This window comes from Streptomyces sp. NPDC046303, assembly GCF_055588085.1.
Map to the genome: position 1 here is coordinate 220,493 of NZ_JBVJFA010000006.1, position 57,671 is coordinate 278,163.

At 68.5% G+C, this 57,671-nt stretch carries 47 protein-coding genes and 9 pseudogenes (2 of these 56 running past the window's edge); 30 read left to right on the top strand and 26 right to left on the bottom strand.

The features are described from left to right. Positions 1-626 carry the 5' portion of a helix-turn-helix transcriptional regulator gene (locus tag ACZ6I1_RS09175; protein WP_469284844.1) on the bottom strand. Its footprint begins 226 nt before the window's first position, so only the first 626 of its 852 coding nucleotides appear in the window; the start codon lies at positions 624-626; the stop codon falls past the left edge of the window. 152 nt (positions 627-778) lie between these two features. On the opposite strand from ACZ6I1_RS09175, the gene ACZ6I1_RS09180 reads away from it, so the two are divergent. Further along, complete coding sequence (locus tag ACZ6I1_RS09180) at positions 779-1,561, top strand: alpha/beta fold hydrolase (protein WP_469284846.1); 783 nt, start codon at positions 779-781, stop codon at positions 1,559-1,561. A gap of 199 nt (positions 1,562-1,760) precedes the next feature. Here ACZ6I1_RS09180 and ACZ6I1_RS09185 read toward each other — a convergent pair whose 3' ends face one another. Next, a complete protein-coding gene (locus ACZ6I1_RS09185; RefSeq protein ID WP_469284848.1) occupies positions 1,761-2,423 on the bottom strand; it encodes a TetR/AcrR family transcriptional regulator in 663 nt (220 codons plus the stop codon). A 217-nt stretch (positions 2,424-2,640) separates the two neighbouring features. On the opposite strand from ACZ6I1_RS09185, the gene ACZ6I1_RS09190 reads away from it, so the two are divergent. The 5 genes and pseudogenes from ACZ6I1_RS09190 (at position 2,641) to ACZ6I1_RS09210 (ending at position 8,652) form a co-directional block, all read left to right on the top strand. Next, positions 2,641-3,495, top strand: a complete 855-nt coding sequence (locus ACZ6I1_RS09190; RefSeq protein ID WP_469284850.1) for an SDR family NAD(P)-dependent oxidoreductase — start codon at positions 2,641-2,643, stop codon at positions 3,493-3,495. Between the two features lie 115 nt (positions 3,496-3,610). Continuing rightward, positions 3,611-4,815 (top strand): annotated as a pseudogene (locus ACZ6I1_RS09195) (NAD(P)/FAD-dependent oxidoreductase). Positions 4,816-5,202: 387 nt separating this feature from the next. Further along, positions 5,203-5,814, top strand: coding sequence for an SGNH/GDSL hydrolase family protein (locus tag ACZ6I1_RS09200; RefSeq protein WP_469284853.1), 612 nt, complete (start codon positions 5,203-5,205; stop codon positions 5,812-5,814). A gap of 1,013 nt (positions 5,815-6,827) precedes the next feature. Next, positions 6,828-7,703 (top strand): hypothetical protein, encoded by an 876-nt coding sequence (locus ACZ6I1_RS09205; protein WP_469284855.1) that lies wholly within the window; start codon positions 6,828-6,830, stop codon positions 7,701-7,703. Positions 7,704-7,809: 106 nt separating this feature from the next. Then, a complete protein-coding gene (locus ACZ6I1_RS09210) occupies positions 7,810-8,652 on the top strand; it encodes a hypothetical protein (protein ID WP_469284857.1) in 843 nt (280 codons plus the stop codon). 816 nt (positions 8,653-9,468) lie between these two features. On the opposite strand, the gene ACZ6I1_RS09215 is transcribed toward ACZ6I1_RS09210, so the two are convergent. Further along, positions 9,469-9,894: a hypothetical protein gene (locus ACZ6I1_RS09215; protein WP_469284859.1), complete on the bottom strand. Its 426-nt coding sequence runs from the start codon at positions 9,892-9,894 to the stop codon at positions 9,469-9,471. 1,207 nt (positions 9,895-11,101) lie between these two features. Between ACZ6I1_RS09215 and ACZ6I1_RS09220 the strand changes: the two genes are divergently transcribed. Further along, complete coding sequence (locus ACZ6I1_RS09220; protein WP_469284861.1) at positions 11,102-11,608, top strand: hypothetical protein; 507 nt, start codon at positions 11,102-11,104, stop codon at positions 11,606-11,608. Positions 11,609-11,739: 131 nt separating this feature from the next. On the opposite strand, the gene ACZ6I1_RS09225 is transcribed toward ACZ6I1_RS09220, so the two are convergent. Continuing rightward, a complete protein-coding gene (locus ACZ6I1_RS09225) occupies positions 11,740-12,288 on the bottom strand; it encodes an alpha/beta hydrolase (protein WP_469284863.1) in 549 nt (182 codons plus the stop codon). A 132-nt stretch (positions 12,289-12,420) separates the two neighbouring features. Here ACZ6I1_RS09225 and ACZ6I1_RS09230 point away from each other — a divergent pair, with 132 nt between their 5' ends. Together ACZ6I1_RS09230 and ACZ6I1_RS09235 are read left to right on the top strand one after the other, a co-directional pair. After that, positions 12,421-12,810, top strand: a complete 390-nt coding sequence (locus tag ACZ6I1_RS09230) for a hypothetical protein (RefSeq protein ID WP_469284865.1) — start codon at positions 12,421-12,423, stop codon at positions 12,808-12,810. A 510-nt stretch (positions 12,811-13,320) separates the two neighbouring features. Next, positions 13,321-13,845, top strand: a pseudogene (locus tag ACZ6I1_RS09235) (ATP-binding protein); the annotation flags it as partial. A 333-nt stretch (positions 13,846-14,178) separates the two neighbouring features. On the opposite strand, the gene ACZ6I1_RS09240 reads toward ACZ6I1_RS09235, so the two are convergent. The 3 genes from ACZ6I1_RS09240 to ACZ6I1_RS09250 all read right to left on the bottom strand — a co-directional run bounded on the left by ACZ6I1_RS09240 (position 14,179) and on the right by ACZ6I1_RS09250 (position 16,291). Beyond that, on the bottom strand, positions 14,179-14,943 hold the full coding sequence (locus tag ACZ6I1_RS09240; RefSeq protein ID WP_469284867.1) for a hypothetical protein: 765 nt from the start codon (positions 14,941-14,943) through the stop codon (positions 14,179-14,181). Positions 14,944-15,072: 129 nt separating this feature from the next. Beyond that, positions 15,073-15,210, bottom strand: a complete 138-nt coding sequence (locus ACZ6I1_RS09245) for a hypothetical protein (protein ID WP_469284869.1) — start codon at positions 15,208-15,210, stop codon at positions 15,073-15,075. Between the two features lie 739 nt (positions 15,211-15,949). Then, positions 15,950-16,291: a DUF5713 family protein gene (locus ACZ6I1_RS09250; protein WP_469284871.1), complete on the bottom strand. Its 342-nt coding sequence runs from the start codon at positions 16,289-16,291 to the stop codon at positions 15,950-15,952. 556 nt (positions 16,292-16,847) lie between these two features. Between ACZ6I1_RS09250 and ACZ6I1_RS09255 the strand changes: the two genes are divergently transcribed. Then, positions 16,848-17,324: a hypothetical protein gene (locus ACZ6I1_RS09255; RefSeq protein WP_469284873.1), complete on the top strand. Its 477-nt coding sequence runs from the start codon at positions 16,848-16,850 to the stop codon at positions 17,322-17,324. Between the two features lie 70 nt (positions 17,325-17,394). On the opposite strand, the gene ACZ6I1_RS09260 is transcribed toward ACZ6I1_RS09255, so the two are convergent. Beyond that, positions 17,395-17,664, bottom strand: coding sequence for a DUF6207 family protein (locus ACZ6I1_RS09260; RefSeq protein ID WP_469284875.1), 270 nt, complete (start codon positions 17,662-17,664; stop codon positions 17,395-17,397). Positions 17,665-17,867: 203 nt separating this feature from the next. Here ACZ6I1_RS09260 and ACZ6I1_RS09265 point away from each other — a divergent pair, with 203 nt between their 5' ends. The 3 genes from ACZ6I1_RS09265 (at position 17,868) to ACZ6I1_RS09275 (ending at position 20,247) form a co-directional block, all read left to right on the top strand. After that, positions 17,868-18,110, top strand: coding sequence for a hypothetical protein (locus tag ACZ6I1_RS09265; protein ID WP_469284878.1), 243 nt, complete (start codon positions 17,868-17,870; stop codon positions 18,108-18,110). 559 nt (positions 18,111-18,669) lie between these two features. After that, on the top strand, positions 18,670-19,215 hold the full coding sequence (locus tag ACZ6I1_RS09270) for a YbhB/YbcL family Raf kinase inhibitor-like protein (protein WP_469284880.1): 546 nt from the start codon (positions 18,670-18,672) through the stop codon (positions 19,213-19,215). A 132-nt stretch (positions 19,216-19,347) separates the two neighbouring features. Next, positions 19,348-20,247, top strand: coding sequence for an AraC family transcriptional regulator (locus ACZ6I1_RS09275; RefSeq protein ID WP_469284883.1), 900 nt, complete (start codon positions 19,348-19,350; stop codon positions 20,245-20,247). Positions 20,248-20,808: 561 nt separating this feature from the next. Here the strand turns inward: ACZ6I1_RS09275 and ACZ6I1_RS09280 are convergent. Beyond that, a complete protein-coding gene (locus tag ACZ6I1_RS09280; protein ID WP_469284885.1) occupies positions 20,809-21,036 on the bottom strand; it encodes a LysE family transporter in 228 nt (75 codons plus the stop codon). Positions 21,037-21,176: 140 nt separating this feature from the next. On the opposite strand from ACZ6I1_RS09280, the pseudogene ACZ6I1_RS09285 reads away from it, so the two are divergent. The 3 genes and pseudogenes from ACZ6I1_RS09285 (at position 21,177) to ACZ6I1_RS09295 (ending at position 23,898) form a co-directional block, all read left to right on the top strand. Further along, positions 21,177-21,946 (top strand): annotated as a pseudogene (locus tag ACZ6I1_RS09285) (IS5 family transposase). Positions 21,947-22,533: 587 nt separating this feature from the next. Then, positions 22,534-23,289 (top strand): ASCH domain-containing protein, encoded by a 756-nt coding sequence (locus ACZ6I1_RS09290; protein WP_469284887.1) that lies wholly within the window; start codon positions 22,534-22,536, stop codon positions 23,287-23,289. A gap of 270 nt (positions 23,290-23,559) precedes the next feature. Further along, complete coding sequence (locus ACZ6I1_RS09295) at positions 23,560-23,898, top strand: transposase (RefSeq protein WP_469284889.1); 339 nt, start codon at positions 23,560-23,562, stop codon at positions 23,896-23,898. Here the strand turns inward: ACZ6I1_RS09295 and ACZ6I1_RS09300 are convergent. From ACZ6I1_RS09300 to ACZ6I1_RS09315, 4 genes are all read right to left on the bottom strand, one after another. Continuing rightward, entirely contained in the window at positions 23,875-24,360 is a 486-nt protein-coding gene (locus tag ACZ6I1_RS09300; protein WP_469284891.1) for a hypothetical protein, read from the bottom strand. The two genes, ACZ6I1_RS09295 and ACZ6I1_RS09300, sit on opposite strands and share 24 nt — an antisense overlap. Positions 24,361-24,651: 291 nt before the next feature. Beyond that, complete coding sequence (locus ACZ6I1_RS09305; protein ID WP_469284968.1) at positions 24,652-25,833, bottom strand: IS701 family transposase; 1,182 nt, start codon at positions 25,831-25,833, stop codon at positions 24,652-24,654. Between the two features lie 221 nt (positions 25,834-26,054). Beyond that, positions 26,055-27,638, bottom strand: coding sequence for a hypothetical protein (locus ACZ6I1_RS09310; protein ID WP_469284893.1), 1,584 nt, complete (start codon positions 27,636-27,638; stop codon positions 26,055-26,057). 266 nt (positions 27,639-27,904) lie between these two features. Then, complete coding sequence (locus ACZ6I1_RS09315; RefSeq protein ID WP_469284896.1) at positions 27,905-29,752, bottom strand: ricin-type beta-trefoil lectin domain protein; 1,848 nt, start codon at positions 29,750-29,752, stop codon at positions 27,905-27,907. Between the two features lie 216 nt (positions 29,753-29,968). Between ACZ6I1_RS09315 and ACZ6I1_RS09320 the strand changes: the two genes are divergently transcribed. Further along, entirely contained in the window at positions 29,969-30,364 is a 396-nt protein-coding gene (locus ACZ6I1_RS09320; protein WP_469284898.1) for a hypothetical protein, read from the top strand. 549 nt (positions 30,365-30,913) lie between these two features. Here ACZ6I1_RS09320 and ACZ6I1_RS09325 read toward each other — a convergent pair. Further along, a pseudogene (locus tag ACZ6I1_RS09325) lies at positions 30,914-31,158 on the bottom strand (NF041680 family putative transposase); the annotation flags it as partial. Positions 31,159-31,305: 147 nt separating this feature from the next. Here ACZ6I1_RS09325 and ACZ6I1_RS09330 point away from each other — a divergent pair. Next, a complete protein-coding gene (locus ACZ6I1_RS09330) occupies positions 31,306-32,187 on the top strand; it encodes a phenylalanine 4-monooxygenase (RefSeq protein WP_469284900.1) in 882 nt (293 codons plus the stop codon). Here ACZ6I1_RS09330 and ACZ6I1_RS09335 read toward each other — a convergent pair. Then, a complete protein-coding gene (locus ACZ6I1_RS09335) occupies positions 32,097-32,372 on the bottom strand; it encodes a recombinase family protein (RefSeq protein WP_469284904.1) in 276 nt (91 codons plus the stop codon). The genes ACZ6I1_RS09330 and ACZ6I1_RS09335 overlap by 91 nt on opposite strands. A gap of 129 nt (positions 32,373-32,501) precedes the next feature. On the opposite strand from ACZ6I1_RS09335, the gene ACZ6I1_RS09340 reads away from it, so the two are divergent. After that, positions 32,502-33,095: a TetR/AcrR family transcriptional regulator gene (locus tag ACZ6I1_RS09340; RefSeq protein WP_469284907.1), complete on the top strand. Its 594-nt coding sequence runs from the start codon at positions 32,502-32,504 to the stop codon at positions 33,093-33,095. Then, positions 33,092-33,928 carry an alpha/beta fold hydrolase gene (locus ACZ6I1_RS09345; protein WP_469284910.1) on the top strand — a complete coding sequence of 279 codons (837 nt, stop codon included), beginning with the start codon at positions 33,092-33,094 and terminating at the stop codon, positions 33,926-33,928. The genes ACZ6I1_RS09340 and ACZ6I1_RS09345 overlap by 4 nt, the downstream gene beginning before the upstream one ends. Before the next feature lie 362 nt (positions 33,929-34,290). Here the strand turns inward: ACZ6I1_RS09345 and ACZ6I1_RS09350 are convergent, their stop codons facing one another. The 4 genes and pseudogenes from ACZ6I1_RS09350 to ACZ6I1_RS09365 form a co-directional block, all read right to left on the bottom strand. Then, positions 34,291-34,497: a hypothetical protein gene (locus ACZ6I1_RS09350; RefSeq protein ID WP_469284912.1), complete on the bottom strand. Its 207-nt coding sequence runs from the start codon at positions 34,495-34,497 to the stop codon at positions 34,291-34,293. A gap of 202 nt (positions 34,498-34,699) precedes the next feature. After that, the gene (locus ACZ6I1_RS09355) at positions 34,700-35,317 is read right to left on the bottom strand and encodes a sterol desaturase family protein (RefSeq protein WP_469284914.1); all 618 of its coding nucleotides are present in this window, start codon (positions 35,315-35,317) and stop codon (positions 34,700-34,702) included. 161 nt (positions 35,318-35,478) lie between these two features. Next, positions 35,479-36,429: a beta-ketoacyl-[acyl-carrier-protein] synthase family protein gene (locus tag ACZ6I1_RS09360; RefSeq protein WP_469284916.1), complete on the bottom strand. Its 951-nt coding sequence runs from the start codon at positions 36,427-36,429 to the stop codon at positions 35,479-35,481. A 107-nt stretch (positions 36,430-36,536) separates the two neighbouring features. After that, a pseudogene (locus ACZ6I1_RS09365) lies at positions 36,537-36,768 on the bottom strand (XRE family transcriptional regulator); the annotation flags it as partial. Between the two features lie 857 nt (positions 36,769-37,625). Here ACZ6I1_RS09365 and ACZ6I1_RS09370 point away from each other — a divergent pair. Beyond that, positions 37,626-39,851 carry an NACHT domain-containing protein gene (locus tag ACZ6I1_RS09370; protein ID WP_469284918.1) on the top strand — a complete coding sequence of 742 codons (2,226 nt, stop codon included), beginning with the start codon at positions 37,626-37,628 and terminating at the stop codon, positions 39,849-39,851. 127 nt (positions 39,852-39,978) lie between these two features. Here ACZ6I1_RS09370 and ACZ6I1_RS09375 read toward each other — a convergent pair. Further along, a pseudogene (locus ACZ6I1_RS09375) lies at positions 39,979-40,263 on the bottom strand (transposase); the annotation flags it as partial. Positions 40,264-40,295: 32 nt separating this feature from the next. After that, positions 40,296-42,540, bottom strand: a pseudogene (locus tag ACZ6I1_RS09380) (PHP domain-containing protein); the annotation flags it as partial. A 16-nt stretch (positions 42,541-42,556) separates the two neighbouring features. Here ACZ6I1_RS09380 and ku point away from each other — a divergent pair. From ku to ACZ6I1_RS09395, 3 genes and pseudogenes are all read left to right on the top strand, one after another. After that, a pseudogene (ku, locus tag ACZ6I1_RS09385) lies at positions 42,557-43,704 on the top strand (non-homologous end joining protein Ku). A 253-nt stretch (positions 43,705-43,957) separates the two neighbouring features. Continuing rightward, on the top strand, positions 43,958-45,457 hold the full coding sequence (locus tag ACZ6I1_RS09390) for a hypothetical protein (protein WP_469284919.1): 1,500 nt from the start codon (positions 43,958-43,960) through the stop codon (positions 45,455-45,457). Between the two features lie 68 nt (positions 45,458-45,525). Then, positions 45,526-46,281: pseudogene (locus ACZ6I1_RS09395) on the top strand (IS5 family transposase). A 65-nt stretch (positions 46,282-46,346) separates the two neighbouring features. Here the strand turns inward: ACZ6I1_RS09395 and ACZ6I1_RS09400 are convergent. Further along, positions 46,347-46,961 (bottom strand): SMI1/KNR4 family protein, encoded by a 615-nt coding sequence (locus tag ACZ6I1_RS09400; protein WP_469284921.1) that lies wholly within the window; start codon positions 46,959-46,961, stop codon positions 46,347-46,349. A 646-nt stretch (positions 46,962-47,607) separates the two neighbouring features. Here ACZ6I1_RS09400 and ACZ6I1_RS09405 point away from each other — a divergent pair. The 4 genes from ACZ6I1_RS09405 (at position 47,608) to ACZ6I1_RS09420 (ending at position 51,112) form a co-directional block, all read left to right on the top strand. Further along, on the top strand, positions 47,608-48,141 hold the full coding sequence (locus tag ACZ6I1_RS09405; RefSeq protein WP_469284923.1) for a hypothetical protein: 534 nt from the start codon (positions 47,608-47,610) through the stop codon (positions 48,139-48,141). Positions 48,142-48,299: 158 nt separating this feature from the next. After that, entirely contained in the window at positions 48,300-48,500 is a 201-nt protein-coding gene (locus ACZ6I1_RS09410; protein ID WP_469284925.1) for a hypothetical protein, read from the top strand. 568 nt (positions 48,501-49,068) lie between these two features. Next, the gene (gene ltrA / locus ACZ6I1_RS09415) at positions 49,069-50,535 is read left to right on the top strand and encodes a group II intron reverse transcriptase/maturase (RefSeq protein ID WP_469284927.1); all 1,467 of its coding nucleotides are present in this window, start codon (positions 49,069-49,071) and stop codon (positions 50,533-50,535) included. A 172-nt stretch (positions 50,536-50,707) separates the two neighbouring features. Continuing rightward, a complete protein-coding gene (locus tag ACZ6I1_RS09420; RefSeq protein WP_469284929.1) occupies positions 50,708-51,112 on the top strand; it encodes an HNH endonuclease family protein in 405 nt (134 codons plus the stop codon). Between the two features lie 283 nt (positions 51,113-51,395). On the opposite strand, the gene ACZ6I1_RS09425 is transcribed toward ACZ6I1_RS09420, so the two are convergent. Beyond that, entirely contained in the window at positions 51,396-51,566 is a 171-nt protein-coding gene (locus ACZ6I1_RS09425; protein WP_469284931.1) for a DUF6207 family protein, read from the bottom strand. Between the two features lie 208 nt (positions 51,567-51,774). Next, positions 51,775-52,011: a hypothetical protein gene (locus tag ACZ6I1_RS09430; RefSeq protein WP_469284933.1), complete on the bottom strand. Its 237-nt coding sequence runs from the start codon at positions 52,009-52,011 to the stop codon at positions 51,775-51,777. 369 nt (positions 52,012-52,380) lie between these two features. Between ACZ6I1_RS09430 and ACZ6I1_RS09435 the strand changes: the two genes are divergently transcribed. Continuing rightward, positions 52,381-53,325 carry a hypothetical protein gene (locus ACZ6I1_RS09435; RefSeq protein WP_469284935.1) on the top strand — a complete coding sequence of 315 codons (945 nt, stop codon included), beginning with the start codon at positions 52,381-52,383 and terminating at the stop codon, positions 53,323-53,325. Positions 53,326-53,360: 35 nt separating this feature from the next. On the opposite strand, the gene ACZ6I1_RS09440 is transcribed toward ACZ6I1_RS09435, so the two are convergent. Continuing rightward, on the bottom strand, positions 53,361-54,194 hold the full coding sequence (locus tag ACZ6I1_RS09440) for an HNH endonuclease (RefSeq protein ID WP_469284938.1): 834 nt from the start codon (positions 54,192-54,194) through the stop codon (positions 53,361-53,363). Beyond that, on the bottom strand, positions 54,194-55,765 hold the full coding sequence (locus ACZ6I1_RS09445; RefSeq protein ID WP_469284941.1) for an AAA family ATPase: 1,572 nt from the start codon (positions 55,763-55,765) through the stop codon (positions 54,194-54,196). Before ACZ6I1_RS09445 ends, ACZ6I1_RS09440 begins: the two co-directional genes overlap by 1 nt. A 1,027-nt stretch (positions 55,766-56,792) precedes the next feature. Between ACZ6I1_RS09445 and ACZ6I1_RS09450 the strand changes: the two genes are divergently transcribed. Next, on the top strand, positions 56,793-57,671 hold the 5' portion of the coding sequence (locus ACZ6I1_RS09450; protein WP_469284943.1) for a mobilization protein. It continues 558 nt past the right edge of the window; 879 of the gene's 1,437 nt are visible here — the first part of the coding sequence; its start codon is at positions 56,793-56,795; its stop codon lies beyond the right edge, outside the window.

A 57,671-nucleotide genomic window follows, 5' to 3' on the forward strand; every position in this document is an offset into this window, starting at 1 on the left:
TCCTCGCCGGTCCCTTTCAGTCGCTCCACCAGGCGCACCGCGGCCGGGTCGCCGGCGCGTCGGCCCACGGCCGCCCGCAGGTCGGCCACGTGCAGGCGGCTGTAGTACGCGTGCTCCTCCGGGGGATACGCGGCGCGCTGGGCCGGGTTGGCGAACCAGCGCCAGACCACGTTGCGGCCGTGCTCGGAGACCGTACAAACCCCGCCCAGGAGGGCCTCTGCCATCGCGTTCTGGGCCAGGAGGTCACCGAGATCGCCGAGCACCTGGACGGGCGTGCCGGGGAGCTGGTCCAGCAGGTGCAGCAGCCCCGGGCTCACGTGGGCGCCCGAGGTCCGGGCGGCGGGCGGGCGCCGGCCGGCGAGGAGGTGGAGGTGGTCGCGTTCGTCGTCGGACAGGCGTAGAGCGCGGGCCAGGGCGGCGAGCATTTCCGGTGAGGGCTGCGGGCCGCGGGCTTGTTCGAGGCGGATGTAGTAGTCGGCGGACATGCCGGCGAGCTGGGCGACCTCCTCGCGGCGTAGGCCCGGGGTGCGTCGTCGGGGGCCGACCGGCAGGCCGGCGTCCTGGGGCCTCACCCGCTCACGACAGCGGCGCAGGAAATCGGACAGGGCCTCGCGGTCGATCTTCATACGGTCATCCTGCCGGACCGTCCCGCGGCCCCAGACAGGGACTGCCGGTCCCAGGTTGGAGAGGTCTCTCCCGGCTGTCGGCGGGCGGCGGCACTGTGGGCTTGGCCGGAGCACGAACGCCCGGCCGACCACAGAAGATCGGGGAGCATTCGATGGCCATCGTCAACGTCAACGGCGCGCAGGTCCACTACGAGAAGACCGGATCAGGCCCCGCCCTGGTCCTGGTCCACGGCACCGGCTCGGCCGGCTCCTCCGTCAACTGGGGGCAGACCACGCCCCGGTTCACCCCGCACCACACGGTGATCACCCCCGACCTTTCCGGCACCGAGGCCACCGTCGACGACGGCGCCCCGCTGACCGCCGAGGGGCTGGCCGCGCAGGTCATCGCCGTCATCGAGGACGCGGCGGACGGGCCGGTGGACCTGCTTGGCTTCTCCATGGGCTCCACGGTCGCCGCCACCGTCACGGCCCTGCGCCCGGACCTGGTGCGACGGCTGGTCCTGGTCGCCGGCTGGGCCCACACCGACAGCGACGAGTACCTGCGCAGCCTGTTCACCCTCTGGCAGAGTCTCGGCACCTGCGACCCCGCCTCCTTCGGCCGCGCGGTCGCTATGACCGGGTTCAGCCGCGGCTTCCTGAACTCCATCGGCCGCGAGGCGTTCGAGGCCCTCATCCCCAACATGCCGCCCACCCCCGGCACGCTGCGCCACATCGCCTACGACCTCCAGGTGGACATCCGGCCCATGCTGCCCCACATCCAGGCCCCCACCCTGGTCATCGGAGGCACCCAGGACATCACCGTCCCCGTCGAGCACAGCCGTGCCCTGCACGCCGCGATCGCGCACAGCTCGTATGCGGAGATCGATGCCGGCCATGTCATGTTCTTCGAGCAGGAGGACACCTTCGTCAAGCTCGTGACCGACTTCATCGCGTGAACCGCCTCGCCTTGACTGCGCCCAGCAGGGTGGCCCGCTGCCGCGGCGGTAGTTGACGAAGGGTTCGGGGCCGAGGCGGCCCCCACGCGACGCGGAAGACCAGGACAAGGCAGGCCCCGGTCCAGACATGAACGTGACGTGATCTCGTGGTGGCGACGGGCGCTCTCCGCTCGGCTGCCTGCGGGGCACCCATCGCCTGTCAGTTCGAGGCGGTGTCGTGTTCCGAGTTGCCGACTTCGTGTTCCCTGATCGCTGCTTCCACCAGGGCGCGAGCTGCCCAGGTGATGGCTTCCTCTTCGGCCTGCGGGTCGAGGCCGCGGACATCGCGCAGGGCGATCTGGGCTTCCCAGCCGACCACGATCGTCAGGGCCGAGATCAGGCGCTGGAACGACTCCTCGCTCAGGGTGGAGCGCAGTGGTTCGCAGGCACGTTCCAGCCACACGATCCGGCGTTGGGTGCGACGGGCGCCGACCGGCTCCGGAGTGCCGCTCGTCGGAGGGTCCACGGTCAGGCGGATCATTCGGCGGCCCAGGGGGAGTGATTGCGGCGAGTACTTCAGCAGGGTCCTTATGAGGGCGTCCACCCGGCCTGCGGTGTCGTCGGCGAGCGCGGGGTCGGCCAGCGCCTCCTCGACCGGGGGTTCGTTGATCGCGCCGGCGGTCGCGTCGATCAGCAGGTGGTCCAGGCTCGGGAAGTATGCGTAGACCGTGCGGCGTGACACGTCGGCGGCGGCCGCGATCTCGTCGATGGACGGCGTCGCTCCGCCCGCGCTCAGCCGGACCGCCGCGTCGACGATCGCTTTGCGGGTGCGGCGGCGCTGCGCCTCACGGCCTCCACTGCGGGCCGGTTCGTCTCTGGTCATCGTGGCCGTGTCTCTCCTTCCGGTGGATCGGCGGGCCTTGACGCCCAGCCCTGCAATAAGTATATCTTCATGCAGTCGCTGCACAGTAGTGCAGTGACTGCACGGAAGTGAAAAGTGTGGTCGTGGTGCAGGTCGCATCGCCACACCTGTCACAGCGGGTCGGGGCATCGGTGTCCTGTGCCCGACAGCCGTCAACCAAAGAAGTGGGGAAACCCTCATGAGCAAGGTCTGGTTCGTCACCGGTTCGTCCCGTGGACTGGGCCGCAACATCGTCGAGGCCGCCCTCTCCCGCGGCGACAAGGTCGCCGCCACCGCACGGAACACGGCAAGCCTCGACAGCCTGGTCACCTCCTACGGCGACGCCGTGCTCCGCCTCGACCTCGACGTGACCGACAAGCCGGCCGTCCTCGAGAGCGTGAAGCGCGCCCACGACCACTTCGGACGTCTCGATGTCGTCGTCAACAACGCCGGCTACGCCCAGATCGGCGCGATAGAGGAGCTGACCGAGCAGCAGCTGCGCGACCAGTTCGAGACCAACATGTTCGGAGCGGTGTGGGTGATCCAGGCGGCTCTGCCCTACATGCGCGCACAGGGCGCGGGGCACATCATCCAGCTGTCCTCGGTGGCCGGGCTCATCGCGATGCCGTTGGGCGGCGCCTATCAGGCATCAAAGTGGGCCCTCGAGGCCCTGAACGAAACCCTCGCCCAGGAGGTCGCCGACTTCGGCGTCAAGGTGACCGTGATCGAGCCCGCCGGCTTTGCCACCAGGTCCGGACAGAACCCCGATCCGCTCGCCAACGGCCATATGGCAGAACCCAAGCCGGTCTACGACCTTCTCCGCCGACGCCTCGCCGCGGTGATGAGCAAGCAGCCCGCGGGAGACCCGGCTGCAGCCGCCCAAGCCCTCCTCAGGCTCGTGGACTCCGACAACCCGCCCCTGCGCGTGCTCTTCGGCCAGGGCTTCCACCCGTTGCTCCAGCAGGTCTACGCCGACAGGCTCAAGACCTGGGACGACTGGCAGGACCTCTCGGCACAGGCCCACGGCAACCTCACCCCCACAGCCGCTCGGTGATTCCGAGCGGGGGCCTACGCGGGGGACCACACCTGCCGGGGCACCTACCTCGCAAACCGCCACAAGACCGATCACACAGTTTCGTGAAGCCAACCCGAACCGAAGGAAGAGCATGATGACCGAGAATACCCACGTCGTAGTCATCGGTGGCGGATACTCCGGCGTCATGGCCGCGAACCGGCTGACCCAGCGCGCCGACGTGACCGTCACCCTCATCAACCCTCGCCCCGACTTCGTCCACCGGATCCGCCTGCACCAGCTGGTGGGCGGCACCGACACCGCAGTCGTCGACTACAAAGACGTCCTGGCCGAAGGAATTCGGCTGAGAACCGACACTGCCACCCGCATCGACGCGGCCGACCGCACGGTGACCGTGGCATCGGGCGACACAATCGGTTACGACTACCTCATCTACGCCGTGGGCAGCGGCAGCGCCGACCCGGAGGTGCCCGGAGCCGCCGAGTCTGCGTACCCGCTCGCCACCTTCGAGGAGGCCGAGCGACTGCGCCCGGTGCTCGACGCCGCGCCCAAGTCAGCCCCCGTCACGGTGGTCGGCGCCGGGCCGACCGGCATCGAGACCGCCGCCGAACTGGCCGAGCAGGGACGCGCGGTAACCCTGGTCTGCGGCGGCATGCTCGGCCCGTACCTCCACCCCCGCGGTCGGCGCTCCGTCGCCAAGCGGCTGGCCAACTCGGCGTCACGGTCATCGACGGCTCCCGCGCGACGGTGACGGCCGTGACCCGCAACAGCGTGCGGCTCGCCGACGGCCGTGAACTGCCGAGCGAGGTCACCATCTGGACCGCCGGCTTCGGCGTTCCCGACCTGGCCGCCCGCAGCGGACTGCCAACCGACGACCTGGGCCGCCTGCTCACCGACGAGACCCTCACCAGCGCGGGCGACGTACGCATCATCGCGGCGGGAGACTCGGCGGCGCCCTCAGGCCTCCCGCTGCGGATGAGCTGCCAGGCCGCGATGCCGCTGGGCGCGCGGGCCGCGGACACCGTCCTCAGCCGGATCGCGGGCGCGCAGCCCGAGACCCTCAACCAGGCGTTCGGCGCCCAGTGCATCAGCCTGGGCCGGGGCGACGGCATCTTCCAGTTCGCCAACCGGTTTGACGTCGCGGTGTGGTTCAACATCGACGGCCGCCCCGGCGCAAAGCTCAAGGAGTTCGTGTGCAAGGGCGTCGTCAAGCACCTGGCCGACGAGGCACGCAAGCCCGGCGGATACAAGCTGCACCTCATGTCGCGAGGCGGTACCCGCCAGGAACTGCTCCAGGCCGCGAGCGCCGAGTCACACACCACGACTGAACGGGCAGCGTAGCCACGCAACCGGGAGACAGCTGCCCGGGCGATTCACCTCGGCCTGGGGCAGCCGAGAGAGCCTGGAAGTCACGCTCGTCCATCCCGCGGCCGCCACCCTCACCCCACCCAGCACCGATGCCTCGGCCGCCCGGCCCGACAGAGGGCATCTCCCGTGCGCGGGCCGCACCCTGAGTCCGGCAAAGGCGCGGGGCCTCGCCGTGCGACCGGGGATGCCGCACTCTCACGGCGCTCGGAAACCGCCGGCGAGGCTTGCCGGAACGCCCCCTGGGAAGCTCACCCAGAAGAACAGCGTGCATAGGCGCTATTTTCTGATCTTGAGCAGGACCTCGGGCAGCTGGCAGCCGGCAGCCGCCGGGGCCGTGACCACACACTGGAGGAAAACGGCATGATCCACCTCTCTGCAGCACCCATGACCTGGGTGGCCACCGGGGACAGCATCACCCAGGCCGTACTGCACACCCACGGCGCGCGCGGCTGGGTGGAACACCTGGCGGAACGGGTCAGATGGGAGCTGGACCGGCTGACCGACATCGTCGTCAACACCGGCGTCTCCGGCTGGCGGGCCGTGGACGTGCTCGGTTCCTACGAGCACCTGATCGGACGCTTCGCACCCGACGTCCTGTCCATATCGCTCGGCACGAACGACGCACGCGCCGGCCTGGCCGGGCTGGCGGAGTTCCGGGACGCCATGCGCCAGATCCTCGAGCGCACGGGTCCCCACACCCAGATCGTCCTCCACACCCCGGTGCTCGTCAGCATCGCCGGCCGCGAGGCCCGCGGCACGCTCCCGGCGTACGCACAGGCCGTACGGGAGCTCGCGAAGGAGACCGGCGCGCTGCTGGTCGACCACGAGGCGTACTGGAACGCGCACTTCGACGGCGCCGACCCGATCGCCTGGCTCGACGACCCCGCCCACCCCAACGCCGTTGGCCACCTCCGGATGGCCGAGCACACGCTCCGGACCCTGGGCCTGGGGGCCCTGGAACCCCGCACCTGAGCCGTCCACTCCGTCTCCGCCACCCGCGTCACCCCGCGGACCCGCGGCTGGTGTAGCCGCGGACCTGGGGTGGGCGGAGCGGGTTCCGGCGGGTTGGAAGTCCGCGTACGGGTGGAAGCGCCCCCCCCTGCTACAAAGCCCGGCACAGAACACAGCTAGGGGCTTTCGTTTCCGCCGGCCGGACCGACTACCCCGCGTTCGAGCAGCACGTCGACTGGCTGGTGGCCGCCATTCAAGCCACGCGCTGGCCACGGCCCGGCCTCTTCGACGGCTCGCCGGCATCGCGGCACGGGCGGTGGTGCAGGGTCGGTCACGGTCAGGGGCGGGTGAGCTGCTCCTGCCGGGCCTGGTGGCAGGGCTTACACAGGGGGTTCCCACCGTGGCCGTAGCGGCATGTTGGCTGGTGGCACCGTGCGCACGCCCAGGTGGCTGGTACGGCCTTCGGGCGGGGCGTCGTGGGGGACTGCTCGCTCGTGCTGCTTCCTCCCGTTCCGGGGCTGAAGAGTGGTCGCGGGCGGTGCGCCGCAGCTCGGCGCCGCCGGCCCGCCAGGCGGCGGGGGCCGCCCAGTAGGGATGGGCGCACAGGCTCCCGGAGAGGATGATCAGCCGGCGCCGCAGCACGGTCGTACCGGCCCCGGCGGGAGCCGGCGCGAGCGCGGCAGAGGTCTGCTGCCACGCCCTTGGAGTGTGAGCAGGTCCTAGGGGAAGCGGAACGGTGGTCTCATCCCTCAATGGAAGCAGGCGTTCGATTTCATGCGTGAGTGCCCCACCGACGATTAACGTCCGTATGTCTCCCGTCTCACCGAAGGTTGGTCAGTCCCACCGAACCTTGACCACTCGGCTGTTTGTCTCGTCGAATTTTGACCGCCGCAGGTCAAGGGCAGGTGCCTCCGGGCCAGGCCAGACCAGGCGCTACCTGGCCGGCTGACGCTGCCGCCTGCGGTTCCCGTCCTCGAGAAGGTACGGCTCGCTGTGGCCTTACGAACTCCTTTGCGGGGCCGTACCTTTGAGTCATGGAAACTCAGCCTCCAGGCTCGCTTTCGGAAGTTGTATTACCCGTGAAAGCCGGATGGCGGCTGCTGTTTGTGCCCAGCAGGGTCCGCGAGCTGGCTACCCTGATCGGCGGGAGCATCATGGTCCCGCCGGTGGTCGCAGCCCCACTTCTACTGGCCGCTCTGGTGGCCGCCCTGATCTCGGGCGACTCATTCTTGTGGGGCTGTTTCTGGGTGCTACTGGCGCTCACGGTGGTCGCAGTGATCGTGCTCGCCGTGGCCATGATGTATGTCACGGTCTCCCTGACGGTGCGGTGGGTCGAGCTCCGCCCTCTGGGAACTCCGGCCCAGGTCGTGATCGCCCGCTTCCTGCGTTCATCGACGATGGCGATGGCTGATCTGCAGCGAGTCGTCGTCATCGAGCGACTCAGTCTGGGGCAGCGAAAGTCGATCAAGGTGGTGTTGCATACCGGCAGCGAGACGGTGGAGTGCGAACCGGCGGCGTTCGCACCGCTCTCTCGGGTCGACGCACAGGCACTGACCGGCTGGTTGACCGAGCAACTCTGCCGGAGCCAGGTGGCGGTGGAGCGTCAGACGGAGGTCAAGCGGGACTTCCTGCGTCCGGACGAGTGGTGGACCCGGTCCCACACCGCCGCGCTGTGGCGGGTATCCGTCGGCGAGGTCGACGGCATAGCCGCCCAACGCGGCGTCGAAATCTACCGGTACACGCCCGCGGCAGCCGCGATGCACAGCCCCGGTACTACGGTCACCGTCTACGACCCGGGCCGGGCCTACGACGTCGCTGAAGAACTCCGCGCCGAACGCGCCGCCGGCCAGGCCGCCGACAGCACGGCAGCCCCCGGCCCGACCGAGGACGACGCAACGGATTCCCGCTAGCACGTGCGGCTTCCGCCCCCAGAGGCACATCGCCATCCTGTCCCCACGCGCGTGCGGTCTGGCTGGCGTGATCAGACGGCTGTGGTGGTCGGGGAAGGGTGGCGTGATGGGCACGATGGTGGTTGGTTTCCGGCTCGGTTCGGACGTGAAGGGCCGGCAGGCGACGCTGGTGCTGACGCAGGCCGGTGTGCTGCACCAGAGCACTGGGGTTCTCGGGATGGCGCCGTGGCCGGCGAAGCCGCACGCGCCGATCGCCCCGGACCCGCATCCGGTACCGCGCCAGGCTGCCGAGCTGCGCAAGGTGTATGCGGCCTTGATCGGCCGCGGTTTCACCCGTGAACTGATCGCGCCCGCGTGCGTGCGTCTGGATACCGACGAGCATCCCCTGCACGATCAGCCGTACGGTCCGCACGCACCGCGCCCGCATCCGGAACTCATCGACGACTTCACCGGGGCCGCACCGGCCGGACCCCGCTCGCTCGAGGACGCCCTGACCACCTTCTACACCGCTATCGGCCTCACCCCCCGGCCCCGTACCCCCTTCCCGCACGGTACCGGCCGCGTCTCCTCGCCCGTCCGGGAAGCACTGCGCGGCCTGGCCGAAGGGGAAGCCCTGACCCCCGCCCCGCGACGCGGTCCGGGCTGGACGATCACAGCCACGGGAGTCCGCCTGCACACCGACGCCACCAGCCGTACCCTCAACCCCCGCGAAATCGCCGACCTCCAGGCTGCACTGACGGCCTGGATGCACCACCAGAACGCACCGGGCCCGGCGGTAGGTGAGTACCGCCGCTGCGGGCATCAGCAGCCACGTCGCTGCTGGTGCATCGTCCTGTGGCACGACCTGTCGGACACCGATCCCCGTTCAGCACGGCCGGCGCCGCGGAAGGTCCTGTCGGTGGCTTTGTTCACGAGAACCGGTTCTGGCGCAATTTCCGTGAACGCGTAGCCATGAGTGACACCGGCTGGGCCGGCAACGAGGATCGGTCCGAGCATGCGTGCTGCCCGCATGCTGACCGAGCTGCTGACGAAGGCCCGCTCCTTGGCCGTACGGCCAAGGACGGCACGCATCGCCTGGTCATCATCCAAGCTGCGGCTCCCTTGTGGGAGGCTGCATCCTCGATGACGGGCAGCAACACGCGAGCGCCGAGAGATCACCCACACGTGCGGTCGACCGAGGAAACAGGCGCCCTGAGCAAGGCCCATATCCCGCTGTTGCGTCCGTCAGACGTCGTCGGTACACCAGCCCCCTCACCGGCCACGACGCTGAAACCCAAGTGACGGCTCTACCAGGCGAAAGGGATCCCCCGTAAGCGACAAGAAGCAGCAGCAGGCCGACGAATCCGGCCTGATGTTGACCGAGACAACTCGGATACCCCGGGAAAGGCGCGCTTCGCTCTCCATGGAGCCGCAGGACGGCGGCTACGTGATCAAGGCAACCGGCGGGACCGCCGTCCCCTTGGCTCTGCTCGTCGTGTATGCCAACGGAAACACATCGGCATCTACGCGGCCCAGCCGCCCAAGGCCAAGTCCCTTCACGATTTCGACGACGCCAGCATCATCATCACGCTCGGCGACTGGCACCACTGAACCCCTGTGCCGGGGACCGCATCTCCCGCCGGAATAGCGATCCGGCGGGACTCCGCTTGTCTGGCACTCACTCGCACCGACGATGGTGAGGGACCGCCTCGAGTCTCGGCCCTTGCCTCGGGCAAGGTCAGTGCCCTGGCCAGGTCCAGGGCCGTCGGGGCCTGACCCCTCGGGCCTACATCTTCTGACAGGTGACCTTGGCGCCGTGGTACGGGAAGGTGACGGTATTGCCCTTCCACCCCACGCTCCACGGCGACAGCTTCTTGCTGCCGTCTTCGCCGAATTCCATCCCCATCAGCTCCTTCACCTCACCGGGCACACCGCTGACCTGGTACGGGCCGTCGTCACCCTTGACCTCCAGCTTGCCGCCGGAGAGCTTCCACGTCCCGGAGCTGCCCTCGCGGCCACCGTCGCTCACCTGGTAGGTCCCGTCTCCCACGGTCACCGTCGCGGAGATCCCGCGGCGGCCATCGGTGATTGTGCAGTCCCAGGTGCCCTTCGCGGCTGCTTCCAGGGACTGCTCCCCGGCACAGGCCACCACGCCGAGCGCCATAGGCACCCCCACCGCTCCGACAGCCACCCACTTCGCCCAGCGCTTCATAGTCCGAATCCCCCAAGGCAGTTCTTATGTTCTTCAGGCGAGCCGGACCCTACCCCAAGTTGATCAAGAGACGCGAAGCGGGCCGTTGAGGAAGCAGGCGCGGACCCTGCAGCCGAGGAGCGCGTGCCAGAAGTTCTTCAGCTCAGTGGTAGTCCCAAGAAGCGGTGCTCAATGTGAGGTAGGAGGCTCGAAGGGCCTCCGTCATCGCGCGCATCGCTCTGTGCGTTCGGTACGTGAGAGCTACGACGAAAGCCAGGCTGCGGGTTCCGTTGGCGGCCTGGCGGGGGGCTGCCGGTTCGGGCCTGGTCCCGGCGGCTGACGCCGGCCCGGGGCTGTGGTCGTGGGCGGGTGGTCGAGGTGTCGGACACCGAGTAGGTCCGCGCGGCGCTGCGGCCGGGGTGGCGGCGGACCGGCTGACGGAAGCCCTGCGAGAGCCAAGCCGCTTACGCCGCCGATGGCGCCACTGCTGCTGCCGACGACGAAGAGGTCGCCACTGCCGCCGCTGCGAGAGGTCGTACGGGCAACGACCGCATGCTGGATCCGGTGGCCTTCGCAGTAATGCGGCGACGGCGAGGCCGGGGCCGGGAGGGGATGGGTGGGACCGTGCGTGTGGGGCAGGCAAGGGAACTGATCGGCCAGGCGGTGACGGACGCGGTGCGTTCGGGCTTCACGGCTTGGTTCGACGACATGGACTACGCGACGCATCCGGCCCCGCCTCCGGCGTTCCAGGCCCGACGCGAGTCCACGGGCCACGACGCCGCCCGCGTCCCTGAGGTGCAGCCACGCTCGTCATGCCCTGGGACGAACCCGTCGGCTCCTGACTACACCCGCCAGTTCGGCCGGCCAGGCCGCCGACATGCGCACCATTCGCCGTACTCCGGGTTGATGGGGATCCTTGAAAACGGCTGTGGCGGATATTTCGTGGTGGTCAGTCCTAAACACATCCGCCACAACCCGTGATGTCCGTTATCCGGCATGGTGTCCGTGGGGGACGAACTCTTCTGGGAGGCGTCGCGGGACCCCTGCTGTCATCGCGCCTGATAACCCGGCGAGGCAACTTCCGTAGGGAAGACGCTGGGTGTCGGGCTGACGCCGTACGGGCGAAAAGCCGCACGGAACGGTGTGCCAGGCGTCCCATCGGACGGCGGTCGGCGCCACGCTGTCCGTTGATACGCCGGATTCTCACCAGGGACGGAAGGTCAGCTCAGTGGAACTCACCAGGCGGTTTGCCACGATCAGCGCCGCTGCGACGGCGACGCTTCTCCTCAGCGCCGGAGGCGCCCAGGCTGAAGGCGACGGGGGGCTCCTCTCACTGCTGGGCAATTCGCCGCTCCTCCAAGTTTGCTACCCGATGGGGCAGGTCGGAAATGGCCACATCAACACCGGCACCCAGAACATGAGCTGCGGCCAGAACGCCCAGGCCGCGACCCCGTCGAACGGCTCAGGGGGCGTGACGGGTGCTGAGAGGGTCTTCGGCCAAGCGGTAGAGATCCCTCCGGGCGAGACCCGCAACGCCCAGGTGGACTGCCCGGAGGGAAAGATCGTCACGGGTGGCGGCCCCGTCACCTTCGGAGGTGACTTTCGAACGGAAGAGTCGTTTCCCCTCTCGACGCCGTCGGGGCCCCCCTTCCGCTGGTTCGTCAGTGGTACCAACGAAGGCACGGGGACCATCCAGATGAGGGTCGAAGCAGTCTGCGTCAACGGAACCCAGTAGGCCTCCGCCCCGGTGCGACGGCCTCAAAGCAAGAGCGGGAGCGCCGACGTACGCGGGTGTTCCGCTGGATCACACCGCAGGGGTGGTGGCAGACGTTGAGCGGCGTGCGTGAAGCGAGCGGTGCGGCGTCCTCAAGGTTCCGGCCGCATCGCCCGCCTTCTGTCCGGCACTTCGTCGAGCGCTGGCCCCCTTGGGATGACAGCACCCGCCCCCTCGCCGCACACAGCACAACCGACGTTCCGAAGCAAGCATCCACGCGTTCTCAAATTTGGCGACACCACTCTCCAGCGGAAGAGCGTGTTCTCGCGGTTGGGCTGCAGACGCTCTTGCAATCCCCCGACAAACGCTGCGGTCACGGCGTTGGCTGCCTTGCGGATCAAGTCGAGGACGGCCTCGGGCTGGGAGAGCATCGGGACGTGGCTGCTGTTGACCTCGACAGTGGTGGCGCCCGTGCACTGGGAGACGGAGCGCTGCAGCTCTGGGTGCACTGCGTGGTCCTGGGTGGTGAGGAGGTACCAGGTGGGCTTGGACTTCCAGCCGGGCTTGTCGGTCCTGGCGGTGAGCATCTCCGCGCGCGGGGCGCCCTGGGCCGCCCATACGAGCTGCTGCTCCTCCGTAGGCAAGTCACCGCAGAAATGGGAGGTGGGACACCCAGTCCACGTCCAGAACCGCCCGCCCACACCCCGGGGTCACCCGAACAGGTGAGCACAGCGAGGCCACGAGGGTGGAGTCGATGCGGGCGGCGTCGTCGAGGGCCCGGTGGGCTGCCGCAGCCCCTTGTTCGGCCTCGCCTTCGTCGACGGGGTGTGCGGATGGCGAAGAGCGAGATGGAACTGCTGGCAGTGCTGCGCGAATTCGATGACCCCGAGCGGCTGGAACGGCCGCTGCACTACGACCGCGCGGCGACCGGCCTCAAGTTCGGCGGGCTGGTGCGTCGGCTCGAAGCGGACTTCGGTGCCTCGTGCGAGTCCGAGCGGGACACCCAGGACTCCAGTGAGTACGGGCGCGTTCGTGTGCCTGCGGACGCGACGGTCTGGCGGGACGCGGATCGTGGTCTGCGTGAGCAAGTTCGGATCCCTCGCCGAGATCTGCGCCGACAATCCGGGGGCCTTCCTAGGCCGGACGAGGCCCATGAGGAGGGGGCGCTGGACCTCGGGGACCTCGCCACTGTGGAGGGGCGCTGGCCGACCTGGACTACGTGAGCGTCCCCGAAGAACTGCTGGAGAGTGACTACGAGGGCCCCAGCGCGTTGGAGCACTTCGCCGCACGGCCCACTTGGTGGACACGGTTCTTCGGCCTCTGGTGATCCACCTGCCCGCCGGAGATCCTCAGCCGACCCCTGTGCGCGGCGGGCCCAGGGCTGGGCCCTTGGCAAGATCCGAAGGAGCGGTTCAACACCCACGGCTTGACGGCTCAACTGCATGAGGTGGTGTCTTTCCCACGCGATAGCCGAGGGGAAGAGGTGTCGTCCATCAGAGCCGGGGCCGGGGCGCTCAGGCCGGCGGGCCTGGAGTACGGGAGGGGAGAGCGTCGGCCCTTGCCGACCGTGCGCAGCTGCGCCCAGTGGACCTGGGGGGTGTGCCCCGGGCAGGTCGTCGACGTGCCCGGCGGCGAAGCGCGGGACGTCGACGGCGCCGGCCTTGCTCGCGCCGAACTGGACGCGGCCCCTGGAGACCGGAGCGATCCTGCTCAGGCGGCGGATCGACTCGAAATCGATCCGGCGTCCGGCCGCCCAGATCCGGGACCTGGCCGCACTGCGCTGGCTCCATGCCGGAGAGTCCGTGATTCTGTTTGGGCCGGTCGGGGTCGGAAAGACCCACGTCGCCCAGGCACTCGGGCACCTCGCGATCCGCCTGGGTGCCCACGCCCGCTTCGCGAAGACCAGCCGGATCCTGGCCGAGCTGGCCGGCGGGCACGCGGACCGGACATGGGAGAAGCGGATGAGGGAACTGGTCCGCCCGGACGTCCTCATCGTGGACGACTTCGTCATGCGCCAGCTGACCGCGGCTCAGGCCGACGACCTCTACGAGCTGGTCAGCGAACGGCAGGGCCGATCCCTGATCGTCACCAGCAACCGGGCACCCAGCGACTGGTATCCGCTCTTCCCCAACCCCGTCGTCGCCGAGTCACTCCTGGACCGGCTGATCAACACCAGCCACCAAGTCATCATGAACGGCCCCAGCTACCGTCCGAACAAGCGCCCCAAGAACCCGACGGACAAGCCGCCGACCAGCTAGGACGACCCTCTCAGACTGTGTGAGAGGGTCATGCACATCGTCGAGTCCTGGGCTCCTCGATACGAGGCCGATCCCGGCGAGCACGCCCTCAGCCCCGGCGCCAGCAGCTCGAGCAGCGGTTTTCTTCTGGCGACGGACCGCACGACGAGTATCCCGACGAGGACACCGTGCCTCTGGCAGAAGCGATGCGGATCGTCAGCCACATCCTCACAACAGGTGCCCCACCCACAGACGCTCCTTGGGCGATAGACCGCTGACGAGGCCAGCACCCGGGGAATTACGTAAAGTTAGCCCTGGGGAAATGAGTGACCGTCCACATGTCGGTTCTTGACGTCAGACGGGCCATGTTCCGAGTGCGCGGGCGAGCTGTTCGTGCTGTTCCTGAGTGATGCCTTGGGCGAGCCTCTGATCATGCCGCGGGCTGCGGGGGTCATCGCTGTAGAGAATGCCGCCGAAGGGCTGCTCATCGGACAGCGACCAGGAGGTCGGCTCCCACAGCCGATGGTCCACCAGGATCTCCGCCATGCGCACAGCCTTGTCGGCCAGAACGCCGACCCGGACCAGCGCCTCGGCGATTGCGTCGATCGCCGGCGTCGGCGCCATGGCGTATATGCGCTCATACAGAGTCTCCTGGTCGCTCATCGCGGGCAGCAGGAGCAGCAGTCGGGCGTGCCGGTCATGGATTCCGGGGGACTCGTGGTCCGGGGTCTCGGCGATGTGCAGCAGTTCCCGCCAGGACAGGCCGGGGCCCGCCTGGGGTCCGTCGATGGTCGCGAGGTGGCCGTGTCGTTGCCAGTCGGGGTGGGTGATGAGATAGTGCGTGCCCCGGTCTTCGGAACCGTTCACCACCACCGCGGTGTGCCCGCCGCCGAACGGGATCCGGAACACGGGCCGGTTGTCCTCGTCCGTCAGCACGTCGGACACGGCGTAGGCATCGGCCGAGTCCGCGCCGAACCACTCCGGGGTCGGTGGAGGCTCCGGCACGCACCAGTTCTCCGGGTAGCACATCCACATGAGGTACGCGACCCAGAAACCCCGGCGGGAGACCAGTTCCTCCCCGGCCACCAGCGAGTCATCGTCAAATCCGTTGATCTTCACCGGGTAAGACTGCCAGCACCCACTGACACGCCACGCACCCCCTGACCAGCGATACCCGCGCCGCGCCCGACCGCCGTCGTTTCCCGGCGACATCTCCACCCAGCAAGTTCACGCAGCCCAACCCCCAACCTAACGGCCGCCCGAGGCCAGGGGCCCCTCCCACCGCCGCTGCGCGGCGGCCATCTCCGCAGTGGCACGCAGGTCGAGGTGCTCCATGTCGAGGTCGGTATCGGTGTCCAGTGCCCATTGCCGCTGGTGCTCGCACACGCGCTCCCAACGCTCTGCATACCGGACCACCCGCGGCACTTCCCCTGTACGCCGGGCCACACACGACCGACAGCCGAAAGCCACCAGCCCCTGCCACCCTGCCTCCGACGCGCCTCAGTGCCCTGGCAACCCCAGAGGACTGATCGCCAAGCTGGTCGTCGTCCTGACCCCACGACGGCAAGGCGCGGGCGCGGGCGGCCGGCGCCGAGTACCGCCTCGTCCACTCCGCACAGCGCAGCCAGCACCGCTCGACCGCCTCCGTTCAGCAGCACTTCCGCGTCCGCGCGCAGCGCGCCGCCGGGGTGTCTGGGCTGCTGGTTCAGCCACTGCCAGTGACCCGTCAGCCTGCTGGGGTCCTGGCCGTAGCGTGCAGCGATCCGGCAGACGAGCGACCAGGTCGTCTCGCCGGCGACAGGGGCAGTGCGCAGGACTCCCGCTCCCTGGGATGCGGGCTCTCGAATGACGGCGAACACGCCCCCTTCGCTGCCCAACATGCCATCAAGCGATGCCTGTCGGCATCCAAGGACGGTTCAGCCGACAGCGGGTTCGTTGTTGAGAGCCAGTGTCGTGGGGATCCACTGGGTCGAACCGATGGCCAACACTGGGTGATTCACGTACAGGTCGCTACCTGTGATCTGCATCGTGCGACTCCTGTGCCATCCGTGATGTCCCTGGAGGATGAGGCTCCGTACTGCGCCATGGGGCAGGTGACCGGGGCGGGTATCAGGCTGGCCTTTGCTCACCAGTCTCTGCCAGCGATCAGCTCCTCTGTATCCGCGTCTGCGAACCCGTATGCCGACGCCACAAGCCAGAACTCCTCAGCGATCCGCTCACGCGCAACCGTCTCGATCTCACTGCCGGCTGCCTCGAACTCCGCTTCCAGCAGATTGAACTCCTCCGTCGCGGCCTGTGTGAGCGCGTACAAGGCTTGTAGATTCGGCGGCTGCTCAGCCTCAATCCGCTCGCACAGCCGCAGCAGGATCGCCCTGCCCTGGTCGACGACGCGATCGGGGAAGTACGAGTCCTCGTACATGGGCCGGAGAAACGCGTGCCCTGCTACCTGTTGATTTGTGATCGGCATGGCGCCTTCCCGTCTACAGAGAACTGACGCACCGATCATGCACGACCCCACTGACAGCCATGCCGTACGTGCATGCCAGATCACTCGTGACCAGCACTTTCACGACAGGCCGGAATGAGGATGTCCCAGGCCCGCCTCTGGTACGAGATCGGCGTCGACGACCCGCACCGGCGCCGCGCCCGCTACCCCGAAGCGGTCGGCCGCTGACCGGCGCTGGGCAAGCCCAACGAGAGCCTGGGCAAGCCGCCCGAACACCGGCTTGCCCACCCCGGGCAGGGCCAGCTGACCGATGACCGATGACCGGTCACCGCCTCGGCCGAGAGTTGCATGGACCGGTCACGGCGCTGACGTGCGGGTTGACCGATCGGGGGAGATGGATCGGTCACGGCCGGGCCCGCGGACCGGTCACGGCTTGTGCTGGGCAAGCCATCGACACGGAGGGCTTGCCCAGCGTCCGGAGCACGTGGCGGGACGGCTTCCGAGTCGTGGCGTCACCGCCTGGGACGCGAAGGCCCGGAGCCGCCCGACGCCTCCTCGCCGCACGTACACCGGAGCCATGAGACGAACCAAGCAGAGCAACACCGGGCACGTGGGCAGAGATGCGGGGGACATGTGGCACGCCCTCGCCTCCCTCCGCCAGACCCACTGCGAATCTGTTGGGCGCCTCGTCCCCTTCGAGCGAGCTGACGCGCTGCTCTCCCTCACCCGGCCCGACGACATCGGCTTCACCGCGCGAGTGGAGTTGTCCGGCGGGGAGACGATGGGCCACATCCACGATCTGATCACCACGGTCACCCGCGGCCTCACCTACGAGTTGGGCGCCGCCGCGCCGGGCACCGCGCTGGAGATTCTGCTCGGCAAGCGCCACCAGCTCGCCCTCCACACGGACCACGTGGACGGCCTCACCCAACTCCTGCGTGACGCCGTCACCACCATCGACGCGCACAGCATGCCCGGCGGCGGACCGTGCTCCCACTGCCACGGCACCGGGCGGGCTCACCCCCTGTGGGTGCCGGCGGCCGGGCAAGCCTGAGCGCATGGGCAAGCCCAAGGCGACCCTGGGCAAGCCCTCCGCGAGGGCGGCTTGCCCAGGGGGCCCGTGGCTATGGGGCTTCCCGTCCCGGGCGCAGGACGTCGGCGTAGATCCGGGCCCGCACGCCTGGCTCGCCAGGATTCCGGCGCCTCGGGCCGAGGCCCGAGGCCGCCCAGCGCCCCTCCAGCGTGGCGATGACGGCCCGGACGGTGTCCTCGTCCCCACCGGTGATGTCCAGGACCACCAGGCCCGGCTCCGCGATGTGCTGCTTGTCGATCGGCTTCATGTCCGCTGCGACGGCGGGGGACGGGAGGCGGTTCGCCGTCGGCTTCGGCTTCATCCGCACGAGGGAGTGGAACCTGACTCCGGCCGCGGGCCTTGCTCGGCAGGACGCTGTGGGCGCGCGACCCGCCGTCGCGGCCCTGCTGGCCAGGGCCGCACCCCGTACTCCTGAACGTACTCCGCGGTCGCAGGCGCCGGTGCCACTGTCCGCGGGCTGTGGCCCGGGGTGAGCCTCACCCGTTCGCGCGCGGCCGGGTGCCGGTGAGCGAGGACGGGAAGAGGCTGGGCGCATCCGCAAAGCTGATCGTCTATCCGCCCGACGAGCAGGGCTGGCGCCGGGTGCGCTACGACGGCGTCTCGATCGGGGTCGCGTACCGCCCGGCCGACATCCGGGTCTTCCTCGCGGCCGTCAGGCTGGAGAACGCCGAGGACGTGGACCTCACCGACCCCGACTTCGTGGAGTGGCGCGGCGCCGGCCCCGAAGGTTGGGACCCCTCCTGCTGAGCCTCGCGAGAGGTTGATCGGGGGCGGCTGGAGGGTTGTTTGCACGGTTGCACTGGGCGGGGGACCGAGGGTGTGACCGCAGGTGGGACCCCACGAATCCGATGATCTGGCATTCGTGCAGGTCAGGGGGCGTGGGCAAGCCTCCTGCGGAGAACGACACCTCTAATTCGTTAGTAATTAGAGGTTCTGGATCTCTGATGGGCCCGGGCGGCGTTGTCCAGCCCGGGGGCAGGACGTGTGTGGTCCGGTCGGTGCCGTGGTGACCCCTACGACACCTCCGACCGTGCGAGGTCTTTGTAAAGACTGCTGGCGCTGGGCGCCGGCCGGTCCTCGCACGTTCTGCCCCCAGGAGCCCGTCGGGTTCGGGATCCTCGGTGGACGAGCTGCCGCTCGGTGACGTGCCCTCGATGCGACTCCCGCGCCTGGTGCCGGGTAAAGGTCGCGGGTTCTTGCACGATCCTCCCGGCGGCATCCGCCCCCCGCCGGATTCGTGCTCCGATGGGCACGTGCCCCCGGCGCTCGGGGAACACCCCTTGTAGACACGAAGAAGGACAAGAAGTTGAGTGATCAGGTGCAACGGCGTCCGCTGCCGCACGACTTCCACCCGCAGGTGCCCGAGCTGTCGGTGAGCAGCACGGACCTGAGCGACGGCGGGATCCTCCCGGACGCCCATGTGTACGCGAAGGGCAACTCCTCGCCGCAGATAGGCTGGTCTGCAGGACCGGAGGGCACCGGCAGCTACGCGGTCACGTGCTACGACCCGGACGCACCGACCGGCAGCGGGTTCTGGCACTGGACGGTCTTCGACATCCCGGCGGACGTCGCCGAGCTGCCGGCGGGGGCCGGAACCGGGGGCTTCGATGGATTGCCCGCCGGTGCCGTGCAGGTGCGGAACGACTACGGCAGCAGGGACTTCGGCGGGGCCGCGCCTCCGCAAGGGGACGGCTTGCACCGGTACGTGTTCACGGTGTACGCCGTCGACCGGGAGAAGCTGGGCCCGGATGCGGACGCGACGCCGGCCCTGGTGGGATTCCACCTGCGGTTCCACGCCATCGCCCGCGGCCGGCTGATAGCCCACTACGAGGAGCAGGGCACCGGGTCGTAGTCGTACGCTCGGCTGCACGCCCCCGCCCCCTTTCCCCGGCCCGGCGCGGAGATTCGCCCGATCTCCGCGCGTCCTTGCACGATCCTGCCCCGAGGCGGGGAATCCTGCCGGGTCTCGTGGTGAGATGGGGGCATGTCCCTCGACGAGCTCCGCGACCTGCTGGGCCGCCATGCGCGGCCCGATCTGAGTACGGCCATCGACGGCGTCCGGATCTGCCGGGCCGAACCGGGCGCCGAGCCGGAGTACGCGATGTCCGGCGTGATGCTCGCGGTCATCGCCCAGGGGGCCAAGCGGCTCGCGCTCGGAGACAGGGTGTACGAATACGGCGTCGGTCAGTACCTGGTCGCCTCGGCCGACCTGCCGGTGGTCGGACGCATCGCCCGGGGACCCGAACTCGGTTTCGGCATGACGCTGGAGCCCGCCGTCATCGCGGAGCTGATGCTGCAGGCGGGGCCGGGCGACCTGCCGCCTTCCACCCGGTCGGCCCGGCCCGGGATCACGGTCAGCGACGCACCGGCAGAGCTGATCGACGCGATCGTGCGGCTGCTGCGCCTGCTGGACCGGCCGCGCGACCGCCGGGTGCTGGTCCCCTTGGCCAAGCGGGAGATCCTGTGGCGGCTGATGACGGGGGAGCAGGGCGAAGCCGTCCGGCAGCTCGGCCTGGCGGACAGCGGCCTGACGCACATCACCCGGGCAGTGGGCTGGATCCGCGACAACTACGCAGAGGCCTTCCGCGTCGAAGACCTGGCCCGGTCCTCCGGGATGAGCGTCTCCGCGTTCCACCGGAACTTCCAGTCGGTCACGGCGATGAGCCCGATCCAGTATCAGAAGCAGATCCGGCTGCAGGCGGCGCGGCTGCTGCTGGCCCGCCGCCCGCACGACGTGACCGGCGTCGCCTCCAGCGTGGGATACGACAGCCCCTCGCAGTTCAGCCGCGAGTACAAACGGCAGTTCGGCGCGCCGCCACGCGCGGACGCGGCACGCATGCGGGCCCGTACCGATCACGCTGCGGCTGCGGCTGCGACGGCCTGACCGCGGCGGCGCCGGTGCCGCCGCCCGGTCGAGACCGGCCGGTGAAGCCTGTACCGGAGGGTGGCGGTGGGACGACGGCTGCTGGGGGGAGGGGGCGACCCGGCGTGGTGCAGGCACCATGCCGGTCGCGCGGTCTCAACGGGCCGTGGCGAAGTTCCGGGTCCAGTAGTGGCTGGTCCCGGAGACGCCGACGCCGATCTCCTTGAAGGAGGTTGAGGATGTCGCCTTGTGGCCGGGGTTGGAGCCGTCGGAGCCGGCGTGCGACAGCCGGTGGTTGCGGGCCTGGTCCTTGCTGCGGTTCTGGGCGGCCTTGGTGCGCCACGGCGGCCGCGAGCGCCTTCTCGGCGCGGCCGAGCTCGCCGCGCAGGTAGGTGACCAGGGTGCGGAGCCGGGGCAGGTCCGGCGGCAGCACGGACACGGTGCTTAGCGCCCGTACTGCACGCGCCGCCGGTTTTGCAGGCCTCGCACAGGGGCGAGGATCCGACCTCGTACTGGCAGCACGGAGCGTGGCTTCTCCGCACTTCACACGATGGCGCGTAGAGGATGAGGGGGCGATGAGGTTCAGTCGCCAAGGGCGACACGGACGCCGAAGCCGGCGATGACCGTGCCGCTGATGCAGACGAGCATCCGGCGTGCTGAGGGACGTCGAAGGCTGTCGCGGAGTGCCCGGGGGCATGCGATCAGTACGCCTGCCCAGAGCAAGCCCAGCAGGATGTGCATGCCTGCCATCAGGATACCGGTCGTCACGTGCGGGGCGCCGACCGGAATGAATTGCGGCAGGACGGCCACGTAGAAGGCGCCCACCTTGGGGTTGAGCAGGTTCGTAAGTGCGCCCCGGCGCCAGCCGCGTGACTGTCGGATGCTCGTTGGTCTGGTCGTCGGGAAGGGGGAAGTCTCGTCCGTGGATCGTCTCGGACGAACTGTGGTAATTGATCGAGCCGTTGTTGCCGGTTCCGGGACCGAAGCTGAAGCCGGGGAGGCCGCGGGTGCCGGACCGGCAGGCCTTATGCGGAGTGTCTTGTTCGTGCTGCATACCGGTATCCAGTGGGAGTACCTGCCCCAGGAGCTGGGCTTCGGGTCCGGGTATGACCTGCTGGCGCCGCCTCGAGGCCCGGAATGAGGCCGGTGTCTGGGGCCGGCTCCACGCCGTTCTGCACACAAAACTGCGGGCCGCGAGCAGATCGACTGGTCACGGGGGGTGATCGACTCCTCCCACATCCGGGCCGCTCGACGGGGCCCAAAAGCGGGCCCAGCCCGGTCGACCGCGCACGTCCAGGCAGCAAGCACCACCTCGTCGTCGACGGCCAGGGCATCCCGCTCGCCGTCTCGCTGACCGGCGGCAACCGCAACGACGTCACTCAGCTGATACCCCTTCTGAAGAAGATTCCGCCGGTCTCCGGCCTGGTGGGACGGCCACGGAAGCGGCCCGACACCTTGCTGGCAGACCGCGGCTACGACCACGACAAGTACCGCCGACTGGTCTGGGCGATGGGCATCAAGCCCGTGATCGCCCGCCGCTGCGTCCCACACGGATCCGGCCTCGGCATCCACCGCTGGGTCGTCGAGCGGACCATCGCCTGGGTTCACGGCTTCCGAGGCCTGCGAACCCACTGGGAAACGACGCGACGACATCCACGAAGCCTTCCTCGGCCTCGCTACCTGCCTCATCACCCACCGACACGTCCAACGCCTTTGTTAGGACCTCTTAGTCCAGTCTCACGTTGACGCAGCTCAGCGACTTGGTGGCTGAGTCAATGCATCACGACACCTGGTGCTAGCGCTCGACTCATCCCGCGCCACTGCGTCCGCCGTCGATGCCAGGCCCGTTTGCGACAGGCGGGAGAACAGTATGTTGCCGAGGAAGCACGTTCGACGCCAACGGTTCAGGACACCCCACACTCCGGGAAGGTGGCAGCCCTGGCACCTTGCACCGCCCGGGCCCTCGCGCCTGCCCGCCGCATCCGCCGCCAGTGCCGCGAACGGCACACACATCGACGTACAGAACACCGCCGCCGCCTTCACCGTCGGCATCAATGGGCCACCACAGTCACGGCAGAGCCGCGGCCCGGGATCGTCCTCCGTGACCGCGACCACGGCCAGCCTCAGCCAGGGCGCTCCATCCCTGCCCACGGGACCACTATGGGGGCCCAGTCAAGGCGAGCCGAAATCCCGTGGAGCCCACCTGCATGGCGTGGAATGATCTTGGCGACTGCTGGCTAAAGGGAAGGCTGCAACGTGTACGTACCGTCATCTGCACGAGCTCTCGATGATGACGAGCGTGAGCTCGTGGAGCTGGCACGCCGCACCATAGACGCGCATACGGACGCCGGGCCCGACGAAGACGGGATCCACACGATGGGGGCTGCGGTCATGGCCGCCGACTACCGGATGTTCGCGGGGGTGAACCTCTACCACTTCACAGGCGGACCCTGTGCCGAACTCGTGGCTCTGGGAGCCGCACGAGCCCAGGGCGCCCGCCAGATGCGCTGCATCGTTGCCGTGGGAAACCACGGGCGGGGGATCATCGGGCCGTGCGGGCGCGATCGGCAGGTCTTCGTGGACTACTACCCCACCATGCGCGTCATCGTGCCCACGCCCGCGGGGCCCAGGTCCGTTCTCGCCGCCGACCTGATGCCGCTGACTCAGCGATGGACCCCGGAGACGGGCATGAACGGCCTCGACCCATCGCTCTACCAAGACCCCGAGACGGCCGGTCCCCCGATCATCCGGTTCAACCCCCGCTACCTTGAAGACGTCCGCTCTGGCGCCAAGACCAAGACCACCCGCTTCCAGGACCCGGCCCAGCTCGGGCCGGCACGGCTGGTGTTTGAAAGCGATCCCGAGGTCGTCCTGCCGGCAGAGGTGACCGGCATCAGGCACTGCCTCGTCAGCGACCTCACCAACCAGGACGCCCAAGCCGAGGGGCTGACGACCGCAACCGAACTCCGGGAAGGCCTCAAGGGCCACTACCCAGATCTGGCGGGAACCGACGAAGTCGACGTAATCACCTTCCAGATCAACGACAAGACAGGCGCCGCTTAGAACCCGTTGTTCTATCGATCCTGCGGTCGTTGGGGTTCGAACGGGATTCTGGGTCGGGTGATGTTGTGGTGGTCCGTGCATGAAGGCAGGGCCTCTTGGTAGCTCGGGGGTGCGACCCCATCCGGGCAGTTCCAGGAGACCCTGTTGTCACAGCTTTGCGTGTCCGAGCTCGCCGCGTCCAACCCGGCTTCCCCATCGTGTGACTGCATCGCGCATCTGTATGGAAACGCGGCTGATCACGGGAGCCGGACGCGGCGTTAGCCCTCGGACATGCCGGTGCTGAACCGGCTCCGGGAATTCCACCGAAAGATCACGCTGGTCTGGGCCGACGGCGGCTACGCCGGCCGATGCGTCGAATGGGCAAAGGACTCCCTTCACCTCGCACTCGCCATCGTCAGACGCACCGATGACCGCGCCGGCTTCGTGGTCCTGCCCCGCCGGTGGGTCGTCGAGCGCACACTGGCCTGGCTGATGCACCGCCGCCGCCTGGTCCGCGACTACGAACGCCTGACCGCCACCCACGAGGCGAGGGTGATGTGGTCCATGACCATCGTCATGGGCCGCCGTCTCGCACGGCAGCCGCTCTCACGCAGCAGCAGGCGTCCTTGATCCGCCGGCCGGGGTGAACACCCCGGGTGTCTCCTCCACCGCCCACCCCCGCGCCACCAGCCGCTTGGCCATCGCCCGCACACCCTCGATCTTCCCAGGAACCGACTCCCGCCCCAGCGCGACGGTCAGATCCCTGGCCCGCACACCACCAGCAGCCGCCCCGGCGTCCAGCACGGCCATGACCCGCTGATGCTCCTCCGGCAGCACACGAACCGAGAGACCCTCACGACGACGCGGCACCACCATCACCCCGGCCGGAACCGCATCCGCGTCCTTCACCACGGCCCCCTGAGCTGCAACGGCCGGGCCGTTCAGGACATCGGCCACCGTCTCCCGCGCGATGACCAGCCGCTCCAACTGCCCTTCGGCCTCTCCGAGCTCGGCCAGGATCCGATCGGCCTCCTCCCGCAACCGCTCGATCACCTCCCGGCAGGCCGACTCCCTTGCTTCCAGCAGCCCCATCACCGACGTCATCAGCCACCCCACGATCCAGGAGAAATACGACGACGCATCCCTGCCTCACCAGAACGAAACCCACTCCCACCACGGAAACCCCAACGACCGCGTTCGATAGAACAACGGGTTCTTAGTACTGCAACGGTCTTTGGACTGACTGGTTGGCAGCTTCTGGTGGTGTGTGTCCGCGTCGTTTGCAGTGGCTGATTCGGGCCTGGAACTGGCGTCTGCGGCGCCAGTGTGACCAGTGCAGGACGTGCTGGACGGGTGATGGTCGGCAATGGGTGAGGCGGCTGATCAGGCGTCGGAGTTCGGGGAGGGTGACGGGTATGAGCTGGGATGATCCGTTTCTGCTTTCCCCGTGTCCGCTTCGCGGGCCTTCGGGACGATGAGGCAGGCGTGGGCGACCATGGCGAGGGTGATGTGGCGGTGCCAGCCGGGGTAGCGGCGGACCTGGTAGTCGTCCAGGCCGCATTCCTGCTTGGCGGTCTGGAAGCATTCCTCGACGGCCCACCGGCTGCCCGCGATACGGATCAGCTCGTCGAGGGTGGTCTCGGCCGGGCAGTAGGCGATGTAGTAGGAGATTTCCTGTGGCCGGCTGACGCTGCGGCGGGCGATCACCCAGTGCCGGCGGTCCTCGCGGTGCCAGGGCCGGACCTCGACCCTTGCCCAGTCGTAAACGCGTGGCCCGTGGGCGCCGGTGCCGCAGGAACGGCGCTTCCACTTCTGCCTCGCAAGGCCGGGAAACAGATCGTGAACCGGGTGGTCAATCGCCCAGCGGGTGACGACGGTGTCGTGCCGGGTGGTGGCCATGACGTGGAAGACATCGGCCCGCTCGAGCTCGGTCCGCCAGCCCTTGGAGAAGCCGTAGGCGGCATCAGCGGTCACCCACCGGAACGGAATCCTCTGCGCGATCGCCCGGCGGACCATCGCCTTGGCGACCACCTTCGTCTCGAAAGCGACCGTGTCCTCGATGCCTGCGGCCCGGCACCGTTCTCGGTCATCAGTCCATGACGTGGGCAGATACAAGCGTCGGTCGATCAACGTGCGGCCATGAGCGCCGGCATAGGCGAGGAAGACACCGATCTGGCAGTTCTCAGTCCGGCCCGCCGTTCCGGAGTACTGGCGCTGGACGCCGGCGGACCGGACGCCCTTCTTCAGGAAGCCGGTGTCGTCCACGATCAGGACCGCTTCGGGGTCGCCGAGATGCTCGGCCACGTAGTCACGGACGCCGTCGAGGACCTCGTCGGCGTCCCAGTCGCAGCGGTTCAGCAGCTGGTGCATCCGGTCGGGAGCCGTGTGACCAGCCTCCTCGGCAAGCGTCCACCCGTTCTTCCGCTCCAACGGGGCTATCAGCCCCCGCATATAGGCAAGAGCCGACTCCCGCGGCTCCGACCTGGAAAACCGATGCACGAAACGCTCGTGCAACTCGTCCAGACCCGCCGCCCACGACCCGACATCACCACGATCCCCACCCATAACCAGCCCAACGAGCAGCCCGGCCACCAGTCACAGCAAACGCCGTTGCTGTACTAGGCGGAGCGCGGTCAGTTTGTCCGTCGGCCAGTCCGATCCTCACTCATGAGGCCTCATTCTGGGTCGCTGCCCGTGCATTGCCGAGGACCGGGACCAGGCGGCGACCTCTATGGGCGGTGCCTGGTGTAAGGCACCGCCCCGCCGCGTGGGGCGGGCGCTGATGATCAGTTGGTGCCGTAGTAGCCGAAGTAGTCGATGATCAGGTCGACGTCCTCCCAGCCCTGGTTCCAGAAGGCGACCATGCCAGTGTCGGACGGGCTGGCCTGGACGAAGTTCGCGGCTGTTTTACCCGCCGTCCAGTTCAGATTGGAGGCGACCGGACGCGCGGGCGGGGTCGCGGTACCGTTCTCGTACTGCTCGCGCGAGTTCGGGTCCGGGGCTACCGACAGGAATCCGGCGTCGGTCGTGTTGGTGACCGTGGTGTTCAGGACGTACGCCGCGGCATCCGGAACCTCCTGCAGGGGGAGGTAGCCACGGGCCGCGAGGGGGCTGCCGTCCTTGCGGGTGTCCACCATCCGGGTCGGCGTGGGGTGATTCCACACATAGGCGGCATTGCTGTCGGGGGTGTAGAAGCCGTTGACGTCGATGACCACGTCGGTGCCCTGCCAAGCACCGTTGCGGACCATGATCTTCCCGTCGGGGCCGACGGGCACGATGACGGAGTTGGCGACCGTCTGGCCGGCGGTGAAGTTCAGGTTGGAGGCGGTCGGCGCCGCCTGCCCGCTGGGGTAGACGGTCAGGTGGCCGGCTTCGCGCGGGTTGGTGACCGTCACGTTGAGCGAGACAGCGGTGGCGCCCTTGGGGACGCCGCCTACCCCGGCTACGTGCACGCCGAACGAGCCCTGCCCGGTGACCTGGCCCTTGGCCGTTCCGTGGCCTTCACGGGTGTCGACGAATCGGGTCGGTGAGAGGGAGATGAAGCCGCTGGATGCAGCTGCGGTGAAGTAGCCGGTCACGTCTGCGACGAGGTCGACGGACTCCCAGCCGATGTTGTGCAGGTTCACGCGCCCGTCTGTGCCGACCGGCAAGATGACCAAGTTCGGTACGGTCTCGCCCGGGCCGTAGTTGATGCTGGACGTCTCGGGCATCTGCCGACCACTGCCCGAGGCGATGATGTGGCCGCCGCCGGTGGCGTTGGTTACGGTGAGGTTGAGGACCACGGCGGTGACCGCGTCGGGAATCGAGCCGCTGCCCGTGATCTTGACGCTGGCCGAGCCGTACGCCGGGACCTTGCCCTTCTCCCGGCCCGTGCCGTCGCGGGTGTCCAGAAGACGCAACGGGGCGTGCGGGGTGAAGTCCGAGCCAAGCGTCTTCACAATCACTTTGTTGACGGCCTGAGTGTTGGTCGTCGGATCGGTCACCGTCACGGTGATCGTGTACTGGCCGACCTCGGCGTACGCGTGCTTGCTGATCAGAGGCTCGGCAACGTCGGCAGTGACCGTGTCCGTGGTGCCGTCGCCCCAGGAGACGGTGACGCCGAGCGGACCTTCAGCGCCACTGAAGGTGGAATGCAGAAGCATCTTGTGCGCAGTGGTCCCCCAGCTGTGCAGCTTGATCGCAAGGTCCTGGCTGTCGGCTGCGGACGCCGCCCGGCTCTGGGCGGTCGGCACCGTGCTGCGGACCGTACGGTCCTCACTGCTGCTGAAGACTTCGGCGCCGGACGCCTCGGCTGCGCTCGGGTCCACATCGGGGGCGGCTGCCCGGTGGGGATCGGGTGCTACGGGCTGGGCCTGGGCCATGCCGGGCATGAGTCCAACGCCTGCTGCAAGGGCAGCTGCGGCTATGACGAGTCGGCGCTTGGGCACGGGTTCCCTGTCTCTGGTCGTGGGTTGAACTGGATGGACGGTCCGCCCGGACTGCCCTATGTCTGTTCCGGGCCGGAGACCGTTAACGCGGGGTGCTGGCCCGCTCGAGTGGGGCCTGCGCTCGAGGCGCTTGGGCTGGGTGTGTGGAGGGAGGTGGGGCCCGCCACCCGGGGTGTGGGTGGCGGGCCCGTGCTCTGCTAGTGGGGTGGTTAGGGGGCGGGAAGGTTGGCTACCGGAACCGGCAGCGGCAGGGGAGCCGTACCGAGGCTTGGAATGGTCCAGGTCTGTGCCGGGGAAGTGTTGCAGTCGAAGAGCCAGAGCTGGCGGCCGGGGGTGGTGTCGTAGTTGCCGAGGTCGATGCAGCGGCCGGAGACGGGGTTGTAGATCGCGCCGTTGGCGCGGGGGACGAACCGCTGGCTCGGGGCACTCGGGTCACACGTGAGCAGTTCGATCAGTGTGGTGTTCGCGGTGCCGGCGCCGGCGGCGTTGAGGCACTTGCCGTGGGTCTGGATGGTGCCGTCGTTGCGGATCTGGAACTGCTGGGCGCTGGTGCCGTTGCAGCGGGCGATCTGGATCTTGTTGCCGTCGGTGTCGCGGTCGTAGTCGTTGTCGACGCAGTGGGTTGCGGCGCCGGCCAGGTGGATGGGGCTGGACGCGTTGGGGGCGGTGACGGAGGCGGCGTACGGGTAGACGGCGAGGTTGCTGATGCCGCCGAAGAAGCCGTTGTCGGGCAGGGTGGTGGTCAGGTAGGCGGGCTGGCCGTCCTTCTTGAATCGGCCCATGACGAGCGGGCCGGTCGGGGCTTGGCTGGTGCTCGCGGTGTGGTGGCCGGTGCTGGCGAGGGTGCCGTTGACGTAGAGACGCATCAGGCTGGTGGTGGCGTCATAGACGGCGGAGACACGGGTCCACTGGCCGGGGGTGAAGCGGGCCGCGCTGTTGACAGCGAGGTCGGTCCAGTCGTACATCAGGCCGTCGGTGTCGCCGCGGGCGATCGCGAAGCGCCAAACCTGGCCGTTCGGGTCAGCGTAGAGGAGGAAGGCGCTGCTCCGGGTGCCGTCCTGGCTGGCAATAATGCCGCCGTTGACCGTGTCGGCCTTGGCCCAGGTACTGATGGTGAAGCTGCCGCGCGTGTCGACGGCCTTGGTGGTGCTGGTGATGCTCGAGGCCTTGCCCCTGAACGCCGCGTGCGCGGTGTCGCGACCGCCGATGATTTCGTTGGCGAAGGTGATGCCTGCGGGGGTGGCGGGGTTGCTGCCGGCGGGCGCCGTGACGGCATCGAATCCGACCTCGTCACGGGCCTTGGTGCCGGCCAGGCCAGTGAGGCCCCCCTGGGCGGAGGCCCGGTTCAGGTCGGCCAGGGCGACGGGTGAAGTGTCGACGCCGGTGACGGTGGGATGGAGGTTGCTGCCGTCGGGGCGGGTCCCAGTGCCGTAGAACGAGACGAGCTGTTGGTTGGTGTCGACTGCCCACAGGTCCGGGATGTCGTCGTCACTGATGTCTCCGTTGGAGCCGACGCGGGGATAGGTCTTCGGGTCGACCTTGCTTGCGATCAGGCCTGTGGCCGGGTCGGTGAACCCGGTGAGGTCGGTGGCGCTCTTGACGGTGAAGGCGTGCAGGGTGCCGCCGTCGGTCTTGGAGCGGGCCCAGAGGGTGGGGAAGGCCGTGCCCTGGGCGCGGCCGGGTGCGATCAGCTCGTAGCCGTCCCACTTCGTGTCGTTCCCGGAAAGCAGGATCGCCTGAGGTGCCAGCTGGTTGCTGGTACCGGCGGTGGCGAGCCACAGACGTCCGTTCTCGACGAAAAGCAGTGAGGTCTTGGGGAGAGATTCGCCGGACTCACCCGTGGGACCGCCGAACGCCGCGATCTGCGTCACCTTGGCCCAGTCGGCGCCGTAGCCGTAGGTGGTGCAGGCGATGGCAGACTTGTTGGAGTTCAGGCAGCTGGTCGGCTTGTCGATCTTTGTGTAAGCCTGACCGTCGAGAGAGTGCCGCCCAGCGGCCGCATATGGAGATAGGCCCGGCGAAGGTGTGTACACGCTGACACGGTCGATCATCCGCATGGATCAGATTCCTGATCACGCATGGGTCGAGAATCTAGCAGATGGCGGTAAGGGCATGACGGATACGTTCGTTCTATGGGGGGAGAATTGAATGCTGCGGGACGTGTCCGAATCATGCCTTCTATGCCAGTTCCGTGGTGAGTCATGAGAATCTATGCGACAACGCGAAATCAGCGGACGGTCGAACTGTGGGCGAATCCGCTTCACACACGGGCCATGATGGATGTGGTTGAGTCTAGCGCCGTGTCTGTAGGGGCGGACGTCGTCGTAATGGCCGGCGCCTGGGCTTTCGAGCGCTACGGCGGGCGCCCGACCCACGATCGCGCTCAGATTGTTCCGAACGAGACGGGAGACGGGTTTCCCTTGTGGGTGGCCATTCCTCCTTATCGGCCTTTTGAGCGGCAGGGAGAAGAGGTAAAGGTCCGTGAAGACTACGCGTCGGTGAGCCCCGCCCATTTCGCGATCATCGAAAGTATCCGGGCGATCAGGCGAGAATTTGGTGACGAAGTGGTGGTCGTCCTCGACCTGCCGCTTCTAGGTATGGACGATCCAGATGATGACGTGACGCCGAGTTCAGTCGCGAGGGCGATCGAAGAGGCTCTGAGAGAGTAGAGAACACTGTCTGCGTCTGTGGGCCCGGCGACACAGCAGGAAATATGTCGCAGGGGCCCTCGGGATTTGTTTCTGTCGGGGTCGCTGGGGTGTTTGACGGCAGTAGTTGACGTGCGGAAACAAGGGCGCCCAACATGGCAGTTCCACGCCCACCCACGGACCAGTCGAATTCCGCTGACCTGCGAGAACGCAGATGGCAGCACTTCAGCGCGCACACGTACTATGTGCTGGCAGGCGCCACACCGGTCCTCGTCCACAATTGCGGCACCCTGAACCTTGGTTCCGGCGCCAACCCGATGGACAACGCCGTCAATTTGGACATCAGCGCCGGTCCCGGAATTGACGTTGTGGCCGACGCCGGTGCAATGCCTTTCCGCGATGAAGCATTCAGCACAGTGCACGCGATCAACCCATACGGATTCCAGGCTGTGTCATGGGAGACCGCTCGCGTCATGGAGCGTGGCGGGACCTTGGTGGTGACAGCGGAAAGGTCGAATAAGTGGAGAGAGGCAGGCGTGGAGGCCATAGCCCAAGCGGGATTCGAATTGACCACGGGCGGCGGAGATCGCGCGCGAGGGGGCAGGCGAGGCGGAGTTGGGCGTGCGCCGCCAGGACGACCAGGTCCAGCGGTCGGCCGCGCCGGACTCTCGGAGCTTGGGCTTGGTCCAGCCGAGGGTTTGCTTGAGCAGGCGGAAGGTGTGCTCCACGTCGAAGCGGCGAAGGAACGCCTACCAGCACCGGTCGACGTCCTCAGGCTCGGCACCGGTGCGGGACCACCACAACCAGACGGGCCTATTCACCCCGCCGCTGCGCAGCTTCTCGATCCCGCGACGGGCCAGTATGCACCGCAGTGCCTCCCGTGGTAGGCCTCTCCGGTGGTCTGGAGAGGCCGAGGAGTGGTTGATGGTCATTCACGGTCCCACCGGGGAACGGTAGAAGCCATGAGTGATGCATCGGAGCTGGTCCCGGTCACGCCAGACGGCAGGCTCGCTCCTGTCGCTCTGCACCCCGGTCTGCGTGACCCCCGCTATCTGGCGCGGCGAGGCGCGCTCCTTGCGTTGGCGCGCGGCCACTGGGTCGGCGATCCTTCGCCGTCGGTCGCGTACCGCACTGCGGAGCACGCGACGTGGCGCACGGTCCACGCGGCGCTGGAGCCCGCCTTGCGGGCGCACGCGTGCCAGGCGGTGCTGGCCGCCCGCGAGGACGCGTGCATCCCCGCGGACCGTATCCCGCAGCACGGGGAGGTCGGGGCGCACCTGCGGGCCCGGACCGGATTCGACTTCACCCTGGCCGGCGGCTTCGTGCCGAACCGGCGGTTCCTTGGGGCGCTGCGGCACGGCTACTTCCACGCGGTCCAGTTCGTCCGGCACCCCGCAGCCCCGTTGTACACTCCGGAACCCGACGTGATCCACGACGTTTTCGGCCACGGCGTCCACCTGGCTTCGACCCGGTTCGCCGAGCTGTACCGCCTGGTCGGCCGGGCAGCCGCACAAGTGCGGACGGAGGAAGCCCTCAGCCTGCTCAGCAGGGTGTACTGGTACACCCTGGAATGCGGCGTGGTCACCGAGTCCGGGACGGTCAAGGCGTACGGCGCGGCACTGCTCTCCTCGCCCGGCGAGCTGCGCCGGTTGCCCTGGTGCGAGATCCGCGACTGGGACCTGCGCGCGATGGCAGGCACCGCGTACCGGGTCGAGGGGTACCAGCCCGTCCTGTTCGCCGCACGCTCGATTGATCACCTCACCGATGCCCTCGCAGCGTTCTGCGAGGACTTCGACGACGACACCGGGGTCCGGCTGAGGACGGCTGGGAGTGTCCGCCGGTAGGGGCGCGGGACGGTGAGGAGTTCGAGCTGGATCCTGCCGGCCTGGAGCTCGGCGGACCGCGTCATCAGCTCGGCCGCGTTGCGCGCGAGGCGGTTGAGGTCGTGCACGGTGAGGATGACGGGCGTCTCGGGGGCGTCCTCCTTGAACTGGTGGGCCAGGGCGAGGGCCTTCTCCAGCTCGGGCACGACTTCAAGGCCGGTAAGCGCACGGCGAGCCATCCGCAAGAGCAGGACCGGCGTGAGTGATGCCTCCTGCTTGCCATTCCTAGGGTCCCTAGGTTAAAACTAGGAACCCTAGGAAAATGGGGAGGGTGCATGGTGCGGGCAGGGCTGACGGCGGAGCGGGTGACGATCGCGGGCGCCGAGCTGGCGGACGAGGTCGGGCTCGACCAGGTGACCATGTCGCAGTTGGCGCGGCGGCTCGGCGTGAAGGATGCGAGCCTCTACACGCACGTCCGCAGCCTGGAGGATCTGCGTGGACGGATCGCGCTGCTGGCGGCGGACGAGAAGACCATCCGTATCGCGGAGGCGACCTCAGGGCGGGCGGGCAAGGACGCGCTGGTCGCGTTCGCCAACGCATGGCGGGAGTACGCCCACCAGCATCCAGGCCGCTACACGGCGACGCAGACCCCGATCCAGATCGACCCTGAACTGGCCGCGAAAGCGCCCGGACCACGGCGCGCGGTCGAGCTGACCTACGGCATGCTGCGCGGCTACGGACTAGCCGAACCCGACCTGACCGACGCGGTTCGGTTGCTGCGCAGCACGTTCCACGGATTCGTCGCCTTGGAGGCCACAGGCGCGTTCGCACACGAGCGTTCGCCGCAGCACTCCTGGATCCGTGCCCTCGATGCCCTCCACACCCTCCTGCAGCACTGGCCCTCGTCCCGAGAAGGAGACTCTTCATGACCGACCCGACCATCGGCAGCCTGCGTGTGAACGGCGCGAACCTGCACTACGAAGTGCGCGGCCAGGGCCCCCTCCTGCTGCTGATCCCCGGAGGAACGGGCGGCGCGGCCTCCTTCGACGGCATCGCCGAGGACCTGGCCGCCGAATACACCGTCGCGACCTACGACCCCCGCGGCATGTCCCGAAGCGCGCTGGACGACCCCGAGGCCGACCAACGTGTGGCCGAGCACGCCGACGACGCGTTGCGGATAATGAACCTGCTGTCGCCCGATGAGCCCGCCAGGGTGTTCGGCTCCAGCTCGGGCGCGATCACCGCCCTGCACCTGCTCACCGCCTACCCCGAACGCATCGAACGCCTCGTGGCGCACGAACCGCCGCTGGTGGAGGTCCTGCCGGACGCCCCCGCACATCGCGCGCTCATCGCGCGCGTGCAGGAGACCTTCAGCTCCGAGGGGCTCATGCCGGCGATGGCCGTGTTCGCCGCCGGGATGAAGAAGGGCGGCGACACCACCGAGCCGAAGGCCGAAGTCATGCTGCCACCGCAGGCGGCGGCCCGGGCCGAGCGGACGATGGCCAACCTTCCCTACTTCGTCGGGCGCATCGTGCCCAGCTTCATGTCCTACGCCCCGGACATCCAACGGCTGGAGGAACTGTCGGACCGATTCGTGCTTGCCTGCGGCCGGGACTCGCGCGGCGAGCTGCCCTACCGTCCGGCCGCCTTCCTGGCCGAGCATCTCGCCACGGAACTCAGTCACTTCCCCGGCGGGCACACCGGCCTGACCACGCACCCTGATGAGTTCGGCGAGCTCCTCCGGAAGGCATTCCGAGCCTAACCCCGCATCAGCGCCGGTACGGCACCCACCGACGGTGGTCACGGAACGTCACATCCCCAACTGGCCGTACGTGGGGAGATCCTCCTGACCGATGGCATCGAGGCGTGTCCCTTCTGCGGGCCGGACCGTGAGCTCCGGATCGACGGCGCCGCGTAGTCGGCGTAACGGGCACCGGTCACGAGGGCCTTCGCTTTACGAGAACCTCGTAAACACTGCCTCGCCCGAGAGCCTTCTGATACACCCCATCGCCTGACCGAAGAGCGCGCCCGAGATGCCTCGACCTCAATATCAGAGTTCCGCCGGGTCAGGTCGGGCTGAGCACCCCACGGAGTCGGAGGCATGACGGTCCGCTGCCATGGCACTCACCCTGCGGCAGCCGCCGGACCGGCTCCGAATCCGGGTACGTCCTCGACGGTGACGTCCAGGCGCAGCTGGTTGAACCGCAGTGGGTGGCGGAAGACTCCGCCCCGGTCGATGGTCCGGTCGGCGCTGACCTCGGCGACCAGGTCCGGGCGGACCGGGATCGCGTCCAGGACGTAGCGCGAGCCCCAGCCGCCGCCGAACTGCACGCCCGTCCAGGCGTCTGCGGGCCAAGGGGAGCCAGGTGTTCCGCGACCTGCCGGGCCTCTTCGGGGCGTAGCGCATGCCCACCCGCCGGTACCCTGCCCCGCTCTGGAGAGAAGCCAGCACCACGTTCCGGCTCGGCGCTGGGTTGTCAGCTCTTCCGTGGTGGCGGTGCGGTGCGGAAGACATGGTCCCACCAGGGACAGCTCACGGCGTAACCCTTCGTGTCGTCGGAGAAGTGGTGCAGCATGTGCCGACGGCGCAGTTCACGTCCGATCCGGGTTCTGGGGCGGCTGTGTGCAGGTGGTAGTGGAGGAGGTCGTACACCAGATAGCCCGCGAGGAATCCGGTCATTACGGCGCATCCGCGCCCCGTTCCGACCACGGCGAAGGCGATTGTCGTGATCACCGTGGCGAAGGGGAGGCTCATCAGCGGCGGCGCGACGGCACGCCTGGGGTCGTCGGGGTGCTCGTGGTGGACGCCGTGGAGTCGCCAGTGCATCAGCGCGCCCCACTCCCCCGGCGGAATCTTGTGGAAGGCTAGGCGCGCGAGCCAGTACTCGGTGAGAGTCCACAGGACGTAGCCGGCGATGGCAAGCCCCGCCGTGGAGGACCACCCTCGCTCATGCACCGCGACCGAGGCCAGGACGATGCCGATGGGCAGGTACACCACGACGGGGAGCGCCGGATGGGCCCGGGTGAACCGGTCCAGCAGCGGCGATGCGAACAGCGCCGGAGAGGCCTGGCGATACTCCTGACGCGTGGGGTCGGGGGCAACCGATGTCGGTGACGTCCGCTGGGGACGGTGTACGTCGGGAAGTGTCACGTCGCCACGCTAGTTGTCTGCTGAGGGAGGGCGCGGCCGCAACGCCTGGCCACGGCGGAGGTCACCCGCGAGGGCGCGTGCCGGCAGAGCAGCGTCCGGCCTGGTGGCGGAGGACGCCGAGGCTCGCGGACGCGTGGCGCGTCGTACCGCCCGTCCCGGCGTCATGGGGCTTGCAGGATCAGCGCAGCGTTCGCGCCGCCGAAGCCGCTGGAGTTGCTGAGGACGGTGCGTTGAGGCCGTTGGCGAGGGGCCTTCGTGACGATGTCGAGGTCGACGGCTGGGTCCTGCGTGTCCAGGTTGGCGGTGGGAGGGATCGCCTGGTGGCACAAGGAAAGCACCGCGACGGCGGCTTGGACGGCTCCCGCGGCGCCGAGTGAGTGGCCGGTGGCTCCCTTGAGGGCGGTCACCGCGGGAGGTCGCCCCCGGAAGATCCGATGCAGTACCCCAGCCTCCACGAGGTCGCCGGCCGGTGTGGATGTGCTGTGCGCGCTGATGTGGTCGATGTCGGACGAGGTGAGGTCGGCGTCGGTCAGGGCCGCAGTGATCGAGTCGGTGAGGCCGCGGCCTTCTGGGTGCGGGGCCGTGGGGTGGTGGGCGTCGCCTGCGGCTCCGTATCCGGCGACGAGGGCTCGGGCGGGGGCCCGCCGGGCGCGGGCGTGATCGAGGCGCTCGAGGACGAGGACGGCCGCTCCTTCGGCGAGCACGAACCCGTCGCGGTCGCGGTCGAACGGACGGGAGGCGCTCTGCGGGTCCCGGCAGCGGGTGGACAGCGCGCCGAGTCTGTTGAACCACAGCGCTGCGGATCGGGTGCGGCCCGACTCAGAGCCACCGGTCAGCACGATGTCGCAGGACCCCGATCGGATGAGGTCGCGGGCCACGCCGAGAGCGTGGGCGCCAGCGGCGCACGCGGTGCTGATGGTCAGGTTGGGTCCGCGCAGGCCCAGGTGGGTGGCGACCTCACCGGCAGCCATGTTCGGAAGGCTGCGGGCCATCGTCAGGGGTGACACCAGGTCGTAGTCGCCGGTCAGTTGGTAGCCGAAGGCGGCGTCGTAGCTGGCTGCGCTGCACTCGCAGCGGCGCGCGCTGCTCGAGGATCTGTTCAGCGCTATCACCCCTCGTACCGCGGGTGGACCAAGATCAGACGGCGCGACACCACCGAGGCGATCGTCGGCGCGATCACGGGCACCCTGGCCCGCCCGCAGTTGCTCGTCCTCGGCGTTCAGGCCCGGATCTCGTTGACGAGCATCCGCAGGGTGAGGCTGTGCTTCTCGGGCGGCAGGGCGTCCATGGCGGCGGTGGCGTGCGCGACGCCGCCCGCTCTGTCGCCGGATGGGCCGGGCGAGCATCAGGCCTCGGTGGAGTTCGAGGTGGGTGGCGAAGCGCGGCAGGCTCGCGGGCAGCTCGGCAAGGGCCTGGTCCTGCGCCTCGGTCGCGGCACGCTCGTCGCCGAGGGCTGTTTCAACGAAGGGCCTGTGGATCGGTTGGCCAAGGGCTACGGTCGTTCGCGTCGGTTGAAGAATCGAACGAGGGGACGGCGGATGCTGGCGGAGGGGTTGACCGCACTGGCCGCGGTGGGGGGCACGGCGGTGGTGCAGGCTGCGGGAACCAGTGCCTGGCAGGGGCTGCGGCAGGTGGTGGTCGGATGGTTCGGTCGCGAGGACGAGGAGCGCGTAGCCATCGAGCTGGACCGGAGTGCGCATGCGCTGGCCACTGCTGATGAGTTCGAGGCGGAGGTCGTGCGGCGTGCCGTGCAGGCCGCGTGGCAGGCGCGTTTCGAGATGGCCCTCGCCGGGCTCGCTGAGCACGAGCGGAGGTCGGCCGCCGAGGCTCTCCATGCCCTGCTCGGCGCGTATGTGCCGGCCCGTGCCGATACGGTGTCCGCTACCGGTGAAGGGCTCGCGGTCGGCGGCGATGTGTCGATCCGGGCCGACCACGGTTCCGTGGCCGCCCTGCGGATGGGGAACGTTTCGCTGGGAAACCCTCCGCAGCCGGGCCCGCCCCAGGACTGAGCGCGCCCGGCGCCACTTCGGCTGTCACCGCCCGGACCGCGATCACCGCCTCCGGGGGCGGCGTCGCGGTCGGACACACCGACCAGGTCAACTACTACGTCCTGCCCCCGGAGCACGAGGATCTCGCCCCTTGGCACGAGGCGCTGCTGGCTTCCTATCTGCGTGCCGCCGCGTCCACGGCCAACCGGCACCCCTACCCCGGCTGTACAGAGGGCTCCGGACCGTTCCCACTGACCGAGGTCTACGTGCGCCAGCTCGCCGGTAGGGCCGATGCTGGGGACCTGGATCACGATGAGCGGGTGCCCGCCGAGGCCGTCTTCGCCGGGACGGACCGGATCCGGGTGCTCCTGGCCCCCGCGGGCGGCGGAAAATCCGTACTGCTGCGCCAGCACCTGTCCGACGCGGCCGCCCGCCAACTAGCGGGCCGGACTCGTGATCAGCTGCCTCCGGCCGTCCCGGCCCTCATCCGTGCGACCGCCCTTGCCGCCGAACCGCTCTTGTCGCGCGCCCTGGAAGTCGCTGTCATCGAGGAACTCGGCCCGTACGGGCTCCGCGACGCACCGACCGCGGATTTCTTCACTCGGCCGCCGTCGCCTGGTACACCCTGGCTGGTCATGGTCGACGGCCTGGACGAGGTCCCCGACCGCGCCACCCGCGCCGCCCTGCTGGAGCGCCTCGCACGGGCAGCCGCCCAAGAGTGGTCCCCCTACCGGTTCGTCATCGCCACCCGGCCCCTGCCCGGCGATGAGCTCGCCCGGCTGGGGCCCGGTGTCGGCCGCTTCGAACTCCAGCCGTTCACTCCGGCCGACCTCCGTACCTATGCGCAACGCTGCTTCCGTGACCTGCCGGACCCCGACCTACATGTCCAGGTCTTCACCGCTGGGCTCGGAGCGTCCCGCCTGCGGGAGTTGGCCCGCCTCCCGCTGATGGCCTCCATGCTGTGCTCGATGTACGCGGCCGACCCGACCCGCCCCCGGCCAGAGGACCGAACCGGGGTCTACCGCTCCTTCGTCGAGATGCTCTACGAGCAGAACACCCACAAGAACGTGGGAGCCACCCATGCCGAGGTGATCCGCGTCCTCGCCGACCGGCACCAGATCCCCCGGGATCAGCAGGCAGCTGAGCGGGCTGCGCAAGCGGTACGGGACGAACTGCCCGACCTCATAGACCGCCTGGCGTACGAACGAATGAACGGGAACAACGCACCGACCGTCGAGATCCTGGCCGACCACCTGCCTGTGCAGCGCCCGGATAAGGTCAGGCCGGCGCTCTGGAACGCCTTCCTGGGCGATCTCCTACGGCCCACCGGTCTCCTGGCCGAGCAAGCGGGGGACTTCCACTTCCTCCACCAGACTCTCGTCGAATACCACGCTGCCCGGCACGCCACCCGCAATATCGAGGCCCGCGCCGATTTGCTCACGTGGCTCTGCCCTTGGCACGGGGGCGACGCATCGTCATCTTTCTACCCAAATATCGTGCCCTGGCCACTGGAGGGCATGGAACCGTCCTACCTGGGCCTTCTCCTCCACGGGCTCCTCGCCCCCGGGGATCACGTCTCGGCTGCGACCGTGCGGGCGCTGGACGCCCTTGCCGGGGGCACCCTCGCCGCCGGCACCGCAGGTGGTGGTTTCTTGTGGCTACTGTTCCTTCAGGTGGTGGAGGACACGGCTGCCCCAGCTGACCTACTCGCTCGCTATCTCACGCGCATTTCCCGTGGCGAGAGGCTGGAGAGCCGACCTCGCGTCCTGGCCGCCGGGCATCTGACCAAGCTCGGGGGACGGTACGCGACCGAGGGCGCCGAGCTGCTCACCGGATTCGCCGCCGACATCGGACTACCGTTCGAAGACCGACTGGCGGCGGCCACCGTGCTGGCGCGCGTGCAGGGCTACCAGCCCCGAGCCGCACATCTCCTGGTCCGTTTAGGTATGGTCTGCAGGCGACGTCTCCCAGACGGCCTGAAAGTCGGACTGGTTCTCGGCAAGGTGGCCCGGGGGAGGGCCATCTGGTTGCTCACCTTTCTCGTCAGCCCCGACCCCTCTCCCCAGTACCGCGATTTCTACGAGCGTGTGGACATCGCCACCGTGCTGGCCGGTTGGGGCAATGAACGTGGCAGCGAGCTGCTCCTGCACATGACCAACGACAAGGCCCTAGATGTCCGCAGGCGCGCGAGAGCCGCCTTGAACCTGGCTCAACTCGACGATGAACGCGTGGCCGAGCCGCTCGCAGCCATGATCGTGGAGGACGACACCGAGGAGGACATCCACGGTCGCGTGCTGGCGGCCCACGCCCTCGCCCAACTCTCCAGGTACCGCGAGGACGGCGCCCGAGCCCTCGCCAGGATCGCCAACGACTCTGATGTCTGGGACAGTCACGCCCGCGTGCAGGCCGCCGAGTTCCTCGCCGATGTGGACGGCCACCACAAGGAGGCCATCGAGCTGCTCACCTGCCTCGCCGAAGGCGGCACCACCCGAAAATGGGCCTCCAGGGCGCTCACCAAGCTCCGCAAGCACCGAAAGACCGCCTGACAGGACCTAGTAGTGCTTTGTTAGGTGGTGTCGTAGGGCTGCCATGGGACGGTCTGCTGGCAGGTGGGGCAGGTTCCGGTCCACGTGGCCAGCAGGTGTTGGAAGAGGTCCAGGGTCTGGTAGAGGGTCAGGCCCTGGCAGGGGCTTTTGGGCAGGTCCGTTGCTCGGTCAGGAATAGGTGGGCGGCGGTGACGAGGGTGACGTGGCGGTGCCAGCCGGTGAACGAGCGGCCTTCGAAGTGGTCCAGCCCCAGAGCGGTCTTCAGCTCACGGTAGTCGTGCTCGATCCGCCAGCGGGCCTTCGCCAGACGGACCAGGTCCTTGGCCGGGATGTCGGCGGGCAGGTTCGAAATCCAGTACTTCACCGGCTCCGCCTCGCCCTCGGGCCACTGCGCTATCAGCCAGACCAGCGGACGAGGTGTGGGCGATCATCAAGAGCTTCGGCGGCGGGGGAGTAGCCGCGACGGCGGGCCTCGCGCCGGAACCATGCCTCTACCTGTGGCAGGCGCTCTCCGTTGGCGAGCGTGCGGCGGGCGACTTCGGCGAGCGCGCGGTCGCAGCCGGTCAGGACGGCGAACATGTCGATGATCTGCTCGTGCCAGATGGTGACTCCGTATGTGGAGGACAGGACGGGAATCAGGTCGGGGTGCGGATACTGCGGGGCGGCTCCGTGGCGGGCGGCGATGTACATGGCGGGCATGCCGCCCTTGACCGGGCCCGGACGGAAGAGGCTGATGTCGGCGATGACGTCCTGGACATCGCGTGGCTGGAGCCGGCCCACCAGGTCCTGCTGACCCGGGCTTTCGAGCTGGAACATGCCGATCGTGTCCGACCGGCGCAGCAGGTCGAAGGCATCGGGGTCGGCGAGGGGGACGTGGTCGGGGTTGTCGAGGTCTATCTGGCGGCCGGTGGTGCGGCGGATCTCGGCGACGGCGTGCGCCATAGCGGACTGCATGCGCACCCCCAGCACATCCAGCTTGAGCAGGCCGAGATCCTCGACATCGTCCTTGTCGGCCTGGACCATCGGGTACTGCCCGCCCGGGGTGGGCTGCACCGGCAGCTGGTCCAGCAGCGAGGCGTTGGAGAGGATCACACCGCACGGGTGCATGGCGATACCCCGCGGCAGCGCGTCCAGGCCCTCGGCGAGCTCCCACAGCGGACCGAACGAGCCGGCCTGGGCGGCAAGCTGCTTCAGCTCCGGCAGCGTGGCCAGCGCATCACGGATGCCGCAGGCCCGGATGTGCGGGAAAGACTTCGCGACCCGGTCGATCACCCGGGGCTCGATCCCCAGGGCAAGCCCGGCATCCCGCAGCGCGTGCCGGGCCCGGTAGGTCTCCGGCATACCGGTCACCGGTCCCGAACCGCTCGATGATCCGGTCGTAGATCTCCAGCCGGCGCGCGGACTCCACATCGATGTCGATGTCCGGCAGCGAGGACCTGCGCTCCGACAGGAACCGCTCGAAGAGCAAGTCGTGGTCCAGCGGGTTCGCCGTCGCCACGAAAAGCGCATGGTTGACCATCGACCCGGCCCCCGAGCCCCGGGCCGCAACCCTGATCCCCATCGCCCGCACATCCGCCACCACCTGCGCGACAGCCAGGAAGTACGGCTCGAACTCCAGCTTCCCGATGACGCCGAGCTCGTACTCCAGCTGCTCAACCGCACGCGGTCGCCATCCAGCCCGCGCGCGAACATCCCCGCCTCGCACCGCTGGCGCAGCAGCCGCATCGCCCCGCCCGGCCCCGGCTCGGCGCCCACCACCTCCGGCTCGGGAAAGTGCGGCCGGCCCAGACCCAGGTCGGCAACCGGATCGACCACACACTCCTCGCCGGTACGCACGGTCTCCGCCAGCAGTGCGGCCGCGCGGCCCGGCCCGGCCCCGCTCGCCTCCGCGATGCGCTCTGCCGCCGCCTGCATGGCGGCGGGGTCCTTCAGCCAGCGCTCGCCGCAGTCGAGCCTGCGCCGGTCGATCGGGCGCAGCAGCCGGGCCGCATCGAGCACGTCAGCGATCCGGTGCTGGAAAGGGTCGGCGTAGCGGACCGCATTGGTCAGAACCGCCCGAATACCAAGCTGATCGGCCAGCCCGACGGTGCGCGCGGCCAGCCTGAGCGAACCCGGCCCCGTACCCGGCAGCCCCCACCACACCGTCTCCAGGCGCAGGTTCGCACCGGCCACCTCACGCCAGGGCGCAACCAGCTGCTCGGCGAGGTCCGGGCGCCCGGCGGACAACGCCCGCACCGGCTCCGACACCGGACCCAGCAACACGAACAGCCCTTCATCCGCATACCGCCCCAACACCTCCCAGGACACAACCGGCGGCCCGCCCGCCGCCCCCGCATGCGCGGCGGACACCAGACGGCACAGCCGACCCCACCCCGCGGCCTCACGGGCCAGCAGCGTGACCCGCAGCGGCGGCTCCACCACATGCGCACCACCGCGCACCGGGGTGCGGGGGCGGGCTGTGGCTCCGGGGCGGGCGGGGGAGTGGGGGGGCGACCGCGACATCGACGCCGAAGAGGGGTCGGATGCCGGCGGCGGTGGCCGCCTTCGCGAACCGGACGGCGCCGGTCACGGTGTCGCGGTCGGTCAGGGCGAGCGTCCCGACCCCACGCTCCACGAGGTCGCGAGGGTGGGAGGCGCCGTAGCGGGCGGAGAACCCGCTCGCCACGTGGAGGTGGCAGCCGTTGGCCATGACCCACCTCCCGCCGATGAACAGTTTCAGCCGATATGGCCGGAATCCCTCCCTCCAAGATATCGAACGAAAATCGAACAGCGCGAATCGGTTACTCCGAAGTAGGGATGCGATCACCGGGCAGAAGCCGTCAGCTGGAAGGACGAGGGGACAACTCGAGGAGGTGGCGGTCGTGGCTCGTCCCGTATGGGCCGGAAATCTGTCGTTCGGCCTGGTCAGCCTGCCCATAGGCCTCTACACGGCCACCGACAGCCACACGATCCACTTCCACCAGCTCCAGCGCGGCACCGCCGACCGGATCCGCAACCGGCGAGTGAACGAGCGCACCGGCGAGGAGGTCCAGCTCGACGACATCGTCAAGGGCTACGACACCGGCGAGGAGTACGTCCTGGTCGAGCCGAAGGAACTGGACGACATCGCCCCGGCCGCTCCCAGTCGCTGGACATCGCCGGGTTCGTCGACCTGACGGAGGTCGACCCGATCTTCTTCGACAAGACCTACTACCTCGGACCGCGGGGCGCCGAGTACGGCAAGGTGTACAGCCTCCTGGAACAGGCGCTCGCCAAGGCCGGCAAGGCCGGCATCGCCACATTCGTCATGCGCCAGCACGAGTACCTGGTCGCCCTCAAGGCCGAAAACGGCGTCCTGACCCTCCACACCCTCCACTGGGCAGACGAGATCCGGGACCCGAAAAGGGAGATCGACACCCTTCCCGGCAAGGCGAAGGCCTCGGACAAGGAACTGAAGATGGCGGAGCAGCTCATCGACGCCCTGACCATGAAGTGGAACCCGGAGGAGTTCCACGACACGTTCCAGGAAAAGGTCGCCGCCATGATCGAGGCCAAGAAGGCCGGTGACACCGTGGAGAAGGCCGAGCCGCCCGCCGAGCCGACCGGAGCGGTCGACCTCATGGAAGCCCTGCGCGCAAGCGTCGAGCGAGCCGGGAGCCCGAAGGCAACCGGCGGCAAGGCCACCACCTCCCAGAAGGCCGCAGCCGCGAAGAAGCCCGCGGCGAAGAAGCGGATCCGCTCCGCGCCGACAGAGAACCTGAGCAGCCTCTCGAAATCCGACCTCTACAAGAAGGCAGCCGCCGCAAACGTCCCCGGCCGCTCACACATGACCCGCGACGACCTCGTCAAAGCCCTGTCCTCAGCCCGGACGTAGGGGTCGCCCGGAGCTCTACACAGGGGCTACGGTTGATTCACAGGAGAATACGGAACCGTCTCCCTCAGGGGGATGGTTACGCTCTCCGGCCGAAAGCGTTCTTAGCTCAGCGGCTGAGCCTTCTAAGCTCAAGCAGGCGAGCACCGTGCGGAGGACACGGGTGGGTTGAAATCCGATAGGACGCCGCAGGCGGGCTTCCTTCCGCGTTCGGCAACGAAGGAAGCCCAGCGACCTTCACATGAGGTGATCGCGGGTGTTCCTGGCAACACAATTCCCGATCGCCGACCTGCGCCCTCTCCTGGCCCAGGAGACCCGCCGACTCGACGTTCCGTGCTGGCCGCTGGCGCAGTCGGGCGAGTTCGTCAGGTCGACCGGACCGGTACGCCGCCGGAAGCTGGGCGGCTTGGTCCCCTGGATCGGTGAGGGTGTCTTCTGCGACGCCGCGAGCGTGTTCCGCTTCCCTCCGAGTTTCTCGGCATTCCCCCTCCTGCCCGGGGATGAGCGCACATCGGGTTTCGCGTGCGCCTACCGGCGGCTGATCACAGACGGGTTCGTCAGCACCCGGTTCGAGCTGGCCGTCGCGGGCGGAAGATCAGGAAGACAGGGGCGGGCGAGACTGGCCGGCCAGGACTTCGTCGCACTCCTGATCAACTGGCTCGATATTCCCATCGCCATTACGTCCTGCGGTGACGGTGACCGACGGAGCGCCTGTCATCTCGGACAGGCCGGAAAGCCGCTCACGGCGCACATTCTCCGGGCGACCACCAGATGCCCCACCGCCGCCCCCGCAGTCGACCGTTCCTGGCTCCAGCCCGGCCGGCCGCTGTTGCTGGCCGACTACACGTCCAAGGAGGCCGAGCGGCCTCCGGACGCCAAGGTCGTGGACCTGCAGCAGGACATCGGGGTGCACCTGGCGCACTGCTGGGTGAGCTTTCGCGGAACGCTGGTCGGCGTCTGGCTGCTCGAACGGACGGTCTCGAGTCCGGACAAGGACGCCCTGCGCCGGCTCCGGATCCACCTGCTCCGTCTCCACACGGAGTACGAGTGTGTGCGACTCGTACTCCGCTTCCTCACCAGATCGGCGCAGGACGACAGGAACACCGAGGCGGTGGCGCGGTCCCTGAACCGAGGACTCGACTTGCTGTCCAGCCCGCGGAAGTACGGATTCGACCAGGATCCGCTCCTGGCTGCCGCATACGAGGCGGAGCAGCTCGTGACCGCGGACGAATGGCGGACCGTAATGCACATGCTGAGCGAGAAGCGGGCGAACGAGCTGGCTCACATCGACAACGTCACCGGTTGGTGGGGCCGCTGGGACAGCGACAATCTCGCGTTTGGCGGTTCTCAGCCGGTCTTTATCGCGGACCGGATCGTGATGGCAGGGAGAGGCGGGACCGTGAACGAGTTCCACACACACGCAGGCGGTGACATCCACGGCGTCATCGGCAGCGGAAACATCGTGACCAGCAGTTTCAACCGGATAGACAGCTCGAACCTACCCGACGAAGCCAAAACATTGCTGAAGCAGCTCACAGAAGCCGTCGCACTAACGACCAGCAGGCTGCCCGCTGCAGAGGCCGAGCAAGTGAGCAGGGACCTCACCGCCTTCCAAGAGGAAGCTCTCTCCGGCACACCGCGCAGGAACGTGCTCCAGGTCTTCGGCGATTCGCTTCAGAAGACAGCCGACGTCGTCGGCAACGTCGGCGGCCCGATCGCCAACCTCGTCACCGCAGTGATCGGCTTGATCGCATAAGTGATCGTTTCAGAATGGGTTGGGCTGGGCTTCTTGCTCTTGGCGATCTTGGTCGGCAGGCTGTCCGGGTGCGTGTTGATCTTGTTCCGGATGGTCTGTGGGAGCGGGTGGCTCCATTGCTGCCGCCCGCTCCGCGACGGCATCACCGCCACCCCGGGCGGCTGCGAGTTCCGGACCGGGCGGCCCTGGCTGGCATCGTCTACGTGCTGCGGACCGGTGTCGCCTGGCGCGATGTCCCCGCGCAGGCCGTGGGCTGCTCCGGCGTGACGGCCTGGCGCCGGCTGCGGGACTGGACCGAGGCCGGCGTCCGGCCCCGCCTGCATACCGCGCTGCTGACCGAACTGCGCCGCGCGGACCTGCTGGACTTGGACGACTGTGCCGTGGACGGCTCGTACGTCCGGGCCCTCAAAGGGGGCAATCATGTCGGCCCCTCGCCCGTCGACCGCGCCCGCCCCGGCTCCAAGCACCATGTGATCGTGGACCGTTGCGGCACTCCGCTCGCCGTGACGCTCACCGGCGGCAACCGCCATGACATCACCCAGCTGCTGCCCCTGCTGGACCCGATACCGCCAATCCGCGGACTGCGAGGACACCCGCGGCAAAGGCCCCGGCGCCTGTACGCCGACCGGGGCGACGACTTCGACAAGTACCGCCGCCTACTCTGGAAGCGCGGCTCAAGCCGATGATCGCCCGACGCGGCCACGCCCACGGCTCCGGCCGCGGCAAAGTGCGCTGGGTCGCGGAGCGCGCCTTCGCCTGGCTCCACCAGTTCAACCGCCTGCCAACACGCCGACCTTCACCAGGGCCTGCTCCACCTCGCCTGAGGCATCATCTGCCTCCGGCGCCTTCGAAAGTCCCTCTGATTCGACCGGTGCGGCCGGCGGAGCTCTCAGCGGAGGTACTCCGGTGACCAGGCGTCGCTGACGACATGGCTTTCGCTGTTGTCGCAGCACGTCACCTTTGCCTTCAGGGCCGGCCGTTCTGCGAGGGCCCGCCGGAGGTTCTGGCGGAGTTGGTCGAGGAAGGCCCACAGGTCAGGGGCGACGACGCGGTAGCCGGTCTCGCTCACGTCGAGGCTGGTGCCGTCCCAGGCCCCGCCGATGAGGTGGCAGACGGATCCGGTGGAGGGGCTGACCGCATACAGGTTCCCGCCGCCGTCGGTGGCGAACACCGTCACCGTGTCGTCGACCGCTCCAGTCACTGGCATGAGGGCGTCGGAGAGGATGCCCTCGGCGACCCGCTCGGCGTCGGCGATCCAGATGCCGATGTGCAAGTCCGGTAGCTCGACGGCGCCGAGTGTCGCGTAATACTCCAGGAGCGCACCGGTGACGCCTTCCCCGGCGAGCAGCGCGACGGCCCGGGCGCCGTCCTGCGCCGTGACAGTCTCCACCCTGTACTCGCCCGGCGAATACGAATGCACCTCCTCGAAGCCGTCGGCGAATGCGACGGCCAGCGGTGCCATCTCCTCGCCCCATTCGCGAATGTTGAAGGCGGAGTCGTTCATGCCGGACTTTCTGACTAGGAAGTGTGCGTTCCCCGCCATTGTCCCTGGTTGACCGGAAGGGTGCGCCTTGCGAGCGCCGCAGAGCCGTGCCCGCCGGCCGACACCGTCCAGACGGTCGGTTACCGGACGAGCGCGCGGTGCTGGATCCGGAGGGCCGTGGCAAGCACCACCGGCGCCGTGAGCCAGCACAAGTGCGCGCCGGAGCCCACAGGCAGGAACGAGAGAGGACTGGACACCCCGAACACCGCCGCCAGGCAGATGCTGCACACCAGGTTCATCGCCAAGCGCAAGAAGCCCAGCCCAACCCATTCTGAAACGATCAGTAAGTCCCGTCCCGGGAACTACACGTCGGGACGCCCCCGGTGCCAGCGTGCAGAGTGTTTCCAGCAGACACAAGCGTGGGCGGCGGCGGGGTAAGTCAGCAGCACAGCGCACTGTCAGCGGGCCTTGTCTCGCGTTAGCTGGCCAGCTTCGACCGAATCCGTCCGTACCGCTTTCGGTGGATCCCTGTGCGTCCGAGGTCTGGTCCGGGCAGCCTGGACGTCGTAGGGCCGGCCGCGCGGCCGGCCGGGGATGGCGGGCGGGTGGGGTTGTGGTGGACAGGGTGCTGGAGGCGTTGGGGGCCGCGCATACGGGGTCGGTGGGGGTGCTGCTTGCTGATGGCAGCGAGCCGGGGCGGGTCTATTTCGACGTGGGCAGCGGTTCGGACGTGCCGTCGTCGACGGAGTGGCATGTCTACGACGGCCGGTTCGGCCGGCCCCGGGCCGCGGTCTTGCGGGGCAGTTGTTCCTGCGGCTGGCGGGGCATGGCCGAGTACCCGCTCGACTGGACCACCCTCCCGGACGACAAGCCCCTCTATGAGTCGGACGTCGACTTGTCGGGGCCGGTCAAGGACTACGACGCCCACCTGTCGGTCATCCGGGACGCGGCTGTCCCACTCCCTACGGAACTCACCGGTCTCCTCACGGAACTCGTGCGCCGGCTCGACGGCCTGGCCGCCGAGGAGCCTCTGGTGGCGCTCAAGGCACTCGCCGATCTGCGGTACGTCATCGCCCAGGCCGGGCAGGACGCGGCGTATGAGCTCGCCGCCGGGGAGGTACCGATCGAGCAGGTGGCGGTCGCGCTCGGCACGAGCGAGGCCGCGGCGCGCAGCTACCTCAACAGCTACCTCCACCCCTGACCTCGTGCACCGACCCCGGCCGGACCCGCCGACTGCCGGAGCGGCGGGGTGCATGTCCTTGTGCATGATCGGTTTTGCGGTGAATCCGCTCGCCCAGCGGAGTGAGGCATCGTGCGACAGGGGCGAGAGGGCGTGGCCGGGCGCGCTATCACCAGGTGGTGATCAAGAATCTTGCCCGCGGCCTCGCCGCGGCCGCCCTGGCCTTCGCCGTCCTCGCCCCGACGACGGCTCACGCAGACGAGTACACACTCACGGAGGCGATCACCTCTCTGCCGATCGCGGAGGAGATCCGCGACGGGTACAAGCGGGAGTTGTACCCGCACTGGAAGGACGACGACTTGCGCCGTGAGGCGCTGTGATTCGAGCGAGGGTGAGAGACCTTCGCCACCGATCCTGTCGCAGCAGGACGGTGAAGCTGAGGGCAGTCTGATCCGGGTGATGCCGGGGAGGACGGGAGCAGCCCTGACAAAGACGGGACGCGTCAGCACTGCCAGATGACGTGGGTCCGACGAGCGTGATGGAGAGGAGTACGCGAGGAACCGGCGTCGTTACGTCCTTCACTCTTCCACCGGCTCCAACCTGGCGGATATGGGCCGGATGCGGTGCGCACGATCACCTACAAGGGTGGTCGGAACTCCTGGGGAGGTCTGTTGTCGCTGACCCGGAGGCCATGAGGAATGTCTGCGGCGTACTCATGGCGATGCCGCGGGGACATAGCCGGGCTCCTACTCCATCGAGCGAATCACAGTGAACACGGGAACCACCAGGTGCGGTTCCCTGACCTGCGGCTGCCAGCCGTGCTGGAGGGGATAGGCGCATCGACCGCCGAATGGCCTGGTGGGGCGGAGCCGCCGTAGTACTCCGAGCCGGGGAGAGCCCGGCACATGGGGAAGGGCGGCAGCGATATCGAGAGGGGAGGAGGCTGCAATGCCGAAAGACGCACCGTCGAATGACGGTGCACTGCCAGACGAGGCTCCGTTGGGGCCCCGGCAGCGGGTATCGGAGATGCAGGCCAAACTTCACCGTTGGGCGGCGGCCGATCCTGGCCGCCGGTTCGACGACCTGTTCAACCTCGTGCACGACCCGGCGACGCTGACGAAAGCGTTCGACCGGGTCGCGGGGAACCAGGGGGCTCGTACTGCCGGCATCGACGATCTGACGGTCGCCGACGTGGAAGAGCAGATCGGGGTTCTTCGGTTTCTGGACGACCTTCGCGCCCGGCTCAAGTCGGGGGCGTTCAGAGCCCTTCCGGTGCGGGAGAAGCAAATTCCCAAGCCGGGCGGGTCAGGCAAGGTGCGGCGGCTGGGGATTCCGACCGTAGCGGACCGGGTTGTCCAAGCTGCGCTGAAGCTGGTGCTGGAGCCCGTCTTCGAGGCCGGCTTCAAGCCGGTCTCGTACGGGTTCCGGCCGATGCGGCGGGCGCAGGACGCGATTGCCGAGATCCACTCCTTTGGCACCAAGGGCTACCGCTGGGTGCTGGACGCGGACATCGAGGCGTGCTTCGACGAGATCGACCACGCCGCACTGATGGATCGGGTCAGGAGAAGGATCAAGGACAAGAAGGTCCTGGGCTTGGTGAAGGCGTTCCTGAAAGCCGGGATCCTGACGGAACTCGGCGAGCAACGGGACACCCTGACCGGGACACCGCAAGCGGGCATCCTGTCCCCTCTGCTGGCCAACATCGCTCTGTCAGTGCTAGACGAGCACCTGCACGGGGCATGGGAAGACGGCGGGGTGTTGTCCACCGACCGGCTGAGGCGCAACCGGCGCCGCGATGGACTGCCGAGATGGCGAATCGTCCGCTACGCGGACGATTTCGCGGTCATGGTCCATGGGACCGAGCAGGACACCACGGCGTTGCGCGACGAGATCGCACAGGTTCTGGCGCGGATCGGGTTGCGGCTGTCACCAGCCAAGACCCGGATCGTCCACTTGAGCGAGGGGTTCGACTTCTTGGGGTTCCGCATCCAGTGGCGCCGCAAGCGAGGGACGAACAAGTGGCACGTCTACACCGACATCTCCCGGCGCGCCGTGCGCTCGGTCAAGATGAAGGTTCGTACCCTGACCCACAGGCTGTCGCAGCACGACATGGAGCACGTGCTGACCAGGCTCAACCTGATCAGACACGGATGGGCTCAGTACTTCAAGTACGCGATCGCGAAACGGGTCTTCGCCATGGTGGATGCGTTCACCTGGTGGAGAGTCGTACGGATGCTGCGATCACGGCACGACTGGAGTTTCGGAGACGTCCGACGGCGGCTGATCACGCCCTCCGGGGAGTGGCAGCCGATCACGGCGGGCGAGGTCAAGCTGCGAAGGATCGCGGATATCCCGATCGTGCGGTACCGCCATCGCGGCAGCAAGGTCCCCAACCCATGGACGCAACCCGCCTGATGGCAGGTGTCGTGGAGAGCCCGTTGCGCCGAGAGGCGCACGGCGGGTTCGGCGAGAAGCCCGGGGAGACGGAGCAGGGGCAACCCTGCCACCGCGTCCCGGGCTTACTCTGCAAGAACGGCTGCTCGGCGAGGGCCGACGTGCTGCTCGCGAGGCGATCGACGCCCCGACCGTGGGAGCGAGCTGCACCCTGTCGGGGGGCCGCTGGTACTCCTACTACGACGACACGTTCGTCAGCGGCCCGGCGGGACTTGATGTTGATCATCTTGTCCCACTAGCCGAGGTACACGACAGTGGCGGCTACGGATGGACGACCGAGCGGCGCCGCCGGTACGCCAACGACATCGACACAGACATCACCCTCGTCGCTGTCTCCGCCCGCTCCAACAGGCAGAAAGCCGACAAGGACCCGGCCGAGTGGATGCCGATCGAGGCCGTGCACTGCCGGTACATCGGCGAATGGGTGGCTACGAAGAAGCGGTGGGGGCTATCTGTCGACCCCGCCGAGCGGGAAGCCCTGCTGCGCATCGCGTCGGGCTGCCCGAACACCACCCTGGCCTACGTGCCTGCCGGCTGATAGCGGCTGACGGCATCCCGGGGCCGCCCCGCCCGTGAGCGGTAGGCGGCCCTCCCCGTCCCTGCGGCGCATCGGGCCGGGACCTGGCCATCCGGCTATCGTCGTCCGAAGGGTTTCTGCCAGGTGGTGCGCCGGTCGGCGGGGTGTTGGAGGGCGGGGCCCACGAGTTAGACGCTGATTAACAGCATCTTTACAGCTCCGGCCCACTGTGCCGGGGTCGGACGGCCTGGGCGGGGTTGTGGCGGCACCGGTGGCTCAGTGCAGCGCGCCCGCGTCCCGCGAGTCAGGGGCGATCAGAGCTCCTGCTGACGTCCACGTACACCGACACCCGCACCTCGTCCTCACCGGGCGTACGCTGCAGCCGGCACGGACCGCTGGACAGGAACAAGTCTGAGACCTGTTGCGCGGCTTGAACAGCGGCCTTCTCGTGGCCGCGGATCTCGATCGTGATCACGCTCTCCTCACTCATGACCGGGGAACTCGTGCGGCGGCCGACCGGTTTCGCATACCTGGCAGGTCCACCCCATTGAGTGCCGCAACCACGGGCGCGCCCGCGGCTCGGTTCAGCGGTACCCGTCGAGAGGTTCCGCGGCGTATGTGCCGTCGGAAAGGACCGCGTGGGTCAGCTCGAACCGCTTTCGGCGGCCACTGGGCAGCTCCTGCTAGGTGATGACGGTTCCACCAGGGCGGCTGCTGGCGATCTGGACTGCGTGGCCGTCCGGGGCCCGCGTACCGATCAAGGTGTACGTACGGGCGGGTCTCGTTGCTGCCCCGTCCTCGCCCCGAGCGGTCGTGTGCCGGGTGCTACGACGGGCCCGTGTGGCGAGGCAGAGGGCCAGGACCACGGCGAGGCCCCCCAGGAGCTCCGCGATCGAGCCGGTGATCACATCGTTCAGCATGTCGGTGAGTTCTCTTCCCTTTCTGCCGACTGCCCGGGGCAGCCGAGCACCGCAGCCCGATCGGCGGGACGTCGTGTACACATGACCAGAAGACGCCCATGACGTCGGGCCCTTCCAACTGCCGCCCCCATTGAGTCAGACTTCGAATTCACCGCTCCATGGCACTTCGCGGGGTTCTAAAGTGCGGACGTGACACGCACTGGCCCATCCCCAGCGGATCGAGAGCTGCTTGGGCTCCTCCATGACCGCGGCCTGGCGGTATCACTGGCGCAGCTGGAACGCTGGCGGGGAGCCTCCCTGCTGCCGCGGCACGCTCGCAGCGCACTTGGTCGAGGGCGGGGCTCGACATCCGTCCTGGACCCACGCACCGTGGAGATCGCCGATGTCCTGTCACGCAGCAGCGGGCAGGGCAAGGACCTACGGGCCACAGTCCTCGCCTGGTACATGCGAGCCGGCGTGCCAACAGTGCACTCTCGTCAGCCGGTCCCGGAACCGCCCTTCGAGGCTGTGCGTGACGCACTCGTCTGGGCATTGCGTGGGAGCCCCGTCCAACGCCTGATCGCGCAGGCCCGACGAGCGCGTGACGACATCGACACGGACGACCTTTACGCAGATGCCGACAAGTTCCTGGCGCGCTCGCCCGGCATGTTCGGTCATCCGGGCAGGATGCGTGAAGCGCTCCTCGAGAGCGGTCAGGACATTCAGCCACCACCACGCGGTGGCCAGCGCAGCATGGTCAACCTCATCGCCCTGGTCGGGCTGCCACCGGGAGAGGTAAGCGGGGAGAGCTTCGCGGAGGCGATGACCAGCTCCGGCCTGTTCCCGTGGCTCGACTCCGAGACCCTGGTTGCTGCCTTTGAGCATGCTGAGCGCGACGGAACACTGGACCATCTCCTGCGAGAGGCACGACTGCGTGACGCGGTGGCCGAGGCCGAAGCCGTCAGCCCCGAGAGACTGGCTCGCGCACGCGAAGTCGCCCGCATCCTGTGCTTCTGCGGCAGCGTGTACCTGATGCACGGCCTGCTGCTCCCGGACACCCCTGGCCAGCAAGCCATCCATGCCAAAATCGACGAGCTGGGCCTGGGCGAAATTGTGATCGCGGCAGTCCAGAGCTTCACCAAGGTTGAGGCGGCGAACATCCTGATCCTGTGCCTGGACCCCTACTTCGACCACCTCAGCGAGCAGCTCAACGAGGTCATGGCCGAGCACATCGAGGGCGTCTTCCGCCGTCCCGGAGAACTGGACTCGGCCGAGGACTTCATGTCCGGGTGGCTGGCAGCGATCCAGGCCGCAGCAAAGCAGGGCGGGGGCTGATCTTCAGCTCCCCGTAGTCTGCATTCTGGCCCGTTCTATGACCCGGTACGGCAGAAGACCTCATCGTCGGCCAGCGTCGCGCAGGTGACCCCTTCGACGCTGTTGGGATCCTTCCTGAACCAGCTCGTCGCGTCCTCCAGGAGGTGGTTGCGAAGCATGGATCCGCCGCGCCGGCGCAGCTCATCCCACCGAGCTTCCATGCCGTAGATCAAATTGTTGGCGACAGGGGCGTAGCGCTGGCCGAGCTGGAGCAGCCCGAAGTGGTTCTCGACTCGCCTAGTGAGGGTGGTGTCCCAGGTGTCCGGGGGACTGACGAAGAACTCCAGTCGCACGGAGTCGGGCTCGTGGACCGTGCGTGCGTCCAGCCACCGCTCATGGGATATCCGGTCGAGGTAGGGGTGCAGGAGGGTGTCCTTGGCGCTCCGCGGCTGCATGCTGCCTTTGAGCTTGTTGCAGCGCTCACATGCCGGGACCAGATTGAGCGGGTCGACGCACAGGGCGGGGTAGAGGCTCTTCGGCACGAAGTGGTCGAGCTCGTAGACGGTGCCCTGACTGCACAGCGGACACCGTTTGTTCCGCGGGGCGGCCATCAGCTCATCGCGGATACGCTTCCCCTTCTTCGCCGACATGCCGTTGTCGTACGCCCACTCGACGAAGGTGTCCCCGTCGATTCCGGGGACGGCGAAGTCCTTCTCGTCGAGGTCGTGCAGAGTGCTCTCAACGGCTGCGCGGCGGAGCTCGTGGCCGGCCTTCCGAACCGTGGGGATCGCCTCAAGCAGAAGCTTGCGGCGTTCGACGGATCGGGTGGTGGCGACGACGGCCGCGTAGCTGTGTGCCGCGCTGTGGAACGGCCTGGGCAGATGCCACATCAGCGCAGACCGTCCGTCTTTTCCGCGAGCCGGATCCGGACAATACCCCTGGCCTCGCCACCAAGCTGACCACCGAAGTGGTCCATGACCTCGGCGTAGGTGTCGAAGAAGGCTGCGGCGCGGGCGACCTCCTCGTAGAACCCGGAACGCATCACTTCGAGCCCGAAGACCTCGTGGGTGAGCACGCCTACGTTCTCGCCGTACGTCTCGATCTCGGGCCGCTCAGCACGATGCACTTCCCCTTCGCGGATCAGCTTGTAAACGCACGACCGCGGCACGCTCTGGAGGACCACCGGCGAGTGTGTGGCCAGGATGGCTACGCCGTTGAGTTCGGTCATCAGGTTGCTCAGGGCCTGCACAAACGAGGCAAGGAGCGGAGGGTGCAGATGCGTCTCGGGTTCGTCCACGAGCACCAGTGACTGCTCGACCACGCGGCCCACGAGTTCTGTCATGGCGAGAACCACGATCGCGTGCCCTGAACTCAGCTGCGCGAAGTCCTCGATCAGCTGATCCAGCACCTTCCTGCCGAGCCTGGATTCAAAGGGTGCCTCGGGCCTGCTGGCGTACACGGCGATGGCGCATTGAGCGAACTGAGGGTCGCGGCTGAGCGTTCGTATTGCGTTGACCCACCGGACCAGCCCCTCGTGACGCCTCATGCGTTCGAAGGCGTTGGTGAAGTCCTCCTGCAGCCGGTCGCGCTGGATCGCGTGGGTTGGGACTCCAGGCTGGGCCTTGTCCCCCTGCCCAGGGAGGGGAGCGTTGCGCAGTCCGACGTAGGCATATCCAACCCCTCCCGGCGCGAGATCGGCGCCGGGTCGAGCGAGGGGGGTTACGTCGGTGAATGGGTCGAACGCGCTGAAGGTCACGGACACGACGTTGACGAACTGTTCACCGACCGGTGCGGCGGAAGTGGGTTCCATCATCACCCGCCCGTGCTGCTCCGGATCAGGGCGTACGAGTGCCTGCGCCAGGCGGCGGAGCAGGTGCGTTTTACCTACCCCGTTGGGCCCGACGAGGACATGAACGTTACTTGAGGGATGGGTCTCGGGATCCACGTCGAAGCGGAGGGCGTCGGCGGGATCGTCGCCGGGGCCCAGGTAGCTGAAGCGGTACTCACTCCGCCGGACACCGCCGTACGCGATCCGTCTGAACTGCACCCGGACCGTCTGCTCCGCCACATCCCGCAGCAGCGATTTTTGCGTCACATCGAAGTCCAGAACAACTCTGAACCTGTCGTCGTCGCGCGCGATGTCTCCGAGGGTCTTGAAGATGTCCTCTCGCGTGCTGAACCCGAGCTTCCTGATGTTGTCGTAATAGACGTCGCTCTGGCCGAGAGAAAAGAGGTAGCCCGGCTCGTAGTTGTACTCACCTGGCCGGAGCGGGCTGGGGCCGCGGGCCTGGTCGCGTACCGCCACCTTCACGAAGCCCAGGTCCTGCACGGACGAGCGGCTTCGGTACCAGAGGGTGAAGCTGGTGTAGTAGCCCCAATCGTTCCAGTTGTCGGACTCCAGGACGAGGGCTTCAGGTCCTGCCTGCACGGGCTCACCGTGGGGCTGGATGATCACTTGCACGGCTCTCTCCTCACCTCGGGAGACTGAGCGCGTCAGCGTTCCCATGTCGTCCGGCAAGCGATCTTAAGCTGCTGCTGCACCTGCTGAAAGTAGTCTGCTGCGCGACCGCGAGCCTCCGCTCGGGTGCTGCCAGACCAGAGACGTGTCCCACCCGAACAGATGTGTATGTGGGCCTCATGGTCGTTCGCCGCCGCCGGGTCTGGCGTGCCGGCGTGACGCGTTTCGAGACCCCCTACAAGCCGGTTCAAGCAGGGGGTGGTCGTCGCTTCGTGTGGGGTGGGTGGTTGGTGGGGTGGGTGTGCGGGGTGGTGGTGTGTTGGGGGTGGGCGGGGTTGTGGGTGGGCTGGGCGGCGGGCTCCGCCGGGTGGCCGGGGCAGTCGGGGCGGTCGGGTGGGGGTTGGGGTGTCCGTACGGTCGTGCGGCGCGGCGGGTTGGGGGTCGCTGGTTGGGGTGGTTGTGGGCTGTCGTGGGGGTGGTTCCGCGGAGGTGTCGTGCGGCGTGCTGGGAGGATTTTTCAGGCATTAGAAATTGGCAGCCAGTTAGTGCGGAATGGAACATTACGCGCTGACTGATCTTGTTTTCGTCCGGGCCATGGGGCCCTTTTCCGGTGTGCCGGTGTGGGTTGAAAGGGGTGTTTACGGGATGCCTGGTGAGGGTGGCCGCCGGCGTGAGCGGGAGGCGGGTGTGCGGCGCTCAGAGCGGGTGGGCGTGGCCTTCACGCCGAGCGAGTTGGCGGTCGTTCGTGCTGCTGCTGACCGGGAGGGGATGTCGGCCGGGGGGTGGGCGGGCCAGGCGGTGATGGCGGTCGCGCAGCACGTCCTGGCGCCCGTCTCCGCGGACCGTGCCGACGTGCTGCGTGAGCTCGTTCAGGCGCGCGCGGGCCTGCGGGAGATTGCGGTCCGCCTCGACGCTCTCGGCGTACCGCCGGGGTGGGGCTCGAGGAGGCCCTCGGTGAGGTGCGTGCGGCGGTGGCACGGATGGACGCGGCGACGGTGGCGGTGATGAGGGAGAGGCGTACCAGGTCGTGATGCCGAAGAAGCCGGACATGGGCGACGACACGTACGACCTGTTGGAGTACTTGTTCGGTCCGGGCAAGCGCGACGAGCACACCGACCCGCACCTGGTGACCGCCTGGGATCCTCATCTGCCGTGCCCGGCGCGCCACCCGGAGCAGATGCTGCTGGGGGAGCTGGCGGACCTGTTGGACGCTCCGGTTCAGGCGCTGCGCGGCGCTCGTCCGGCCAAGCACGTGTGGCACGTCTCGGTCCGCAACGCGCCCGGCGACCGGATCCTGACGGACGCGGAATGGGCGCAGGTCGCGGCGGCGATGGTGGATGCCGCGGGCATCGCCCGGTTCGGCGATGAACAGGCCTGCCGGTGGATCGCGGTCCGCCATGCCCCGGACCACATCCATCTCGTGGCGACCCTGGCCCGGGTCGATGGCCGCCAGCCCCGGCTGCGCGGGGACATCCTCGCGATGCACGCCGTCGCGCGGCGGTTTGAGGCCCGCTGGGGGCTGACCCCGATGTCGCCGCAGGACCGCACGGCGGTGCGCCGGCCGTCGACGGGGGAGATGGCGAAGGCGGACCGGCGCGGCTTGCTGGAGACCGCTCGGCAGTCTCTTCAGCGCACCGTCCGTACCGCGGCCGCGCTCGCCGGGAACGACGCCGATTTCCTGGACCGGCTGCGCGACGCAGGCCTTCGCGTACGGGAGCGGCGCGACGACGATGGCGCCCTGGTCGGGTACGCGGTCGCGCTTCCGGGGGACCGCGCGGATGCCGGGTCGAGGCCGGTGTGGTTCTCCGGCGGCTCCCTGGCCTACGACTTGTCCCTGCCCCGCGTACGGGAGCGCTTCGAGCCGGTGGCCGGTCCGGCGGACTGGACGGTGGCGGAGCGCCTGGTGCGC

Bases quoted from the DNA above. Each gene is read 5' to 3' on its own strand.
- ACZ6I1_RS09430 (WP_469284933.1), bottom strand. From the start codon at position 52,011: ATGCTGAACGATGTGATCACCGGCTCGATCGCGGAGCTCCTGGGGGGC.
- ACZ6I1_RS09315 (WP_469284896.1), bottom strand. From the start codon at position 29,752: ATGCGGATGATCGACCGTGTCAGCGTGTACACACCTTCGCCGGGCCTA.
- ACZ6I1_RS09215 (WP_469284859.1), bottom strand. From the start codon at position 9,894: ATGAAGCGCTGGGCGAAGTGGGTGGCTGTCGGAGCGGTGGGGGTGCCT.
- ACZ6I1_RS09185 (WP_469284848.1), bottom strand. From the start codon at position 2,423: ATGACCAGAGACGAACCGGCCCGCAGTGGAGGCCGTGAGGCGCAGCGC.
- ACZ6I1_RS09190 (WP_469284850.1), top strand. From the start codon at position 2,641: ATGAGCAAGGTCTGGTTCGTCACCGGTTCGTCCCGTGGACTGGGCCGC.
- ACZ6I1_RS09275 (WP_469284883.1), top strand. From the start codon at position 19,348: ATGTCCCTCGACGAGCTCCGCGACCTGCTGGGCCGCCATGCGCGGCCC.
- ACZ6I1_RS09295 (WP_469284889.1), top strand. From the start codon at position 23,560: ATGCCGGTGCTGAACCGGCTCCGGGAATTCCACCGAAAGATCACGCTG.
- ACZ6I1_RS09305 (WP_469284968.1), bottom strand. From the start codon at position 25,833: ATGGGTGGGGATCGTGGTGATGTCGGGTCGTGGGCGGCGGGTCTGGAC.
- ACZ6I1_RS09440 (WP_469284938.1), bottom strand. From the start codon at position 54,194: ATGTGGCATCTGCCCAGGCCGTTCCACAGCGCGGCACACAGCTACGCG.
- ACZ6I1_RS09210 (WP_469284857.1), top strand. From the start codon at position 7,810: ATGGGCACGATGGTGGTTGGTTTCCGGCTCGGTTCGGACGTGAAGGGC.
- ACZ6I1_RS09330 (WP_469284900.1), top strand. From the start codon at position 31,306: ATGAGTGATGCATCGGAGCTGGTCCCGGTCACGCCAGACGGCAGGCTC.
- ltrA (WP_469284927.1), top strand. From the start codon at position 49,069: ATGCCGAAAGACGCACCGTCGAATGACGGTGCACTGCCAGACGAGGCT.
- ACZ6I1_RS09260 (WP_469284875.1), bottom strand. From the start codon at position 17,664: ATGAAGCCGAAGCCGACGGCGAACCGCCTCCCGTCCCCCGCCGTCGCA.
- ACZ6I1_RS09255 (WP_469284873.1), top strand. From the start codon at position 16,848: ATGAGACGAACCAAGCAGAGCAACACCGGGCACGTGGGCAGAGATGCG.
- ACZ6I1_RS09300 (WP_469284891.1), bottom strand. From the start codon at position 24,360: ATGGGGCTGCTGGAAGCAAGGGAGTCGGCCTGCCGGGAGGTGATCGAG.
- ACZ6I1_RS09180 (WP_469284846.1), top strand. From the start codon at position 779: ATGGCCATCGTCAACGTCAACGGCGCGCAGGTCCACTACGAGAAGACC.
- ACZ6I1_RS09200 (WP_469284853.1), top strand. From the start codon at position 5,203: ATGATCCACCTCTCTGCAGCACCCATGACCTGGGTGGCCACCGGGGAC.
- ACZ6I1_RS09320 (WP_469284898.1), top strand. From the start codon at position 29,969: ATGATGGATGTGGTTGAGTCTAGCGCCGTGTCTGTAGGGGCGGACGTC.
- ACZ6I1_RS09205 (WP_469284855.1), top strand. From the start codon at position 6,828: ATGGAAACTCAGCCTCCAGGCTCGCTTTCGGAAGTTGTATTACCCGTG.
- ACZ6I1_RS09340 (WP_469284907.1), top strand. From the start codon at position 32,502: ATGGTGCGGGCAGGGCTGACGGCGGAGCGGGTGACGATCGCGGGCGCC.
- ACZ6I1_RS09250 (WP_469284871.1), bottom strand. From the start codon at position 16,291: ATGCCGATCACAAATCAACAGGTAGCAGGGCACGCGTTTCTCCGGCCC.
- ACZ6I1_RS09230 (WP_469284865.1), top strand. From the start codon at position 12,421: ATGGCGAAGAGCGAGATGGAACTGCTGGCAGTGCTGCGCGAATTCGAT.
- ACZ6I1_RS09310 (WP_469284893.1), bottom strand. From the start codon at position 27,638: ATGCCCGGCATGGCCCAGGCCCAGCCCGTAGCACCCGATCCCCACCGG.
- ACZ6I1_RS09345 (WP_469284910.1), top strand. From the start codon at position 33,092: ATGACCGACCCGACCATCGGCAGCCTGCGTGTGAACGGCGCGAACCTG.
- ACZ6I1_RS09400 (WP_469284921.1), bottom strand. From the start codon at position 46,961: ATGAACGACTCCGCCTTCAACATTCGCGAATGGGGCGAGGAGATGGCA.